Source organism: Massilia sp. DD77, assembly GCF_036961685.1.
GTDB lineage: Bacteria > Pseudomonadota > Gammaproteobacteria > Burkholderiales > Burkholderiaceae_D > Telluria.
On the sequence record NZ_JBAMDH010000017.1, the window covers coordinates 1 to 57671 of the forward strand.

A 57671-nucleotide genomic window follows, 5' to 3' on the forward strand; every position below is an offset into this window, starting at 1 on the left:
TGCTCCGGCAGAACGCCAGGCCGCGCCGGCCGACGGCGCCGCCGCGCCGTCGAGCTACCGCGTGCGCCCAGGCGACACCCTGGGCCGCATCGCGACCAAGCTGAAGCCGGCCGACATCTCGCTCGACATGATGCTGGTGGCGCTGTACCGCGCCAATCCGGACGCCTTCATCGGCAACAACATGAACCGCCTGAAGTCGGGCCAGATCCTGAGCGTGCCGGACAACCAGGCTATCCGCGGCACCGGCGAAGGCGAAGCGCGCGGCGTGGTCGTGGCCCATGCGGCCGACTTCAACGCCTACCGCAACAAGCTCGCCGGCCAGGTCGAGACCGCGGCTCCGAGCCGTGCACCGCAGGCCGGCCAGAGCGCCACCGGCAAGGTCACCGCCAAGGTCGAGGAACGCCCGACCGCCGCCAACGAATCGCAAGACCAGCTGCGCCTGTCGAAGGCCGTGCCGGGCGCCAAGGGCGGACCGCAGGGCGCGACCGCCAGCGTCGAAGACAGCATCGCCAAGCAGAAGGAACTGGACCAGGCCCAGGCCCGCGTCAAGGAGCTCGAGAAGAACGTCAACGAGCTCGAGGACCTGATGACCGTGAAGAGCCGCTCGGGCAGCGAAGCGCAAGGCGCCGCTGCCGGCGCTGCCGCCGGCGCCGCCGCGGGCAAGGTGGCGACCCAGGACGCCGAACCGGCCCCGGCCAGGAAACCGGCCGCCAAGCCCAAGGCCAAGAAGCCGGTGCAGGAAGAGCCGACCCTGGCCGACAAGCTGATGGACAACATCGCCTACATCGGCGCCGGCGCCGCCGTGCTGCTGCTGGCGGGCCTCGGCCTGTCGCAGCGCCGCAAGCGCAAACCGGCCCCGGACAAGGTGGCCATCACCGAGCCCTCGGTACTGGGCGTGCCGGCCCAGGCCGCGCACTCGCTGTTCGCCGAAACCGGCGGCCAGAGCGTGGACACCAACAACAGCGTCTTCAATTCCAGCTTCGCGCCTTCGGCCAGCCAGCTCGACACCAATGAGGTCGATCCGGTGGCGGAAGCCGACGTCTACATCGCCTATGGCCGCGACGCCCAGGCCGAGGAAATCCTGAAGGAAGCCCTGCGCGTGCATCCGGAGCGTCACGCGGTGCGCCTCAAGCTGCTCGAGATCTACGCCGCCCGCAAGGACCTGCGCGCCTTCGAGGGCCAGGCCACCGAACTGCAGGGTCTGACGCGCGGCCAGGGCGACGAGTGGGCGCAAGCCGCCGCGCTCGGTCTCTCGATCGACCCGCTGAACCCGCTGTATGCGGGCGCTTCGCCGGTGGCGCCGCCGTCGCCGCCGTCGCCGCAGGAACGCACCCAGCAAACCCTGCTGTCGCAGCAGCTCGAAGACGCCTTCCGCGGCGGCGCTCCGGCGGCCGCGGCGCTGGGCGCCGGCGCCGCTGCCGGCATGATGCTCGACAAGGACACGGACGCCGACCGTACCGCGGTGCCGGCGTCCGACGCCGACGCCACGGCGCGCACCGACGACGGCGCACTCGACTTCGACCTGGGCGGCCTGACCTTCGAGCCGGTGGGCGGCGGCGATGCGATCGCCATGCCGGGTCCGGATAGTAAGGCCGGGGCCGGCGCCGATGCGACCGCGGTGCCCGCGTTCGACTTCAGCCGCGACCCGGTCGAGCCGGTCACCGCGGCGCCAGCCCCGGCCGCCGAGACGACCGCGGCGGACGACGCGTTCGACCTGTCCTTCGACATGAACTTCGACCAGCAGGCCGCCGAGCAGCCCGCGCAAGCGCCGGCTGTCGAGGAAGACGACGACTTCACCCTCGACCTGAGCCCGCAGGCCGCCCGGCCGCTGCCGGTGGACCACACGGTCGACATGCAGGGCCTGGCCAAGGAATTCGACGGCCTGCCGTCGCTGCCGGCCCTGGCCCAGGAAGCGCCTGCCGCCAAGGCGGACGAGATGAACGATCCGCTGTTCGACCTGGACAGCATGGACTTCGGCGCGCCGGCCGCGGCCAGCGACGTGGGCAACGCAGCGGCCGCACCGGCCTTCGAGGAAGCGCCGGCGATCCGTCCGGCGGCTGACACGGCGTCGGCGTCGGCGTCGGAAGATCCGCTGTTCGATCTCGACACCATGGACTTCGGCCTGCCCGAGACCCCGGCCGCGCCGATCGCCGCGCAAGAACCGGCGCTTGAAGACGACCCGTTCGCGCTGCCGGACGTGCCGGCCGCCGCGCCCGCCCAGGCCGCGACCCCGTCGCCGGGCGTGCCGCTCGAGCCGAGCTTCGACCTGGCCGACTTCGACCTCGAACTGCCGGGCGCGGTGCCCGCGAACGCCTCCGCCGTGCAGCAGTTCGACGCCGCCGAGATCGCCGACGTGACCGAGGTGAACCAGGTCGCCGAGCTGTCGCCCGAGCACATGGAAATGGAAACCAAGCTGGACCTCGCCATCGCCTACCAGGAGATCGGCGACAAGGAGGGCGCACGCGAATTGCTGGATGAAGTCATCAAGGGTGGCAGCAGCGAACAGGTGAGCAAGGCCAGCGCGATGCGCGAGCTGCTTGCGTGAGGCGCATCGCACTCGGAGTCCAGTACGTCGGCACGGGCTGGAACGGCTACCAGAAGCAGCCCGCGCGCAACACGGTCCAGGACCAGCTCGAGATCGCCCTCGAGAAGTTCGCGACCGTCCCCCTGCACACCACCTGCGCCGGCCGCACCGACGCAGGCGTGCACGCGATCGAGCAGGTGGTCCATTTCGACACCGAGCTCGACCGTCCGTCCCAATCCTGGGTACGCGGCGTGAACGCCTTCCTGCCCGACACCATCGTGGTGCGCTGGGCCCACGAAGTGGCGCCGGACGCGGAAGGACAGGACTTCCACGCGCGCTTCTCGGCGCGCTCGCGCACCTACCACTACGTGCTCTACAACCATGCCAACCCGTCCGCGCTGCTGGCGGACCGGGCAGGGTGGGTGTTCCGCCCGCTGGACGTGGAGCGCATGCGCGAAGCCGGGCAGTACCTGATCGGCACCCATGATTTCTCGGCCTTCCGGGCATCCGGCTGCCAGGCGAACACGCCGGTGAAGGACATGCACGAGGTGAGCATCAAGCGCCACGGCGACATCATCGTGTTCACCGTGCGCGCCAGCGCCTTCCTGCACCACATGGTGCGCAACATCGTCGGTTCGCTCATCTACGTGGGCACGGGCCGCAACGCGCCGTCCTGGATGGCCGAGGTGCTGGCGAGCCGCTCGCGCGACGTCGCGGCCCCGACCTTCATGCCGGACGGCCTGTACTTCGCCAGGATCGAGTACGATCCCAAGTGGGGACTGCCGCAGGAAGACGCGCCGCCCCTGCCCTGGCTATGATTCGCCGGCACTAAGGACGAGCAAAAGGAAGCACATGCAGCGCACCCGCATCAAGATCTGCGGCATCACCCGCGAGCAGGACCTGCGCGCGGCGGTCGATGCCGGCGCCGACGCCCTCGGCTTCGTGTTCTATCCCAAGAGCCCGCGCTACGTCACGCCCGCGCGTGCGGCCGAGCTATGCGCGGGGCTGCCGCCTTTCGTCGGCGCGGTGGCGCTGTTCGTCAACCCGACCCTGGAAGAAGTGCGCGCGGTGGCCGAGGCGATGCCCCTGTCGCTGATCCAGTTCCACGGCGACGAAACGGACGAGCAGTGCGCGCACATCGCCGCGGCGCTGCGCCGGCCCTACGTGCGGGCCTTCCGCGTAAAACCGGACACGGCGCCCGCGGCTTTGCTAGAATGGGAAGCTGCAAACCGCGCTGCCAGTCCCTGGTTCTCGGGCGTCCTGCTCGACACCTACGTGGACGCCTACGGCGGCGCAGGAAAGGTCTTCGATTGGTCTCTTATTCCAAAAGAGCTCGCGCCTCGGGTCGTTTTGAGTGGTGGCTTGAGCGTACACAACGCGACTGACGCGGTGGTACGTGTTCGTCCCTTCGCCGTCGACGTCAGCAGTGGCGTCGAAGAGGGCAAGGGAATCAAGGACGCCCGCAAGATCGCCGGCTTTATCGCCGCGGTGCGGGCTGCCGATGCCACCCCCTCTAGTGAGTCCAGCCATGAAAGAAGTTCCTAGCCGCGGCGCCGCCGCACTGTTCAAGACCCCCGATTATCCGCTGCCCGACCAGGCCGGCCATTTCGGCCCCTATGGCGGCAGCTTCGTCGCCGAAACCCTGTCGCACGCGCTGGCCGAGCTGAACGAGGCCTATGCGCGCTATGCGGCCGATCCGATTTTCCTCGAGGAGTTCCGCTACGAGCTGGCCCACTTCGTCGGCCGCCCGTCGCCCGTGTACCACGCCCGCCGCTGGTCCGAGCTTGCCGGCGGCGCCCAGCTCTACTTCAAGCGCGAAGACCTGAACCATACCGGCGCGCACAAGATCAACAACGTGATCGGCCAGGCCCTGCTGGCGCGCCGCATGGGCAAGCAGCGCATCATCGCCGAAACCGGCGCCGGCCAGCACGGCGTCGCCACCGCCACCATCTGCGCCCGCTTCGGCCTGGAATGCGTGGTCTACATGGGCGCGGAAGACGTCAAGCGCCAGGCCCAGAATGTCTACCGCATGAAGCTCCTCGGCGCGACCGTGGTGCCGGTGGAATCGGGCTCCAAGACCCTGAAGGACGCGCTCAACGAAGCGATGCGCGACTGGGTCACCAATATCGAAAACACCTTCTACATCATCGGCACCGTGGCCGGCCCGCACCCGTATCCGATGATGGTGCGCGACTTCCAGTCCGTGATCGGCGAGGAATGCCGCGTGCAGATGCCCCAGATGACGGGGCGCCAGCCGGACTACGTGGTCGCCTGCATCGGCGGCGGCTCGAACGCCATGGGCATCTTCTATCCCTACATCGGCGAGCCGGGCGTGCAGCTGGTGGGCGTCGAAGCGGCGGGCGAGGGGCTGGACTCGGGCAAGCACGCGGCCTCGCTCACGGCCGGGATGCCGGGCGTCCTGCATGGCAACCGCACCTATTTGCTGCAGGACGAGAACGGCCAGATCATCGAGACCCATTCGGTGTCGGCGGGCCTGGATTATCCGGGCGTGGGGCCGGAACACGCGTGGCTGAAGGATTCGGCGCGCGCGCAGTACGTCTCGATCACGGACGAGGAAGCGCTGCAGGCTTTCCACGACTGCTGCCGCATCGAAGGCATCATTCCGGCGCTCGAGTCCTCGCACGCGATCGCCTACGGCGTCAAGCTGGCGGCGACCCTGCCGAAGGACAAGCTCATCCTGGTCAACCTGTCGGGCCGCGGCGACAAGGACATGCACACGGTGGCGGCGCGAATGGGGCTGGATTTCAGCTGAACGGCTGACTCTCTTTTTTCGCACACTTCACCGAACATAGAAAGAACAAGCATGTCCCGTATCGAACACACCTTCAACGCGCTGAAGGCGCAGCACAAGACCGGTCTCGTCACCTTCATCACTGCGGGCGACCCCGGGCCCGAACTCACCGTCCCGCTGATGCACGCCTTGGTGGAAGGCGGCGCGGACGTCCTGGAGCTGGGCGTCCCGTTTTCCGATCCGATGGCCGAGGGCCCGGTGATCCAGCGCGCCTGCGAGCGCGCGCTCAAGTTCAACATCGGCCTGAAGGACGTCTTCGGCTTCGTGCGCGAGTTCCGCAAGAACGACCAGACGACGCCGGTGGTCCTGATGGGCTACGCCAACCCGATCGAACGTATCGGCCCCGACAACTTCATCCGCTGCGCGAAGGAAGCCGGCGCCGACGGCGCCATCGTGGTGGACTACCCACCGGAAGAGTGCGCCGAATTCGCCGACGCCATGCGCGATAACGGCCTCGACCTGATCTTCCTGCTGGCGCCCACCTCGACGGTCGAGCGGGTCAAGCAGGTGGCCAGGTACGGCAGCGGCTTCAGCTACTACGTTTCCCTGAAAGGCGTGACCGGCGCCGGCAGCATCGACACCGCCGACGTGGCGCGCCGCGTGAGCGCGATCCGCGAGCACGTGAAACTGCCGATCGGCGTCGGCTTCGGCATCCGCGACGCCGCCACGGCGAAGGCGGTCGCCGAGGTGGCCGACGCGGTCGTGATCGGCAGCCGCATCATCCAGGAGCTGGAAAACACGCCGCAGGAAAACGCCGTCGAAGCCGTCCGCACGTTCACCGCCGGCATCCGCAGCGCCCTCGACGCCCGCTAATCGCCCCCGGGCAATAGCCCAACAATCGGGGTCAGAGTCGAATTGTTGGGAAATTCCCCAAAGTTGTTAAACAATTCGACTCTGACCCTCATTTATTGCTGAGGAAACAACTTTTCAGCAATTAGGGTCGGAGTCGAATTATTGGGAAATTGTCGGAAGTTGCCAAAGAATTCGACTCCGACCCCATTTGTTCTCTGGGCTTGGGCGGATTTGTTCTTGCGTGCCTGGCAGGCGCGCTGACCGCCTGGATCGATATCCCCGTTGCGGCCCGGGTCGGCGGCTTCGAATTCGCCACCGCCGAGGTATCGAGCTGACCAGAAAAATGGGGTCAGAGTCGAATTGCTGGGAAATTCCTCAAAGTTGTCGAACAATTCGACTCTGACCCTAATTTATTAACTTGGAAATAAGGTTTACGCAATGAGGGTCAGAGCCGAATTGTTGGGAAATTGTCAAAAGTTGGCAAAGAATTCGACTCCGACCCTCGTTTCCGGAGGGGGAGAAGGGAGGGTGGGGAGGCTTGTCGGAATGATCATTGTCGGCTTGCTATGATTCGACAAGCCGGGCCTGAGCGGCTACACTACCGCCACCTGAAAGATTTGCCGCAAAGGAGATAAGATGAGTTGGTTGGAAAAACTGCTGCCCCCTCGGATCCAGCGCTCCGATGCCGCCAAGAGCAAGACCATGCCCGAAGGGTTGTGGGTCAAGTGCCCGTCGTGCGAGTCGGTCCTCTACCGCGCGGACCTCGAGTCCAACCTCCACGTCTGCCCCAAGTGCGATCACCACATGCGCATCCGCGCCCGCGAGCGACTCGATGGACTGCTCGACGAAGGCGGCCGCTATGAGATCGGCCAGGAAGCCCTGCCGGTCGATACCCTGAAGTTCAAGGATTCCAAGAAGTACCCGGACCGCCTCAAGCAGGCCATGGACGCCACCGGCGAGACCGACGCCCTCATCGTGCAGGGCGGCTCGATCATGAGCCTGCCGGTCGTGGTGGCCTGCTTCGAGTTCGAATTCATGGGCGGTTCCATGGGCTCGGTCGTCGGCGAACGCTTCGCCCGCGGCGCGCAAGTGGCCCTGGAGCAGAAGGTTCCCTTCATCTGCATCACCGCCACCGGCGGCGCGCGCATGCAGGAAGGCCTGCTGTCGCTGATGCAGATGGCCAAGACCACCGCCATGCTGACCAAGCTGTCGGAAAAGAAGCTGCCTTTCATTAGCGTGCTGACCGACCCGACCATGGGCGGCGTCTCGGCGTCCTTCGCCTTCATGGGCGACGTCGTGATCGCCGAGCCGAAAGCCCTGATCGGCTTCGCCGGCCCGCGCGTGATCGAGAACACCGTGCGCGAAAAGCTGCCGGAAGGCTTCCAGCGCGCCGAGTTCCTGGTCCAGAAGGGCGCCGTCGACATGATCGTCGACCGCCGCAAGATGCGCGAAGAAATCGCGCGCCTGCTGGCCCTGCTGCAGAACCAGGCTGCCGAAGTTCTGGCCTGATCCATCCCTGGTGCGGCGCGCCTGAAACGTGCCGCACCGTGCGCTCCCGCGCACGCCTTCCCAGACGTACACATGCCCACTCTCCCGACCACCTTGCCCGACTGGCTGGCCCTGCTCGAGTCGCGCCATGCCGAAACCCATATCGACATGGGCCTCGACCGTGTCCGCGCCGTCAAGGAGCGCATGCAGCTGGCCTTCTCCTGTCCCGTGATCATGGTGGCGGGCACCAACGGCAAAGGCTCGACCTGCGCCATGCTCGAAGCCATGCTGCTGCAGTCGGGCTACCGCGTCGGCCTCTACATCAAGCCGCACTTCCTCGACTTCAACGAGCGCGCCCGCATCAACGGCGAGATGGCCTCGGATGAAGCCCTGGTCGAGGCCTTCCATGCCGTCGAAGCCGCGCGCGGCGAGGTGTCGCTGACCTATTTTGAATTCACCACCCTGGCCATCATGCACTTGCTCTCAACAAGCGGCGTGGACGTGGCCATCCTGGAAGTCGGATTGGGCGGCCGCCTGGACGCCGTCAACGTGGTCGACGCCGACGTGTCCATCGTGACCAGCATCGACATCGACCATACCGCCTACCTGGGCGACACCCGCGAGAAAATCGGCTTCGAGAAAGCCGGCATCTTCCGCCCGGGCAAGGTGGCGATCTGCAGCGACCCGGTGCCGCCGAGCACCCTGATCCAGCATGCCGCCGACATCGGGGCCGACCTCTGGCTGCTGGGCCGCGACTTCAACTACCAGGGCGACCAGCAGCAGTGGAGCTACGGCGGCCGCAGCCAGCGCCGCAATTCGCTGGCCTATCCGGCCCTGCGCGGCGCCAACCAGCTGCTGAATGCCTCGGCCGCGCTGGCCGCGCTCGAAGCCCTGCGCATGGAGTTGCCCTGCGGCGCCCAGGAAGTGCGCGCCGGCCTGGCGATGGTCGAGCTGCCGGGACGCTTCCAGGTGCTGCCGGGCCGCCCGACCCAGGTGCTGGACGTCGCCCACAATCCGCATGCGGCGGCGACCCTGGCCCAGAACCTGGGCAACATGGGCTTCCACCGCTTCACCTATGCCGTGTTCGGCATCATGGAAGACAAGGACATCGACGCCGTGATCGCGCCGATGGCCGGCATCATCGATCACTGGTGCGTGGCCGACCTCGATTCGCCGCGCTCGGCGAAGTCCGCGCAGCTGGCGGAAAAGCTGGCCGCCTTGAAGCCGGCCGGCGCGAAAGAGGACGATTTTTCGGTGTCCGCCTTCGCCAATCCGGGCGAGGCCTATGCGAATGCCCTCAGCCGCGCAGGGGAGAATGATAGAATTGTGGTCTTTGGCTCGTTCTACACCGTTGCAGGCGTGATGGCGGCCCGCAAATCCTCTCTTCACTGATCGACTGAAAACGCATGGGCTTGTTCTCGTTCGGCAATAAAAACAAGCAAGAAACTGTCCGGGACAGCGGCCATTTCGTCAAGGATGACGATGCCGCGATTGGCGAGCGCGCCCGCTCCAAGCGCGCCTCGCATGCAGGCGAGGGCGCGCGGCGCGGCCGCGGTCCCGATCCGGTGCTGCCCGAAAAAAAACGCGCGCGCCGCCGCCTGGTGGGCGCCATCGCCCTGGCCCTGGCGGCCGCGGTCGGCCTGCCGATGCTGCTCGATTCCGAGCCCAAGCCGCTGGCCGGCGACATCGCCATCCACATCCCGTCCAAGGAAAAGGCCGCGCCGCTGCCGGTACCGGCCGAGCCCGTCCCTGCGGCAGAGAGCGTGGACAGCGGCGAGGAAATCGTCGATGTCCCGCCCGATGCCCCGCCGCCGAAGGCCGCTCCCGCCGCCGCCGAGCCGCCGCCGGTGCGCACCGTCGAGACAGTCAAACCGGATCCCGTCAAACCCGAGCCTTCGAAGGTCGAGCCCAAGCAGGAGGCCGCGAAACCCGAACCGGCGCGCAAGCCCGAGCCGGAAAAACGCGAACTCGACAAGAAACCCGCCAAGCCCGCCGAGCCCAAGGTGGCCGAGAAGCCGCGCGCCGACGACAGCGCCCGTGCGATGGCCATCCTGGAAGACAAGCCGGCGGTCAAGGCCGAAGGCCCGGCCCCGCGCTACGTGGTGCAGGCCGCCGCGCTGGGGAGCCAGGAAAAGGCCGCGGAACTGCAAAGCCGCCTGCGCGCCGCCGGGGTGTCGTCCTTCACCCAGAAGTCCGGCGACCTGGTCCGTGTGCGCGTGGGTCCGTTCAGCAAGGAAGAGGCGGAAAAAATACGCGCCAAGCTGAGCGGCATGGGCTTGTCCCCCACGATGCTGCCTTTGTAAGATGGGTTGAGCAGGCGTGACGATTTTCGATTATCTTGTCCTGTTCGTACTGGTTTCGTCCGTTGTCATCAGCACCCTGCGCGGGCTGGTCAAGGAAATCCTGTCGCTGCTGGGCTGGATCGTCGCCTTCGTGGTGGCGAACGCCTACGGGGCCAAGCTGGCGCCCATGCTGCCGGAACTGATTCCGGGCGAGACGGCGCGCCTGATCCTGGCCTTCATCGTCTTGTTCCTGGGCGTGCGCATCTTGATGGGCCTGTTGTCCCTGGCGATCGGCGCCCTGGTGGAAGCCACCGGCCTGAGCCTCGCCGACCGTGGCCTGGGAGGATTATTCGGCTTGGCGCGCGGCATTGTAATCGTGCTCGCCGCCGTCATATTGTGTGGGATGACAGCCATCCCGCAACAGCCTTTCTGGAGAGACGCGCTGCTGTCGCCCATGGCCGAAACCGGCGCGCGCACCGTCAGGCCCTTCCTGCCCGCTGCGCTGGCGCAGCACGTCAGATACTGAACCGAATTTTGAAGTTTTTCGCAATCAAGCAGTCCAGTTTTTAGGAGCGCACCATGTGTGGCATCGTCGGCGTCGTCTCGCACTCTCCCGTCAACCAGCTTCTGTATGACGCATTGCTGCTGCTGCAGCACCGCGGCCAGGATGCGGCGGGGATCGCGACCAATCACAGCAGCATGTTTTCCATGTTCAAGGCCAACGGCCTGGTACGCGACGTGTTCCGTACCCGGAACATGCGTTCGCTGCAAGGTAACACCGGTATCGGCCACTGCCGTTATCCGACCGCGGGCTCGTCGAGCGAGGAAGAGGCGCAGCCGTTCTACGTGAACGCGCCCTTCGGCATCACCCTCGCGCACAACGGCAACCTCACCAACCAGGCCCAGCTCAAGGACGAGCTGTTCCGGATCGACCGCCGCCACATCAATACCGATTCCGATTCGGAGGTGCTGCTCAACGTGCTGGCCCACGAAGTCCAGGAAGCGGCCGACGGCTTCACCCTGAACCCGGACGCCGTGTTCACGGCGGTCGCCGCCGTGCACCGCCGCGTCAGGGGCGCCTACGCCGTGGTGGCGCAGATCGCCGGCCACGGCATGCTGGCCTTCCGCGACCCCTTCGGCATCCGCCCGCTGTGCATCGGCGTGAACGAGACCGAGCAGGGCAAGGAATACCTGGTGGCCAGCGAATCCGTGGCCCTGGAAGGCCTGGGCTTCCGCTTCGTGCGCGACATCGCGCCGGGCGAAGCGGTCTTCATCTCGAATGACGGCGCCCTGCACGAGCGCCAGTGCGCAGAGAACCCGTCGCTGAACCCGTGCGCCTTCGAATTCGTCTACCTGGCGCGTCCCGATTCGGTCATCGACGGCGCCTCGGTCTACGCCACCCGCCTGCGCATGGGCGAATACCTGGCCGACAAGATCCGCAAGGAGATTCCGGTCGACGAGATCGACGTCGTGATGCCGATTCCGGATTCCTCGCGTCCGGCCGCGATCCAGCTGGCCCTCAAGCTCGGCGTGGAATACCGCGAAGGCTTCATCAAGAACCGCTACATCGGCCGCACCTTCATCATGCCGGGCCAGGGCATGCGCCGCAAATCCGTGCGCCAGAAGCTCAACGCGATCAGCTCCGAATTCAAGGACAAGAACGTGCTGCTGGTCGACGATTCGATCGTGCGCGGCACCACCAGCCGCGAGATCGTGCAGATGGCGCGCGAAGCGGGCGCCCGCAAGGTGTTCTTCGCCTCGGCCGCGCCGCCGGTGCTGTACCCGAACGTGTACGGCATCGACATGCCGACCCGCGACGAGCTGATCGCCCACGGCCGCACGGTCGAGGAAGTCTGCACCGAGATCACCGCCGACCGTGTGGTCTACCAGGACGTCGACGCGCTGAAGCGCGCGATCTCGGACGTCAACCCGGCGCTGAAGAACTTCGAGGCCTCGTGCTTCGACGGCGTGTACGTGACCGGCGACGTGACCCCGGAATACCTCGACAAGCTGGAATCGGCGCGCCACAACCCGAGCAAGGCCACGGTCGAGGATCCGGTGCGCACTCAGCTCAACCTGAATCCGCCGGTCGCCGCCGAGTAGGTTCGCCATGACCGAGTCCAACAAGTACGGCTTCACCACCACGATCCTGCACAATGATCGCCGCAAGGCGATCGAGCAGGGCTCGCTGCACAAGCCGGTGCACACCTCGGTGGCCTTCGGCTACGGCGATGCGCGCCAGCTGGCCTCGGTCTTCCAGGGCAAGGAACCGGGCTTCCGCTACGGCCGCCAGGGCAACCCGACCGTCGGCGCGCTCGAGGACAAGATCACGAAGATGGAAGACGGTGTCGCCTCGCTGTGCTTCGCCACCGGCATGGGCGCCATCGGCGCGCTGTTCCAGGCGCTGCTCAAGGCGGGCGACCACATCGTCTCCTCGTCCTTCCTGTTCGGGAACACCAACAGCCTGTGGCAGACGGTCGCGGGGCAGGGCGTCGATGTCAGCTTTGTCGACGCCACCGACGCCGGCCAGGTCGAGGCGGCGCTCACGCCGAACACTCGCCTGGTGTTCGTCGAGACCATCGCCAATCCGCGCACCCAGGTGGCGGACCTGGCCCGCATCGGCAAGCTGTGCCGCGAGCGCGGCATCCTTTACGTGGTCGACAACACCATGACCACGCCTTGGCTGTTCCGCCCCAAGGCGGTCGGCGCCGGCCTGGTGGTCAATTCGCTGACCAAGTCGATCGGCGGCCACGGCATCGCGCTGGGCGGCGCCCTGACCGACACCGGCCTGTTCGATTGGAGCGCCTATCCGAACATCGCCCAGAATTTCCGCAAGCAGCCGCCGCAGGCCCAGGGCATGGCCCAGCTGCGCGCGAAGGCCTTGCGCGACTTCGGCGCGGCGCTCGGTCCGGAAGCGGCCCACCACATCGCGGTGGGCGCCGAGACCCTGGCGCTGCGCATGGAACGCACCAGCGCGAACGCCCTGGCGCTGGCCCGGATGCTGGAGGCCGATGAGCGGGTCTCCGCGGTCCACTATCCGGGCCTGGCTTCGCATCCGCAGAACGGCATCGTCAAGGAGCTGTTCCGTTCGGGCGGTTCGCTGCTGTCCTTCGAGCTGAAGGAAGGCATCGACTGCTTCGACTACCTGAACCGCCTCAAGCTCGGCATCCCGGCCAGCAACCTGGGTGACACCCGCACCCTGGTGATCCCGGTGGCGCATACCATCTTCTTCGAGATGGGCGCGGAGCGCCGCGCCAGCATGGGCATCGCGGAGTCCCTGATCCGCGTCTCGGTGGGCATCGAGGACACCGACGACCTGCTGGCGGACTTCCGCCAGGCGCTCGGCGCGTAAATACCGGGCCGACTGCATGCCGGCCCCGTTCCACGCCGTTTTTGTTTCAGCGGTTGAGCAGGGTGGGGGAATGCCGCTATCATGGGCCTTCGATTTGCTACCTTCATCGCTGCCCATGAAACGCTCCCTGTCCGTTCTCGCCTTCTCCCTCCTGCTGTCCACCACCGCCCTTGCAGGTCCGCTCGAAGACGCCCATGCCGCCTTCGCCAAGAAGGACTACCCGGCCGCGCTCAAGCTGTACACTAAACTGTCCGACGCCGGCAATCCGGAAGCGCAGCAGCACCTGGCGCAGATGTACTGGTATGGCGAAGCGGGGCAGGTGGACGAGGCCAAGGCCGAGGCCCTGTTCCGCAAGGCGGCCGCCAAGGGCAACAAGGTGGCGGCGGCCTCGCTCGAGGTGATGAAGCAGCGCGTGGAGCGCCGCGCGGACATCGACTACTGGGTCAAGGGCTACGACGGTTCGGAACTGAGGTCCGGCGAGTTCGCCTGCAAGGCGCCGCGTATTCCCAGCATGTCCAAGATCAACGAGGAGATCGACCGCGTCAGCGGCGCGGTCACCACCTGGCAGAACTGCTACAACAAGTTCGTGACGAACCTGAACGCATCCTCACCGCTGACCAAGAAGATCCCGGCGGATATCGCCAAGCTGATGAGCAAACAGGAGACCGAGGCGGCCCAGGCTCACCTGGAGCGGGTGCGCGAGAACCTGGCGGAAGAGGCGAAGGTGAGTTCCAAGCTGATCCTGGCGGATTTCGCGGCCTGGCGCGCGGCGACCGAGGCGTATGTGGCGGAGCACAATGCGATGATCAAGAATAGTGCGGGGGATGGGTCGATCAAGTCGAAGGTGAAGTGAGCGTGCCTGGCTGATCCAGCAAACCTGGGTCCCCGCCTGCGCGGGGATGACGTTAATTTAAGGTGATGAGTATCCCGAGCCTACGACTTTGGCCGCGCTATCAAATCCGTCGTCCCCGCGAAGGCGGGGATCCAAGTTCGTAGCGCAGAGTTACCGCAACAGGCACTTAGTGCCAGCTACGCATCAACCCCACCGCCAGCCCCTCGAGCGCGAACTCGTCGCCCGGTTCCACCCGGATCACCTTGAAGTCCGGATTCTCCGGCAGCAGCTCGACGGTATTGCCCGTCTTGCGGTAGCGCTTGACGGTGACTTCCTCGCCGATGCGGGCGACGATGATCTGCCCGTTCTTGGCGCTGTCGATCTTCTTCACCGCCAGGAAGTCGCCGTCGCAGATGCCCGCGTCGCGCATCGACCAGCCCTTGACCTTCAGCAGAAAGTCCGGCCGCGCCGAGAACATGGCGGCGTCGACGCTATAGGTGGCTTCCACGTGTTCCTGGGCCAGGATGGGCGAGCCGGCGGCCACGCGGCCGACCAGGGGCAGGGACATCATCAGGGCCGGCGGCGGCATCGGGATCTGCTCGACGCTGGCGCCGACCAGGCGGATACCGCGCGAGGTGCCCGGCGAAATCTCGATCGCGCCCTTGCGCGCCAGGGCCTGCAGGTGCTCCTCGGCCGCATTGGCCGACCGGAAGCCTAGTTCAGCCGCGATTTCGGCGCGTGTCGGCGGGAAGCCGGTGTTTTCGATCGCTTCCTTGATCAGGTTGAGGATCTGTTCTTGCCTTGCAGTGAGCTTGATCATGGATGTGGTACGGCAATGGTTATAGGAGCAGACTGTATTTTTGTACAGTATTCTGGTATGCGCAAGGGGAAACGCGCGAAAAGTGTAAAAAAATTGTGCAGCGCGGGGTGGGGAGGGCGGATTTCCGTGGTTCGCACGCAAACTTGGATCCCCGCCTGCGCGGGGATGACGTTGATCGGCGAAATCGGAAGATCACTCTCCGGGGCTTCGGCTCGCGCCCTTCGCACGTCATCCCCGCGAAGGCGGGGACCCAAGTCCGTAGCAAACCGCCAACATTATTCGAGCGCAGCGAGCCCCCTCGACCCAACATACCATTTCCCATCCCCGTACTTTTCAGGCTATAATCGAAGGCTTTCCCTTCCCACACTCGTCTTGACGCCGAGGTGGGCATTTGTTTAAACGTCCTCAAGGAGTGTTGCATGCGTCATTATGAAATCGTTTTTATCGTCCACCCGGACCAGAGCGAGCAAGTCCCGGCGATGATCGAGCGTTACAAGACCACGGTGACCAGCCGCGGCGGTAACATCCATCGCGTGGAAGACTGGGGCCGTCGCCAGATGGCTTACCAGATCCAGAAGCTGCCGAAGGCACACTACATCTGCATGAACATCGAGTGCGACAACGAGACCCTGGTCGAGCTGGAAACCGCATTCAAATTCAATGATGCCGTCCTGCGTCATCTGACCGTTAAGATGAAGAAGGCCGAAACCGCACCGTCGCCGATGATGAAGTCGGTCCAGCGCGAAGACGCAGCCAAGAGCCACCGCGCAGAAGCAGCAGCCGCTGCCCCGGCCGCAGCTGCTTAAGTTTTTCTCCAGGAATCCATAGTATTCGGTAGTAGTGAACCAGCTCGAGCTCGAAGCGACCATCGCCGAGCGTGATGTCCTGCGCTACACCCCGGCCGGCGTACCCATCGTGTCCGCCATCCTGATGCATAGTAGCCAACAGGAAGAAGCCGGAGTCGCCAGGCTCGTCGAGTTTGAAATCCCCGCCTTTGCGGCGGGTGAGATTTCAGGCAGGTTCGGCAGCGCGGAACTCGGCGCCAGCTACCGCTTCACCGGATTCCTTGCAAAGAAAAACCGCAACAGCAAAGCCCTGGTGTTTCACATCATTGATTTTCAAGCCGCTTAAGCGGCATTAGATAGATACAGGAGCCTCAAAATGGCATTCGGTAAAAAGTTCGACAAAAACAAAGCTAAAGAAAAACTCAAGCGCAAGCAGCAGAACCCGCTGTTCAAGCGCAAGAAGTTCTGCCGCTTCACCGCCGCCGGCGTGGAACAGGTGGACTACAAGGACGTCGACACCCTGAAGGACTTCGTCCAGGAAAACGGCAAGATCATGCCGGCACGCCTGACCGGCACCAAGGCGCACTACCAGCGCCAGGTTGACACCGCCATCAAGCGCGCCCGCTACCTCGCGCTGCTGCCGTACACCGACCTGCACAACGCCTAATCGTCGGCCACGACAGTCAAAAGATCCTGGAGAAAAATATGCAAGTCATTCTGTTGGAAAAAGTTGTTAACGTCGGCAACCTGGGCGACGTGGTGAAAGTCAAGGACGGTTACGCACGTAACTTCCTGATCCCGCAAAAAATGGCGCGCCGCGCTACCCAGTCGGCTGTGGCCGAGTTCGAAGCCAAGCGCGCCGAACTGGAAAAGGCTGCCGCTGAAAAGCTGGCCGCTGCCCAGGCGCAAGGCGACAAGCTGAGCGGCATGACCGTCACCATCGCCCAGAAAGCCGGCGTGGACGGCCGTCTGTTCGGTTCGGTCACCAACTTCGACATCGCCGAAGCCCTGAGCAAGCAAGGCTTCCCGGTCGAGAAGTCGCAGGTTCGCCTGCCGACCGGCCCGCTGAAGACCACTGGCGAGTTCCCGATTGCCGTCGCGCTGCACACCGACGTCGTCTCGGAAATCACCATCGCCGTCGTCGGCGAAGCTGCTTAATTAGCCGTTTCGACACAGCTAAGCTGTTGTTGTATAAAAGAAAAAAGCCGGGTTCGCCCGGCTTTTTTTATTGGCAACTTTCACCAATTATTTCAGCCGTGTGACCGGAGCAGGTATAATGCCCGCCATGAACGCCGCCCCCGCCGATCCGCAAATCGAATCCCTGCGCATCCCGCCGCACTCCATCGAAGCAGAACAGTCCGTCATCGGCGGCTTGCTGCGCGATAACGCGGCCTGGGACCGGATCGCCGATTTCATGCACGCGGACGACTTCTACCGCTACGACCACCGGATCATCTTCGAACAGATGGTCCGCCTGATCAATTCGGGCAAGCCGGCGGACGTCATTACCGTCTACGAGGCCTGCAACCAGCTCGGCAAGGCCGAGGAGGTGGGCGGCCTGCAATACCTGAACGCGATGGCGCAGAACACGCCGTCCGCGGCCAACATCCGCCGCTATGCCGAGATCGTGCGCGACCGCGGCATCCTGCGCAAACTGATCACCGTCGCCGACGAGATTTCCGGGAATGCCTTCAATCCGCAGGGCAAGGAAGTCAAGCAGATGCTCGACGAAGCCGAGTCCAAGATCTTCGCCATTGCCGAATCCGGAGCGCGCGGCGCCCAGGGCTGGAATCCGATCCAGCCCCTGCTGACCCAGGTGGTCGAGCGCATCGACGAGCTGTACTCGCGCGAGAACCAGGGCGAGATCACCGGCGTGCCGACCGGCTTCATCGACCTCGACCGCATGACTTCGGGCCTGCAGCCGGGCGACCTGGTCATCGTCGCCGGCCGTCCCTCGATGGGCAAGACCGCGTTCTCGGTCAACATCGGCGAGAACGTCGCGATCGAAGCCGGCCTGCCGGTGGCCGTGTTCTCGATGGAGATGGGCGGCGCCCAGCTGGCCATGCGTATGCTCGGCTCGGTCGGCCAGCTCGACCAGCACCGCCTGCGTACCGGCCGCCTGAACGACGAGGACTGGCCGCGTCTGACGCACGCCATCCAGAAGATGAACGACGCCCAGCTCTACATCGACGAGACGCCGGCGCTGAACCCGATCGAGATGCGCGCCCGCGCGCGCCGCCTGGCCCGCCAATGTGGCAAGCTGGGCCTGATCATCGTCGACTACCTGCAGCTGATGCAGGGCAGCCAGCCGGGCGACAACCGTGCGTCCGAGATCTCCGAGATCTCGCGTTCGCTCAAGGGCCTGGCCAAGGAACTGCAATGCCCGGTCATCGCCCTGTCCCAGCTGAACCGCTCGCTGGAACAGCGCCCGAACAAGCGTCCCGTCATGTCCGATCTGCGCGAATCCGGCGCTATCGAACAGGATGCGGACGTGATCATCTTCCTGTATCGCGACGAGGTCTACAACCCGGACTCGCCCGACAAGGGAACCGCCGAGATCATCATCGGCAAGCAGCGTAACGGTCCTATCGGCGCGGTGCGCCTGACCTGGATCGGCCAGTACACCAAGTTTGGTAATTACAGCGGTAACCTCGCCGTCTACCAGGGCGACTAGGTTTCAGCTGGGTTTCAAAACATCGCACATTTAGTCATTACCTTCAGGCCGCCGCCGATCCGGTGCGGCGGTTTCGAAGTCCCAAGAGATTCACAACGGAGAACAATATGTTTGGACGCCTGATGCCCCAGGAGGGCAAGTTTTTTGACCTGTTCAACCAGCACGCAGCCCTCTGCGTGAAGGGTGCGCAAGAGATGGTTGGCCTGATGACCAACTTCGACGACCTCGAAACCCGCACCCACGCTGTGGAGAGCATCGAAAAACAGGCTGACAAAATCACCTACGCGACCGTCGACCTGCTGCACAAGACCTTCATCACCCCGCTCGACCGCGACGACATCCACAAGCTGATCACCCGCATGGACGACATCCTCGACATGATGGAAGACGCGGCCCAGACCATCTCGCTGTACGACCTGCACGCGGTGACCCCGGAAGCGGCGCGCCTGGCCGAACTGTGCCTGTCGGGCTGCCTGAAGGTCCAGGAAGCGGTCGGCCTGCTGCACGACATGGGCAACGCCCAGAAGATCGTCGCCATCTGCGAAGAGATCGACCGCTTCGAGTCGGACGCCGACCACGTGATGCGCGCCGCCATGTCCAAGCTGTTCCGCGACGAACCGGACGTGCGCAACCTGATCAAGATGAAAGCCATCTACGAAATCCTCGAGACCGTCACCGACCGCTGCGAGGACGTGGCCAACATCATCGAAGGCATCATCGTCGAGAACGCATAACGCGGCCAGAGAACAAGAATAATTATGGAATCTCTACATATCAGCATTTACGTGCTGGGCATGCTGGTGCTGCTGGCGCTGGTGTTCGACTTCATGAACGGTTTCCACGATTCGGCGAACTCGATCGCCACCGTGGTGTCGACCGGCGTCCTGAAGCCCCAGACCGCGGTCGCCATGGCAGCCTTCTTCAACTTCATCGCGATCTTCGTGGTCAGCATGAAGGTGGCGCAAACGATCGGCAAGGGCACCATCGACCCGCACGTGGTCGACCACTACGTCATCTTCGGGGCGCTGGTGGGGGCGATCACCTGGAACATCATTACCTGGTACTACGGCATCCCGTCCTCGTCCTCGCACGCGCTGATCGGCGGCCTGGTCGGCGCCGCGGTGGCCAAGTCCGGCACCGGCGCGCTGATCGCCGGCGGCCTGATCAAGACCGTGGTGTTCATCGTGGTGGCGCCGATGCTGGGCTTCATCCTGGGCTCGACCATCATGCTGCTGGTCTCGTGGATCTTCGTGAAGTCGACGCCGCGCAAGGTGGACGTCTGGTTCCGCCGCCTGCAGCTGGCGTCGGCGGCCGGCTACTCGCTCGGGCACGGCGGCAATGACGCGCAAAAAACCATGGGCATCATCTGGATGCTGCTGATCGCCGCCGGCGTCACCAGCCCGGACGACGCCCTGCCGCCGATGTGGGTCATCATCTCGTGCTATGCGGCGATCGCCTTCGGCACGCTGTTCGGCGGCTGGCGCATCGTCAAGACCATGGGCCAGAAGATCACCAAGCTCAAGCCTGTCGGCGGCTTCTGCGCGGAGACCGGCGGCGCCATGACCCTCTTGATGGCCAGCTTCTTCGGTATCCCGGTCTCGACCACCCACACCATCACCGGCGCGATCGTCGGCGTGGGCGCTTCGCAGAAGATGTCGGCAGTGCGCTGGGGCGTGGCCGGCAACATCGTCTGGGCCTGGGTCTTCACGATCCCGGCATCGGCCTTCATGGCGGCGGTGGCCTGGTGGATCGGCACCCACATCATGTAATGCCTGCCTGGTTGGCGCAAAAGCGGAGCCGAGGCTCCGCTTTTTTTTTGCCCGTAGGCTTGGCGGCTTCACCGCCGAGGCGTTCGGCCGCCACTCGAACGACCAAACGGCTTGGACCCTGCCGACCCTGCGATCATGTTGTCGTTCGCATACACACTCCTTTACATTTTTGCTAACGCTAGTAGTAATATTACACAGTAGCCGCTGGCCATCGCTGCCGCCGGTACCGAAGCCTCTCAATGAAGGCAGCGTAAACAAAAACAAACAGGAGACACAATGTCAAACGGACGTAGTTTCACTTCACGCCTGCGCGTACTCGCGGCCGTGCTTGCCGCAGGGGGGCTGCTGGCCGCCTGTGGCGGCGGCGCCGAGCCCGGCGCGGCCGGCATGTCGGCCACCCGCAGCCTGAGCGCCGCCACGGCCCTGGCCGCCGAGGCCGTGGCGCCCGGCAGCATCCGCATCCACTTCCGCCGCATCCAGGGCGACAGCGCCCAGTGGGGCGTGTATTCCTGGGACGGCCCGCAGAACCCGAGTTCGGCCTGGATCACCGACCGCTTCATGTTCACCAGGAGCGACGGCTTCGGCGGCTACGTCGACATCCCGCTGGCCGCGAACAAGACCGCGCTCTGGTTCCTGGTCACGGACGGCAACGGCACCAAGAACTGCGGCGCCGACCAGCGCGCCGGCCTGCATGCCGACGTCTACGAGAAAGGCCAGGAGATCTGGCTGCTGGAAGGCGACTGCACCGTCTACACCGCGGCGCCCGCGATCAGCCTGGGCAACCTGGCGAGCGCCAGTGCCCATTGGCTGTCGGCGCGCCACCTGGCCTGGCCGGGCGTGCCCGCCGCCGGCAGCTACCGCCTGTACTACGCAAGGGAAGGGGGGCTGGGTTCGAGCACCGAGGGCGTGACCGGCGCCGAGGGCAGTTTCGCGCTCCAGCCATCGAGCCTGCCGCACCTGCTGCGCCAGAAATTCCCGCACCTGGCCGGCGCGACCGGCCTTGAGCTGTCGACCTCCGACGCCACCCAGGCCGCCGCCTTGGCCAGCGCCCAGTTCGCGATCGCGCAGTTCGGCGCGGACGGCCGCCTGGTCCAGGTGACCTCGCTGCAGAACGCCGGCATGCTGGACGAGGTCTTCGCGGCCAAGGCCATCAACGCCCAGCTGGGCGTTTCCTTCGACCGCGCCGGCGTGCCGACCTTCCGCGTATGGGCCCCGACCGCGCGCTCGGTGGCGCTCGACATCTATCCGGACGCCAGCTCGCCTGCGGCCACCCAGGTGCCGATGACCCGCGACGCCGCTAGCGGCCTGTGGACCTATACCGCCCCGAACGCGGCCTGGACCAACCGCGCCTGGTACACCTACACCGTCAAGGTGCTGTCGCGCTGGGCGAACAACGCGGTGGTCACGAATACGGTGACCGATCCGTATTCCGTCAGCCTGAACGCCAACGGGCGCCGCAGCTTCGTCGCCAACCTCGACAGCGCCGCGCTCAAGCCGGCCGGCTGGGACGACCAGCGCAGCCCCAGGCTCGAGCACCCGGCCGACATCTCGCTGTACGAGCTGCACGTACGCGACTTCAGCGCCAGCGACGAAACCGTGCCGAGCGCCCACCGCGGCAAGTACCTCGCCTTCGCCGACCGCGATTCGAACGGCATGCGCCACCTGAAGTCGCTGCAGAAAGCGGGCCTGAGCCACGTGCACCTGTTGCCGGTGTTCGACATCGCCAGCGTCGACGAGACCGGCTGCGTCACACCCGTCATCCCCAACGCGGCGCCGGACTCGGAGAGCCAGCAGGCGGCGGTGGACGCGGTGCGCGACAGCGACTGCTTCAACTGGGGCTATGACCCGGTCCACTACAACGCGCCGGACGGCAGCTACGCGACCAACGCCAACGACGGCGCGACCCGCGTGCGCGAGTTCCGTTCGATGGTGCAGGCCCTGCACGAAACCGGCCTGCGCGTGACCATGGACGTGGTGTTCAACCACACCAGCGGCTCGCAGCAGGGGCCGACGTCGGTGCTGGACAAGATCGTCCCGGCCTATTACTACCGCCTGAACAACAACGGCGCCATCCTGAACGACAGCTGCTGCGCCGACACCGCGGCCGAGAACGCGATGATGGGCAAGCTGATGATCGACTCGGTGGCGCTGTGGGCGAAGCACTATCAGGTCGACAGCTTCCGCTTCGACATCATGGGCTTCGCACCGCTGGACCTGATGAAGCGCCTGCAGGTGGAAGTGAACCGCGCCGCCGGCCGCGAGATCTACCTCTACGGCGAAGCCTGGAACTTCGGCACGGTGGGCAACGACGCGCGCTTCGTGCAGGCGCGCCAGGCCAACATGTTCGGCAGCGGCATCGGCTCCTTCAACGACCGCCTGCGCGACACGGTGCGCGGCGGCGGCTGCTGCGACGGCGGCGCCAACCTGGTAAGCCAGCAGGGCTTCATCAACGGCGTGTGGTACGACCCGAACGGCCAGGCCAGCCAGTCGAAGGACGATGCGCTGCGCCTGGCCGACCTGGTGCGCGTGGGCCTGTCCGGCACCTTGCGCGACTACCGCTTCATCGACCGTTTCGGTGCGCTGCGCAGCAATGCCCAGATCGACTACTTCGGCCAGCAGGCCGGCTTCGCGGCGGCGCCGAGCGAGACCATCAACTACATCGAGGCGCACGACAACCAGACGCTGTTCGACATCAACGCCTTGCGCCTGCCGCAGCAGACCAGCGTGGCGGACCGGGTGCGGGTGCAGAACCTGGGTGCGGCCATCGTGCTGCTGTCGCAGGGCGTGCCCTTCATCCATGCGGGCCAGGAGATCCTGCGTTCGAAGTCGCTCGACCGCGACAGCTACAACGCCGGCGACTGGTTCAACCGCCTCGACTACAGCTACGGGTCGAACAACTTCGGCGTCGGCCTGCCGATGGCCGGGGTCAACCGCGACAACTGGTGGGTGATGCAGCCGGTGCTGGCCAATCCCCTGATCAAGCCGGACAGCCGCGCGATTCAGGCGGCCAGGGCGGCGTTCGAGGAATTCCTGGCGATCCGCAAGGACAGCAGCCTGTTCCGTATGCGCAGCGCCCAGGACGTGAGCGAGCGCCTGCGCTTCTTCAACACCGGCCCGGACCAGCAGCCCGGCCTGGTGGTGATGCGCATCGACGGCGAGCAGCCCTACCGCTACCGCGACGCCCAGTACCGCAGCGTGGTGGTGCTGTTCAACGTCGACAAGGTGGCCAAGACCATTGCGATTCCCGAGCTGAAGGGACGCAGGCTGTCGCTGCACAAGCTGCAACGCAAGTCGGATGACGCGGTAGTCCGGGCTTCGTCCTACGAGCCCGCCAATGGCAGCTTCACGGTTCCGGCGCGCACCGCGGCGGTGTTCGTGGAGTAAAAGCGGTTGAACAAGAAGGGGTAAGGAAAAAGGGCCGTGGACGCCTTGCGTCCACGGCCCTTCAAGCATGCGGATGCGGATTACATCCGCGCGTTCGGATCGAGCACGGATCCGCTCTGGCGCACCATGTTCTCCAGGTCTTCGCCGCTGGTGACCTTGGTGCGGTCGGTGCGCTTCGGATCCTTTTTCGAGAACAGGGTGCCGGTCGGGACGTAGCGGTCGTCGTAGGCGACTTTCTCGCCGGGCTTGGATTCGGTGGGGGTGGCGGCGCAGCCGGCGAGCAGCGCGCCTGCGCAGACGACCATCAAAGCGATCTTCATGGTGGTGAACTCCGGTTAAATGTATGTATGTTGCGCGCATCATCGTCGATTGATGCGGGCAATGCATGCCATTCTAATATGGAGCCAAGGCCTTCGATGTCACCAATTGTCGTCATGTGGACGGGCGTCCGGCAGGGCCGCGCCCCGGCGGCTACATCTTGCCGCCGGCGCTGTCGCCGCTCTGGCGCAGCAGGTTTTCCAGGTCTTCGCCGCTGGTCACCTTGGTGCGGTCGCTGCGCTTCGGGTCCTTCTTGGTGAACAGGGTGCCGGTCGGGACGTAGCGCTCTTCCTGCGCCACATTCTTCTGTCCGGGCTGGGATGGGGTGGCGGCGCAGCCGGCCAGCATCGCGCTCGCGCAAACGAGCAGCATGGTGATTTTCATCGAATAGGGTCTCCGCTTATGTGTCGGTATGCTGCGCGCATCGTCCGCTATCGGATGCACACGGCGCGTACCATTTTAATATCGGTCAAACCGGAAAGTACCTTCTCGATGCCATCCATTTTCAAGGTCAACATGCCGTCTTCGAGCGCCGCCGACAGCAGGGCTGCCACGCGCGCGTGTTCGACGATCAGGCGCTTGAGGGCGTCGGTGCCCAGCATCAGCTCGTGCAGGCCCACGCGGCCCCGGTAGCCCTTGGTGCAGGCATCGCAGCCGGCCGCGCGGTAGAGGGTGAAGCGGCCGTCGGCGTCGGCATGGCGGGCGCGCCAGCCGGCCAGCACGCCGGCGCGCGCGCCTTCCGGGTCCTTGAGGAAACCTGTCGTATTTGACAGGTCCTCGCAGTACTCGGAGAGCAAATCGCCGATCTCGTCCTCTCCCGGATGGTAGGGCTGGCGGCAGGCCGTGCACAGTCGCCGCGCCAGGCGCTGGGCCAGCACGCCGAGCAGGGCGTCGGCGAAGTTGAAGGGGTCCATGCCCATGTCCATCAGGCGCACGATCGATTCCGGCGCGCTGTTGGTATGCAGGGTGGCCAGCACCAGGTGGCCGGTGAGCGAGGCCTCGATCGCGGTGCCGACCGTCTCGCGGTCGCGCATCTCGCCGACCATGATCACGTCCGGGTCGGCGCGCAGGAAGGCGCGCATCACGGTGGCGAAGTCCAGGCCCGCCTTGCGGTTCACCTGCACCTGGCGCAGGCCCTTCTGGGTGATCTCGACCGGGTCTTCGGCGGTCCAGATCTTGGTCTCGGGCGTGTTCAGGTGGGCCAGGATCGAGTGCAGGGTGGTGGTCTTGCCCGAACCCGTCGGGCCGCACACGAAGAACAGGCCGTAGGGCTTCTCGATCGCCGGGCGCAGGCGCGCCAGGTTGGCGGGCAGGACGCCCAGCTGCTCGAGCGGGATCGGTTCGCCCGCCTGCAGGATGCGCATCACCACGTCCTCGACCCCGCCGCTGGACGGGATGGTGGCCACGCGCAGCTCGATGTCGAGCGGGCCGTACTTGCGGAACTTGATCTTGCCGTCCTGCGGCTTGCGGCGCTCGGAGATATCGAGGTCGCACATGATCTTCACGCGCGCCACCAGGGCGTTGCGGTAGCTCGACGGGATCTCGATGTAGGGCACCAGCACGCCGTCCTTGCGGAAGCGGATGCCGGTCTTGCCCTTGCCGGGCTGGGGTTCGATATGGATGTCCGACACACCCTGGCGGTAGGCGTCCACGATCACCTTGTTGAGCAGCTTGACCAGCTCGTTCTCGACCGCTTCCGACACTTCCGCAGGGCCTTCGCCGTCCGCGTCTTCCTCCAGGCCCGAGAGCAGCTCGCCCACCGATTCGCCGCTGCTCGGGCCGGCGCCGAAGAACTGGTCGGCGGTCTGGCGGAATTCAGCCCGGGTGGTGACCCGCCAGCTGATTTTGGCCTTGGGGAAGAGCTGCGACACGATGCGCGAGGCGCCGGTGCGCTCGGGGTCGAGCGCCAGCACGACCAGGCCGTCGGGGCCGTCTTCCAGCGGCAGCCAGCCGTTCTGCTCGACATACTGGGGCTTGATGTTGCGCAGCAGCTCGACCGGCTTGATCCGGTCGGCGCGGAAGGGCTCGTAGGGCACGCCATAAAAGCCCGCCAGCGCCGCGCCCATGGCGGGGCGGCGCACGCGCAGCTGTTCGGTCAGCACATCCTCGATGTCGAGGTCGCGGTCGCGCGCGTTGCGGCTGGCCTGCTCCAGTTCGGCGGCGGACAGGACCGCTTCCTGCACCAGGATGTCGTACTTGCCGCGGAGTAGCTGCGGCTTGATGCGCTTGTCGAGCGCCACCGCCAGGGTTTCGCACAGGCGGCGCACGCCGTCCAGGTAGAGCGCGGGGAAGGGCCCGCCGCCGCGGTGGTTGATGAACTGGATCACGCCCAGCAGCTCGCCGCCGCTCGTCACCAGGGGCGCGGCCAGCATCTCGCGCGTGCGGTAGCCGGTGCGCTGGTCGACCCCGCGCTGGAAGTGCAGCTCGGGCGACAGGCGGCGCAGCTCCTCCTCGTCGTAGACGTCGGCGATCGCCACCGTCTGGCGCGACAGCGCGGCGAAGCCGGCCACCGAGCTGGCGCCGATCGGCAGGCGCAGGTCGCGGAAGGACGTCAGGCCGGTCTTGACCTTGGAGACGATGGTCTCCTTGTCGGGCGCCACCGCGTACAGGGTGAAGCGGTCGCAGTGGAACAGGTCGCAGAAGTCCATGCCCAGGTCGAGCATGATCTCGTCCAGGTTGGCGGTGGCGTGGATCTTGGTGGTGATGCTCTGCAGTTTGGCCAGGAAGGCGAGGCGCTGTTCGGCCTCGCCAGCGCCGGCGCGGCGCTCGATTGCGGGATAAGTGCCGGGAGTGCCGCCGTCTTGGTTCATCTCAGCTCGACTTCGAGTCCTTCGTAGGCCAGGTAAATCCGCAGCTCGCCCAGGCGGCCGTCGCGGGCACCGTGACGGGCCAGCACGTCGGCGAACGCGGCTTCCAGCTCGTCGTCGCTGCGGGTGGGTTCGTGATGGGTGCAGTATAGCGCGCGTGCGCCGACCCGCAGCGCCATCTCGAACGCGGCGTCGAAGGTGCCGTGGCCCCAGCCCAGCTTGGACGGGTATTCCTCGCGCGTGTAGGAGCAGTCGACGATCAGGGCGTCGACGCCGCGCATGGCGGCGTCGATCTGGCGCTGGCGCTCGGCCAGGTGCTCCTCGTAGCCCGCATGCTCGGCGCTGCCCGGGGCATGCGGGTTGTGCCAGGGTTCGTGGTCGCCCGTGAAGAACACCGATTTGCCGGAGCACTCGATGCGGTAGCCGAGGTTGGTGATCGGGTGGTTCATCAGGACGTTCGACACGCGCGCGTCGCCCACCTCGATGGCCTGGCCGATCTCGAGGGTGCGGTATTCGATGGTGGCGTCCATCTGGGTTTCGCTCACCGGGAAGTAGCTGTTCTGCAGCTGCACGCCCATCACGTGCTCGATGCCCTTGCCGGTGACCGGGTCGTAGGCGCCGTGCAGGCGCACCCGGCTGCCCTTGATGAACAGGGGCGTGAAGAAGGGCAGGCCGTGGATGTGGTCCCAGTGGCTGTGCGTGATGAAGATGTTGGCCTGGATGCCGCCGGCCTGCGGCAATTGGGTGAGCAGGTGCTGGGCCAGCGGGAACAGGCCTGTGCCGCCATCCAGGACGATCAGGGTCCCGTCATCGGTGCGCACCTCGATGCAGGTGGTGTTGCCGCCATAGCGCGCGGTGCGCGGACCCGGAGACGGGATCGACCCCCGCACTCCCCAGAAGCGGAATTTCATCAGGACTCCCCAGCCGAAAACGAGTAATTATTGTTGTAGAAACAGGCTCGATGATAGCGGGTTTGTGTTCCCATGGCTCCAAAAATTGCAGATTCTCACCGGAAACTGTGGTCAGCCAGCCGTAACAAAGCTACACTCACACCGAATTACCTCTTTGCAATTCAAATTGCCTGCTTGACCATGGAAGAGCTGAACCCGTCCCAGATCGCGCAACGCCTGCACCAGCTGACCGAGCTCAGCGTCGCGCTGGGCGACAACCGCGACACCGCCGCGCTGCTCGACCGCATCGTGCGCGTGGCCAAGCAGATGACCGACGCCGACGGCGGCACCCTGTACCGTCCGAGCGAGGACGGCGCACACCTGTGCTTCCATATCTCGATCAACGACACCCTCGGCATCTACCAGGGCGGCGTCAGCGGCAGGGCGATCGACATCCAGCCGGTGCCGCTCTATGACAACTACGGCAACAAGAACCTGGCCTCGGTCGCGGCCTATGCGGCCAACTTCAACCAGTCGGTCAACATCGAGGACGTGTACAAGGCGGACGTCTTCAACTTTTCCGGCATGCGCGCCTTCGACGCCGCCTTCGGCTACCACTCGCGCTCCTTCCTGACGGTGCCGATGACCGACCACGAGGGCGACCTGGTGGGCGTGCTCCAGCTGATTAACGCCAAGGACCCTGAAACCGGCGCCATCCGCGCCTTTACCCAGACCGACCAGCGCTTCATCGAGGCCCTGGCGGCCCAGGCGGCGGTGGCGCTGACCAACCAGCAGCTGGTCAAGCAGCTGGAAGGCCTGCTCGAAGCCCTGGTCAACCTGATCAACATCGGCATCGACGAAAAATCGCCCTATACCGGCCGCCACTGCCAGTTCGTGCCCGAGCTGACCATGATGCTGGCCGACGCCGCGCACGCCTCCAGCGAGGGCCCGCTGGCGAGCTTCAGCATGGACGAAGGCGACCGTCGCGAACTGTGGCTGGCCGGGCTGCTGCACGACTGCGGCAAGATCACGACCCCGGTGCACGTGGTGGACAAGGCGACCAAGCTGCAGACCATCTTCGACCGCATCCACATGATCGACACGCGCTTCGAGGTGCTGCTGCGCGACAGCGAGATCCGCGCCCTGCGCGCCCAGCTCGCGCCGGGCGCCGACCGCGCCGCCATCGAGGACCGCCTGCAGTCGGAGCAGGCGCGCATCAAGGCCGACCGCGAGTTCCTGCGCCGCGCCAACATCGGCGGCGAGGGCATGTCGCCGGAAGACCAGGAACGCGTGCGCCTGATCGCGCGTACCCGCTGGACCGGCCCAAGCGGCCAGGAAGAGGATTTCCTCAGCGCCGAAGAAGTGCTGAACCTGACCGTGCGCTTCGGCACCCTGACCGAGGAAGAGCGCAAGATCATCAACAACCACATCGTGGTGACGATCCGCATGCTGGAATCGCTGCCCTGGCCGAAGCACCTCAAGAACGTGCCGGAATACGCGGGCGGCCACCACGAGCGCATGGACGGCAAGGGTTATCCGCGCGGTCTCACGCGCGAGCAGATGTCGGTCCAGGCGCGCATCATGGCCATCGCCGACATCTTCGAGGCCCTCACCGCGCGCGACCGCCCCTACAAGAAGGGCAAGACCCTGTCGGAGTCGCTGCACATCCTGGGCAAGTTCGCGCTCAACGGCCACATCGACCCGGACCTGTTCGACGTCTTCGTGCGCCAGAAGGTCTACATGGCATTCGCGCGCAAGAACCTGGACCCGTCCCAAATCGACGAGGTCGACGAGGCGGCGATTCCCGGCTACCGGCCGTAATCGCGGGAGCCTGGCATGGGACGCATCCGGCAGGCCCTGGCACGGGTCACCGCGCGCTACGGAGCGCGCTGGGCGCTCGGTTTGCTGCTCACCGTGCTGGCGCTGCTCTACCCGCTGGACTTCTGGACCAGCCACACGATCGTGCGCCAGGACACGATCATCGCCGACTTGCGCATGCGCCTCGAGCCCTTCGAGCTCGACCCCTCCATCGTCATCGTCGACATCGACAGCAGGAGCCTGGCCGAGGTCGGGCGCTTCCCCTGGCCGCGCGACGTGCTGGCCAGGCTGACGCGCCAGCTGACCGTCCACTACGAGGCGGGCGCGGTCGGTTTCGACGTCTCGTTCCCGGAACCGGACCTGAGTTCCGGCTATGCGGTGCTGGAGCGCCTGGCCCAGCGCGAACTGAAGGACGTACCCGGCCTGAAGCGCGAACTCGGGCAGCTCAAGGACCAGCTCGACTACGACGGCCAGTTCGCCCAGGCGCTGCAGGGCCAGCCCGTGGTGCTCGGCTTTAACCTGGCGCCGGACCAGAAGAAGGGTGTGTTGCCCGAACCCGCCTTCAGCACCGACTACCTGAACGGACGCACGGTGCTGGCCTATGCCGCCGACGGCTACGAGGCGAATATCGCACGCCTGCAGGAGGCGGCGGCAGGCGCGGGTGTCTTCACGACCGAGCCCGGCCCGGACGGCCTGGTGCGCAGCTCGCCGCTGATGTTTCGCATCGGCGACGGCTTCTATCCGGCCCTGTCGGTCGCCACGGCCGCCGCCTTTGTCGACGCCACGGCCGTCAAGCCGCGCTTCGTGGAGACGGTCGATACGCTGTCCGCGCTGGACCGCGAGGGCGATACCGTCGAATTCATCGACATGTATTTCGACAAGCGGGCCACCGGGTTTCCGGTCGGCCAGGGGATGACGGTGACCGTGCAATACCGGGGCAGCGGCGGCCCGGAGGGCGGCGCCTTCCGCTACGTCTCGGCCGCCGACGTCCTGGCCGGCACCGTGCCGAAGCAGGTGCTGGAAGGCGCGATCGTCCTGGTCGGCACCACCGCGCCGGGCCTGCAGGACTTGCGCGCCACGCCCGTGAATCCGGTCTTCCCCGGTGTCGAGGTGCACGCCAACCTGATCAAGTCGATGCTGGACGGACGCTTCAAGACCCGGCCCTGGTGGGCGCAAGCCGTGGAAGCGGTCCAGATCGGGATCGTGGGGGTGGTTCTGACCGTGGTGCTGGCGCTGCTGTCGCCGGCCTGGTCGGTGCTGGCGGCCGGCGCCGTGTTCGCCGCCTGCGCCTGGTTCAACTACTACGCCTATGCCGAGCACGACGTGGCGCTCAACGTCTTCGTCTGCCTGCTGCTGGTCGGCGCGCTGTTCGTGCTGAACCTGGCCTGGGGCTACTTCTTCGAGTTCCGCAAGGGCAGGGCGCTGGTCTCGCGCTTCGGCGAATACGTGGCGCCCGAGCTGGTGGCGAAAATGGCCGAGGACCCGGCCGCCTACAACATGGACGGCGAAAGCCGCGAGCTCACCGTGATGTTCGTCGACGTGCGCGGCTTCACCACGATCTCGGAAGGCCTGAGCCCGAAGGAGCTGCGCGAGTACATCAACCTGTATCTCACCGCGATGTCCGAGGACATCCGCTCGGCCCACCAGGGCACGCTCGACAAATACATCGGCGACGCCGTGATGGCCTTCTGGGGCGCGCCGGTGCATTTCCCCGACCATGCCAGTCGCGCGGTGGCGACCGCGCTCCTGATGCAGGCCAGCGCCGAGCGCCTGAACCGCGATTTCCTGCAGCGCGGCTGGCCGGAACTCCGGATCGGCATCGGCCTGAACACGGGCCTGATGCACGTCGGCGACATGGGTTCGGCGATCCGCCGCGCCTACACGGTGATGGGCGACGCGGTGAACCTGGGCTCGCGTCTGGAAGGCATCACCAAGGTCTATGGCGTCGGTATCGCCGTGGGCGAGGCGACCCGCCTGGCGGCGCCCGAATTCGCCTGGCGCGAACTGGACCTGGTGCGGGTCAAGGGCAAGAACGAACCCGTCGCCATCTTCGAGCCGCTGGGCAAGGCCAGCGACGTCGCGCCTGCGGCGCTGGAAGAGCTGGCCGCCTGGGAAGCCGCGCTGGAACTGGTGCGCAACCAGCAGTGGGATGCGGCGCAGTCGGCGCTCGAGGTGCTGCGGGCGGCCCATCCGGACCGCACCCTGTACGCGCTCTACCTCGACCGCATCGCCCACTACCGCCGCTATCCGCCCGGAGCGGACTGGGATGGCGTTACCACCTTCGACACAAAATAACGCAGGTCCCGCGCGAAGTTGCATCAAACCAACAATTTAGGGGGCAACAGCCCCCCTCCTGGTGGGGGAAGTTTCTTTTCCTACCCTATTTTTTCTCTGCTGCAAGTTAAAGCTGGTTACACTCATACCGCATGCACGCGCCCGGCGCACCCTCGGCGTGCGCTCCAGCAGAACAGCACCCGATAAGAACGACAATTCATAGAGTCAAACATGAAACAACGCTTTGCACGCCTGCTCGCAGGCTCCGTGCTTGCCGTCGCCGTCAGCGCCGCGTGGGCGCAGGAAGCCGCAGCCCCCGCAGCCCCCGCAGCCCCCTCGGCCGCCGATGAGGTCGTCCGCTTCGAGATCAGCCGCTTCGACGTGGCCGGCAACAGCCTGCTGGACCCGAAGGAGGTCGAGCGCACCGTGGCGCCCTACGCGGGCGCGAACCGCGACTTCGGCGACGTGCAGCGCGCCCTGGAAGCGCTCGAGGCGCTGTACCACGCGCGCGGCTACAACGTGGTGACCGTGCAGTTGCCGGAACAGGAACTGAACGGCGGCGTGGTGCGCCTGAACGTGGTGCAGACCCGGATCGGCAGCGTCAAGGTCGCCGGCAACCGCTACCACAGCGAGGAAAACATCCGCCGCAGCTTGCCGGCCCTGGTGGCGGGCCAGACCCCGAACCTGAAGCAGGTGTCGGCCAACCTCAAGCTGGCCAACGAGAACCCGTCCAAGAAGATCAAGCTGAGCCTGGGCAGCGGCGCGGTCGACGACAGCGTCGACGCCAGCATCGAGGTGCAGGACGAACAGCCCTGGAGCGTGATGCTCAACCTCGACAACACCGGCAGCGAGGAAACCGGCAAGACCCACGCCGGCGTGGTGCTCCAGCATGCGAACCTGGGGGGCCGCGACCATGTCGGCAGCCTGCAGTACACCACCACGGTGGAGAAGCCCGACCAGGTCGCCGTCTGGGGCCTGGGCTACCACATCCCCCTGTATGCACAGGGCGCGGCGCTGGACTTCTACGCCAGCTACTCCGACGTCGATTCCGGCATCGTCAGCGCCGGCCTGTTCGACCTGGCCGTGAGCGGCCGCGGCGCCGTCTACGGCGCGCGCTATACCCGGATCCTGCCCAAGCGCCTGCTCGCCGGACGCGACTTCGAAGCGCGCCTGCTGCTGGGCGCGGACCTCAAGGCCTACAAGAACAGCGTGCTGTTCGCGCAGGAGAACTTCGGCAACGACGTCACCGTGCGTCCCCTGAGCATCGGCTACACCGGCCGGGTGGCGCTCGATGGCGGCGAGGCGAACTTCGCACTGACCTTGCTGCGCAACCTGCCGGGCGGCTCGCGCGGCGGCAAGGACGACTTCCAGCGCGCCCGCATCAAGGCCAAGGCGGGCTACACGGCGCTGCGCGTCTCGGGCGCCTGGAGCCGGGCCCTGGGCGAAAGCGACTGGCAGGCGCGCCTGCTCGCCAATGGCCAGGTGAGCGGCGACGCCCTGGTGCCGGGCGAGCAGTTCGGCGCCGGCGGCGCGACTTCGGTGCGCGGCTTCGAGGAGCGCGCACTGTCGGCGGATTCGGGCCTGGGCGCCAACCTGGAGCTGTACACGCCGAACTGGTGCGGCCGCGCCGGCTGGCAATGCCGCGCGCTCGCCTTCTATGACACCGCCTACGGCAAGCGCAAGCATGCGCTGCCGGGCGAACTGGCCAGCACCACCATCGCCGGCGCCGGCCTGGGCCTGCGCTTCGCGGCGGGCAGCGCGGCTTCGCTGCAGGTCGACTACGGACATGTCGTGAAAGAGGGCGCCTTGATGCGCGCGGGCGGCGGCAAGCTGCACGTGCGCATCGGCCTGGCCTACTAAAGGAACACCAGATGAACAATCCACTCTTCAAGGTCCGCGCTCCGGCGCTCCGCCAGGCGGCCGCATTCTTGTCCGCCTTCCTGGCCGTGGGGGCTTGCCTGAACGCGGCCCAGGCCGCGCCGGCGCTGCCGCAGGTCGTCGCCGGCCAGGCCAGCTTTGCGCAGCAGGGCAACGTGTTCTCGATCACGAACACGCCGGGCGCGATCATCAACTGGCGGAGTTTCTCGGTCAATCCGGGCGAGATCACGCGCTTTGTCCAGCAAAGCAGCGACAGCGCTGTGCTCAACCGCATCGTGGGCCAGGACCCTTCGCGTATCCTGGGCGCGCTGCAATCGAACGGCAAGGTCTTCCTGATCAACCCGAACGGCATCCTGTTCGGCCGCGACGCGCGCGTCGACGTCAACGGCCTGGTGGCGTCGACCCTGAACCTGAGCGACGCCGATTTCCTGGCCGGCAAGCGCCGTTTCACGGCGGGGGCCAAGGCAGGCGCGGTGCGCAACGAGGGCGCCGTCACGACCCCCAGCGGCGGCCAGGTGTTCCTGGTCGCGCCGCAGGTCGAGAACAGCGGCGTGATCAGCGCACCCAACGGCGACGTGGTGCTGGCCGCAGGCCGCAGCGTGGAGCTGGTCGATTCCAGCAATCCGGACTTGCATGTGGTGGTGTCGGCGCCCGCGGACCAGGCCATCAACCTTGGCCAGGTGGTGTCGGACAGCGGCCGCATCGGCATCTACGGCGCCCTGGTCAACCAGCGCGGTACCGTCAATGCCGACAGCGCCGTGGTCGGCGCCGGCGGCAAGATCGTTCTCAAAGCGAGCCGCGACACGGTGCTCGAAAGCGGCAGCGTCACCAGCGCCAAAGGCGAGGGCAAGGGCGGCGAGATCCACCTGCTGGGCGATCGCGTCGGCCTGGCCGGCAATGCGGCGGTCGACGCCAGCGGCCGCCTCGGCGGCGGCACGGTGCTGGCCGGTGGCGACTACCAGGGCAAGAACGCCCTGGTGGCCAACGCGCGCCAGACCTGGTTCGGCAAGGACGCCAGCATCCGTGCCGACGCCACCCGGCAGGGCGACGGCGGCAAGGTCGTGTTGTGGGCCGACGGCGCCACCGCGGCCTATGGCAGCATCTCGGCGCGCGGCGCCGGTACTGGGGCCCAGGCGGGCAAGGGCGGCCTGGTGGAAACCTCGGGCCACGACCTGGACGTGACGGGCATCCGCGTCGATGCCGGCGCCAGCCATGGCCGCAAGGGCACCTGGCTGCTCGACCCCTACGATATCGTGGTCGCGGCCGACGGCAACGCCAGCGCGGCCGACGTCGCGCTGTTCGGCATGGGTTCGAGCAGCGGCGAGACCCGGGTCTCGGCCACGACCCTGCTGGCGACGAATGCCGACATCGTGCTCCAGGCCCAGCACGACCTGACCTTCGCGCAGAGCCTGAACACACCCTACAGCCTGCGCGCGGAGGCGGGCAACAGCATCTTCGTCAACGCGCCGCTGCAGGCCGGCGGCGATCTCGACTTCCGCGCGGCCAACAGCTTCACCTTGGGCGCCGGCGCCACGCTCGCCAGCGCCAACAACATCGATTTCAAGGCCGAGCGCATGACTTTCGACGGCGGTGTCGGCGGTGTGGGCAACGGGCTGCCGGTCATCAGCTTCAGCACCTACAACGACACTACCCCGATCAACGTGCGCGGCACGGCGGCCGGCAGCGTCCTGACCCTCGACCCGGCCAAGCTGAACGCGATGGGCGCCTACTCGATCAACATCGGCAACAGCGCCCACACGGGCACCGTCAACATCGACAATGCACTGAGCGTGCATGGCCACCTGGCGATCGATACCCAGGGCGTCATCAACATCAACGCCCCGGTCACGCTGAGCGGGAGCGGCAAGCAGTTCGTCGCCAACCTGCATCCGAAGCTGGGCGGCGGCGCCGTCATGGTGCACAGCGGCGCGACGATCGACGCCGCCGGCGGCATCCAGCTGAGCGGAAATTCCGTGACCGTGGACGGTATCCTCCTGTCGGGCGCGGTCAAGCTCGCGGCCGGACAGAGCCTGGTCGTGAACGGCACCCTGGACGTGGGCGGCATGGCCGAGTTGAGCGCGCAGGGAACCATCAACGGGCCAGGCGCGATCAAGGCGCAAAGCCTGAAGATCGAGGCCGAATCGGTCTACCTGTCCGGCGCCAACGAGGTCGGCACCCTGGCCGGCTACGCCGCCGGCACCCTGTTCCACTTCAACTGGATCGACAGCCTGCGCGTCGGCGCCGTCGGCGGCCTGACCGGCCTGAATGCCGGCGTCGAACTCAACCTGAGCGGTGGCGCGCTGGCTGTCGACAGCTTGGCATCGGGCACCGCGGTGGTGATCGACGCCGACTCCATCGGCGGCGCGGGGGGCATCAAGGGGAACTTCGTGTCGCTGACCTCGCGCGGCGGCATCGGCGCCGACAACCTCCCTCTGCGGACCAGCACCGGCATCCTGTCGGCCATCAACACGGCGGCCGGCAGTGCGCCGATCAAGATCGTCAACGACCGCGCACTGATCCTGAAGGACGTAGTGCAGGCCGGCAGCGGCAACGACGGCGCGATCTCGATCGAGAGCACCGGCGGCCTGACCGTGGCGCGCACCGAGTCCTTCGGCCAGGGTGTGAAGACCGGCAGCGGCAACATCAGCCTGGTCACCCACAGCCCGCTGACCATCGAAGGCAGCGTGACTTCGACGAGCGGCAACATCCGCCTGTTCGCCGACAACGGCGGCGCGGTCACGATCCGCAACACGGCCAGCGTCAACACCAGCGGCAACCTGAGCCTCGAAGGCGGCAGCGCCTCGATCGCGCCCGGCAGTGTCCTGGTGCCGGCGGAGCGCCTGCAGGTGACCACCACCGCGGCCGAGCCGGAGCCGGAGCCGGAGCCGGAGCCGCAACCCGATCCGGATCCCGTGCCCGATCCCGATCCCATCCCCGATCCGGAGCCCGAGCCGCTCCCGCCGCCCCCGTTGTCCGCCTGCCTGGCCAATCCGGCGCTGGCCGGCTGCGGCCCGGTGCTCGAAGCCGCGCTGCAGTCCTGCGTCGCCGACCCGCTCGGTGCGAACTGCTCGGCCATCCTGCCGTCGCTGGCGCAGTGCCGCGCCAATCCCAAGCTGCCGGGTTGCGAGCCGGTGATCGCGCGCGCCACCTTCGAGGCCTGCCTGGTCAATCCGACCGGTCCGAACTGCGCGATCGTGCTGCCCTCGCTCGAGGTCTGCAGGCTGACGCCGGGACGCGAGGGCTGCGCCCAGACCTTGCAGGTGACCTTCAATTCCTGCCTGATCGATCCGAGCGACACCGACTGCGTGGGCATCTTGCCCGGTCTGTCGGAATGCGTGGCCAAGCCGGGCGCTCCGGGCTGCGAGGTGGTCCTGCCGACCCTGGCGCAATGCATCGGCAGCCCGTCGCTGCAAGGCTGCGAAGTGCGCCTGCCGGGTGTGGCGCAGTGTCTGGCCTCGCCGTCCACGGCGGGTTGCGAAGCGGTGCTGCCGGTGGCCGCGCTGTGCACGCGCGACCCGTCCCATCCGTCCTGCTTCGTCCCGGTCAACGGCGGGACAGGCGGGTCGCCGACGGCGCCGGTCGTCAACGCCCAGCGCGTGGTGCTCGACCTGATCGACCGCCAGGCCCGCACCGAGCCGGGCAAGGCGGCGCCAGGGGCGACGGGCGGCACGGCCCAGCCGGAACAGACTGACAAGGGCGACAAGCCGGCCGGACCTGCGTCCGCGGAGAACACTGGAGTGAAGAATGAAAAACCTGCGACAAAAATGTATTGCAACTAAGTGTATTGCAACCAAGGCCGTCCTGTTCGCCGTGCTGCTCGGCGTCGGCGGCGCGGCCTGGGCGGCGCAGGTGGCCGGCATGATCACGCGCCTGAGCGGCCCGCTGCTGGCCAAGAAGGCGGATGGCAGCGTCAAGGTGCTGGCCCTGCGTTCGGAGATCGAGAGCGGCGACACCCTGGTGTCCGAGAAGAACACCTATGCCCAGATCAAGTTCGTCGACAACAGCGAGATCACGCTGCGTCCCGGCACCACCTTCAAGGTGGAGGATTTTTCCTTCGACCAGAACAAGCCGGAAGACGACAAGGCCAGCTACAGCCTGGTGAAGGGCGGCCTGCGTTCGATCACGGGCCTGATGGGCAAGCGGAACAAGGAAAAGTTCTCCCTCAAGACCCCGGCGGCGACCATCGGCATCCGCGGCACCACCTTCGTGGCGCAGTACGTGCCGCCGCCACCGGCGAACGGCATGCGGGTGGTCGACGGCATCGGGTCGCTCGAGGCGCAGGAGTCCGGGAAACTGCCGTCCAGCCAGGGAAAGCTCGTTCGCGGCCCCGACGGCCCGGCGAGTCCGGCGTCGCAGCTGAAGGCGCCGGCCGGCGCGCCGGCGCCCGCCGCGCTGCCCCCCGGCCTGCACCTGCAGGTGACCGACGGCGCCATCATCGTCACCAACAATGGCGGCGCGCTGGGCTTCCAGGCCGGCCAGTTCGGCTATGTGCCCAACGTGAGCCAGCCGCCGGTGATCGTGCCCTCGAATCCGGGTATCCAGTTCGTGCCGCCGCCGTCCTTCGACGCCGGCAGCGGCGGCCCCACGGCCGGCAACGGACCGGGGCAGGACCAGGCGCCCGACTGCATCGTGCGCTGAGCCCCGCCCGCCGTGTTCACAGCCCCGCGCGCCATCCGGCCTGCGGGGCTGTTTCATTCAGGGATGCATGGCCGCGGCGCGGGCCAGCAGCAGCTCGCGCTCGCGCGCATTGGCGGTGAGGGCGGCGGCGCGCTCGAATTCGCGCCTGGCCTCGGCCTCGCGTCCGAGCCTGGCCAGCAGGTCGGCGCGTACGCTCGGCAGCCAGTGGTAGCCATCCAGCTTGCCTCCGGCCGCCAGCGCATCGGCCAGGGCCAGGCCGGCGGCCGGGCCCTCGGCCATGCCGACCGCCACCGCGCGGTTGAGCTCGACCACGGGGGAGGGCTGGCGCGCCGCCAGTTCCGCGTACAGGGCCGCGATGCGGCGCCAGTCGGTCTGTTCCGGCCGGTGGGCGCGCGCATGGCAGGCGGCCAGTTCGGCCTGCAGCACGTAGGGCCCGCGCGGCAGGCCCAGTTGCGCGGCGCGCTCCAGCGCGGCCAGGCCGCGCCGGATCAGGACCCCGTCCCAGCGCGCGCGGTCCTGGTCGAGCAGCAGCACCGGCCGCCCGGCGGCGTCCAGGCGGGCGTGCATGCGCGAAGCCTGCAGCTCCATCAGGGCCACCAGCCCGTGCACCTCGGGTTCGCCGGGCGCCAGCTCGGCCAGGATGCGGCCCAGGCGCAGGGCTTCCTCGATCAGCTGCGGGCGCATCCAGTCCTCGCCGGCAGTGGCCGCGTAGCCTTCGTTGAAGACCAGGTAGACCGCTTCCAGCACCGTGCCGAGGCGCTCGTCGAGCTGCTCCGGCGGCGGCAGCTCGAACGCCACCCGCGCCTCGCCGAGAGTGCGCTTGGCGCGCACGATGCGCTGGGCCATGGTGGCCTCGGGCACCAGGAAGGCGCGCGCGATCTCCTGGGTCGACAGGCCGCCCAGCAGCTTGAGGGTGAGGGCCACCCGCGCATCGGGCGGCAGCACGGGGTGGCAGGCAGTGAACATCAGGCGCAGCATGTCGTCCTGGAACACGTCGCGCCGCTTGTCGTCCAGGCTGTCGGAGAAGTCGGGCTCCACGAGCGCCTCCCGGGCCTCGAGGTCGAGGCCGATCTGTTCGAGTTTCTGCTGGAGCGAGCGGTCGCGCCGCAGGCGATCGAGGGCGTTGTTGCGCGCCGCGGTCAGCAGCCAGGCGCCGGGGCGCTCGGGAATGCCGTCGCGCGGCCAGTGCTCGAGCGCCGCGACCAGGGCGTCCTGGGCCAGTTCCTCGGCCAGCCCGACGTCGCGCACGACGCGCGCCACCCCGGCCACGATGCGGGCCGACTCGATGCGCCAGACCGCCGCGATGGCCTGCTCGACCGCTTCCATCAGGCCTGCGCCGGCGGCGTCGATGCCACCGCAGGGGGCATCGACTCCATGAACGCGAGCTCCCAGATATGGCCGTCCGGGTCCTCGAAGCCGTGCTGGTACATGAAGCCGTGGTCGCGGGCTTCAAGCGGGACGCTGCCCCCGGCTGCGCGCGCCTTGGCCACCATCTCGTCGACCGCGGCGCGGCTGTCGCGCGACAGGCAGACCAGCACTTCGGTACTGTCCCTGGCGCTGGAGATCGGCTTGCGGGTGAAGCCCTGGAAGAAGGGTTCGGCCAGCAGCATGATGTAGGCATCCGGATTGACGATCATGCAGGCCGCGTTCTGGTCGCTGAACTGCGGGTTGAATGCGAAGCCGAGGGCGCCGAAGAAGGCCTTGCTGCGTTCGAGGTCCTTGACCGGGAGGTTCACGTAGATCTGGGTGTTCATCACTGCTCCTTGTGCATGTCGGTGTGGAAGGGAAGGTCGTCCATCTCGTACAGCGGGCGTACCTCGATCTCGGCGCTGGCGCCTTCGCCCTGCGGGTTGGGGAAGCGGCGCGCCCATTCGAGCGCTTCTTCGCGCGAACGGACCTGGATCAGGGTGTAGCCGGCGATCAGCTCCTTGGTCTCGGCGAAGGGGCCGTCGATCACGCTGCGGCGTCCCGCCCCGTAGCGGATGCGCCAGCCCTGGCTGCTCGGCTTGAGGCCGTTCGCGTCGAGCAGGACGCCGGCGCGGGCCAGCTCCTGGTGGTACTCGCCCATCGCGGCGAACAGCGCCGCCTCGGGCATGACGCCCGCCTCGGTCGCGCTTGTCGCCTTGACGATGATCATGAAACGCATGTCGTTCTCCTTGGTTGGAAAGCGGCGCATGCCGGCTTTCAATCCCTACGACGAACGGCGGCGCGGCGTTTCGACATCGCCTCGATAATTTTTTTCAGGGTGCGAAGCAGGGCGCCAGGGCGCGCACCTCGACCGTGGCCCATTCGGCGGCCGGGCAGCGCTCGGCCAGGGCCACCGCTTCCTCGCGCGTGTCCACGTCCAGCAGGTAGAACCCGCCCACCATTTCCTTGGCTTCGGCGAAGGGACCGTCGACGATGCGCGCGCGGCCGCCGGCGGTGCTGACGCGCACCGCGTGATCGAGCGAGGAGAGCGACTCTGCGCCCAGCAGCAGGCCGCGCTCCTTCAGCTCGTCGCCCCAGCGCAGCATGCGCTCGTAGACGGCGCGTCCCTCGGCGTCGCTGCGCGTGGCGCGCTGGCCGACGGGTTCATGGATCAGCAGCATGTGGGGCATCCCGGTCTCCTCGTGGTGTTGTGAATCCGGCTATTTTAAGCCGGCTTGGCGGAGCGGGCTACGGCGGCGCGCAAGCCCAGCTGGACCGCCAGCGCACAGGCGGTCGCCGCGATGAAACTGGACGCCAGCGGCTGGGCGCGCAGCAGCAGGGCCAGCACCAGGCAGAACACGGCGAAGGCGTAGTAGCCGCGCACCATGCCGCGCAGCAGGTCGACCGCGAAGCCGGCGCCCGAACTGCGGTGCGAGAAGCCGACCAGCACGGTGCTCATGACGGGGAACATGGCGAACATGCCGCTCAGGCGCGGGCCCATCTGGGCGGCGGCGGCCGTCACGGCCAGGGTCAGGACGGCGCCGGCGGCCATGCGCCATGGCAGGTCGCGCGCCGGGATGCCCTGGCTGTCCTTGCGCTGCGTGATATGCCCGATCAGGCGCGGGGCGGCCAGCAGTGCGGCCAGCACCGCCGCGAAACCGGCCCACAGCGGCAGCTCCAGGCTGCGCAGCAGGGCGACCGTTGCCGCCCAGGCGAGCAGGGCGGCGGTCATTGCCGCGAGTACGCCCTTGTGTCGCGCCACGCGGGCGTAGGCGATGCTGAAGACCAGGATGGCGAGCACGGCGAGCAGGGTGTTGGCGGCGGCGGTGGCGGCGAAGTCGCTGCCCTGTTCGAGGGCGATGGCCAGCAGGATGGGACCGGAGACGATGGGGAAGGCGGAGAGCCAGCCGGCGACGGCGGGGCCCCAGCGGCGGCCGGCCAGGGTGACGGCGGCGATGAGGGAGGGGACGAGCAGGAGCTTGAGTATGAAGGGCATGCGCTGTTACTACGGTAAGGAGAAGTGAAAGGTGTTCGAAGAAACTTGGGTCCCCGCCTGCGCGGGGATGACGGTCTTGGGGTAAGTGGCAAGCCCATGCCCGTCGTTCCGGCGAAGGCCGGAACCCAAGTTCGTAAGCGGACCATGGGCGCATCCTGTACCCACGGAGAATAAGAATAAAAAAAGCCCGCCAACCGGCGGGCTCTTCACACAGCGATCGATCAAAGCACGTCGCTCGCGTGGTCGGCGAGGCGCGAGCGTTCGCCGCGCGCCAGGGTCACGTGGCCGCCGTGGCCCCAGCCCTTGAAGCGGTCGACCACGTAGGTCAGGCCGCTCGAACCTTCGGTGAGGTAAGGCGTGTCGATCTGGGCGATGTTACCCAGGCACAGGATCTTGGTGCCCGGACCGGCGCGCGTGACCAGGGTCTTCATCTGCTTCGGCGTCAGGTTCTGCGCCTCGTCGATGATCAGGAACTTGTTGACGAAGGTGCGGCCGCGCATGAAGTTGAGCGACTTGATCTTGATGCGCGAGCGGATCAGGTCCTGGGTCGCGGCGCGGCCCCAGTCGCCGGCGTCGCCGTCGGACTTCATCAGCACCTCGAGGTTGTCGTCGAAGGCGCCCATCCAGGGCGACATCTTCTCTTCCTCGGTGCCCGGCAGGAAGCCGATGTCCTCGCCCACCGGCACCGTCACGCGGGTGACGATGATCTCGTTGTACAGCTTGGTCTCCAGCACCTGGGCCAGGCCGGCGGCCAGGGCCAGCAGGGTCTTGCCGGTACCGGCCTGGCCGAGCAGGGTGACGAAGTCGCACTCCGGGTTCATCAGGAGGTTGAGCGCGAAGTTCTGCTCGCGGTTGCGCGCGGTGATGCCCCACACGTTGTTCTTGTTGTGGCTGTAGTCGCGCAGGGTTTCCAGCACCGCGGTCTTGCCGTTGATCTGCTTGACCTGGGCGTAGAAAGGCGAGTCGCCATCCTTGGGTTCCAGGTAGACGAACTGGTTCACCAGCAGGCCGGGGACCACCGGGCCGGTGATGCGGTAGAAGGTCGAGGAATAGCCGTTGCGGTTTTCCTGCCAGGACTCGATGTCCTTGCCATGCGAATCCCAGAAGTCGTCCGGCAGCTGGACGATGCCCGAGTACAGCAGGTCGGTGTCTTCCAGCACGTGGTCGTTGAAGTAATCCTCGGCCGGCAGGCCCAGGGCGCGCGCCTTGATGCGCATGTTGATGTCCTTCGACACCAGCACGATCGCGCGGCCGTCCATCTGCTGCTCGAGCGCGCGCACGACGCCCAGGATCTGGTTGTCGGCCTTGCCCGAGGGCAGGCCGTCGGGCAGGGGGGCCGCATCCAGCTTGGTCTGGAAGAACAGGCGGCCCTTGGCGTCCTTGTTGCCCAGCTTGGCCAGCGGGATGCCGGCCTCGATCGCGTCGTCGTCGACGTTGGCGATCAGGGCGTCCAGGGTGCGCGAGACCTGGCGCGCGTTGCGCGCGACCTCCGACATGCCCTTCTTGTGGTTGTCGAGTTCCTCGAGGGTCATCATCGGCAGGTAGACGTCGTGCTCCTCGAAGCGGAACAGCGAGGTCGGATCGTGCATCAGCACATTGGTGTCGAGCACGAAGACCTTGGTGATGCCGGACTTGTCGGCCCTGCGGCTGGTGGAGGACTTGACGTTGACCTCGACCGGCTTGTGCTTGGCCGGATGCGGCTGCTCGGCATCGGTCTCGCGCAGCTTGGCCACGGTGGCCGGCGCGCTGCGCTGGGTTTCGCCGCGCGCCGGCGCGGGGACGGCCGCCAGGACGGGCGCGGCTTGGGCGGCCTTCTTGCGGGCGCGGCCCTTGGGCGCAGGCACGGCCTGGCCGCTGATCAGCTCTTCGAGTTCGGTATCGGTCTGGGTGGACGCGGGACGGACCGGCGACTTGCCGGGTTCCGCCTTCGGGTAATCCTTGGCCAGCAGCATGGTGGCTGGCTTGGTCGGCATTTTGGGTAGTGGCATCAGGTTCTCAATCTCAAAAAAGACGGGAAGGCCGAACGTGCGCGGGCCACAGGGCCGCGCCGTCGTTCGGAATCGGTACTCGGGAAGGGGCTGCCATGCGCGTTGGACCCGGGAAGAGCCTGGTCCGGCAGGCAGCCAGATTGGAATGATGCGGATGTGTTACGGGTTGACTCAAAATAGGCGATGGCTATCCAGGTACGTTAAGAAACTGGAGCCATCCATCAGAACCTGGATAACCTGCTGCTCGCGACGGTTTTTCAAGGCTCTTCTTAAGGCTGGCTCTTCAAAAATTCCAGCACTTCGGCGACGTGATCATTGACTTTCACGCCACGCCATTCTTTCACCAATCGGCCTTGAGCGTCAATGACAAACGTACTGCGCTCGACCCCCCGGACCTGCTTGCCATACATATTCTTCATCTTCATGACATTGAACTGCGTGCAGACCGTCTCTTCGGGGTCGGAAATCAGCTCGAACGGCAGGCCCAGCTTGCCCTTGAAGTTTTCGTGCGAACGCAGCGAATCGCGGCTCAGGCCGTAGATCTCGGCGCCCAGCGCCTGGAACGCGGGATAGGCTTCGCGGAAGTTGATGCTCTCCGTCGTGCAGCCCGGCGTGTTGTCCTTGGGATAGAAGTACAGCACGGTGTACTTGGCGGGACGGCCGGCCAGCTCGAAGGTCAGGCCGCTCGTCATCGGGGCGGAAAATGGGGCGACCGGCGTTGGGGCGATCGGTGCGGCGGTTGGGCTCTCGGCCACGGGGGTCTCCTGGCAGTGGCAGCGCGGCGCGCTGCGTTCAATCTCCCTGGCGCACAGGGAGCGGCAGTGCGCATGATAATCCCGCACCGCCTCCAGAAGCTAGTGCTGCCAGGCTGATAATTCCGCCAGTTGGGGCGTAGTGTCTTTATTTCAAGAGGCCGTGTCGATAATCAGGGCCAGCGTAACCTTGCGCCCTTCGCCCATCAGGATATTGTAGGTGCGGCAGGCGGCCTGGCTGTCCATGCATTCGACGCCGATGCGCAAAGCCGAGAGGCTGGCGACCAGTTTCGGATGGACGAAGCGCTGGCGCTCGCCGGTGCCCAGGACGACCACGTCGGGCGCATCCTTGGCGATTTCCTCGAAGTGGGCGGCGTTCAGGTCTTCGAAGCGGGCGACGTCCCACGGACGCGGAGGGACTTCGGGCATGACGGTGAGGCTGAACTCGAAGCGCTGGGCATTGATTTCGACGCCCTTGGCGTCGTAGCCGGTCACGGTCTGATATTGTTGAGTGTTGTCGGAATGGAGCTTCATGGTCTTGCGTTTTCAGAGGCCAAAGTGATCGCCCATTGTAACCGGATCGGCAAGGTTGCCTGATTCCGCCGCCTAAGGCAGAATGGTATTTTTCGCACTGCAACATACGGAAGGCTCGGAAAACCCGCTGCGCGTTGCACTGTCGTCCTGCGATGCTCGCTGTACCCATGTACAGCGAGCAGGCTCCCCTTGGGGGCTCGGACAACATTGCTGCCGCTCGCGACGGTTTTCCGATGCTTCCTTAGCGCTTTCTTCCAGGGGATATCTTGCGACCGATTTTCAAATCGAACAAACTCGACGACGTTTGCTACGAAATCCGCGGCCCGGCCTTGGAAAAGGCCCGCCAGATGGAAGACGACGGCCAGAAGATCATCAAGCTCAACATCGGCAACCTGGCCGTGTTCGGCTTCGATCCGCCGGACGAGATCGTGCACGACATGATCCGCAACATGCAGGGCGCGGCCGGCTATACCGATTCCAAGGGCATGTTCGCGCCGCGCAAGGCGGTCATGCACTACACCCAGGAAAAGAACATCCAGGGCGTCGGCATCGACGACATCTACCTGGGCAATGGCGCCTCCGAGCTGATCGTGATGGCGATGCAGGGCCTGCTGAACAACGGCGACGAAGTGCTGGTGCCGGCGCCCGACTATCCGCTCTGGACCGCGGCCGTGAGCCTGGCCGGCGGCAATCCGGTGCACTATGTGTGCGACGAGCAGTCCGGCTGGTTCCCCGACATCGAGGACATGCGCAAGAAGATCACGCCGAACACCCGCGCGATCGTCGTCATCAATCCGAACAACCCGACCGGCGCCCTGTATCCGCGCGAAGTGCTGCTCGAGATCGTCGAGCTGGCGCGCCAGCACCAGCTGATCATCTACGCCGACGAAATCTACGACAAGACCCTGTACGACGGCGAACAGCACGTGTCGATCGCCTCGCTCGCCGACGACGTGCTGTGCCTGACCCTGAACGGCCTGTCGAAGAACTACCGCTCCTGCGGCTACCGCGCCGGCTGGATGACGGTGTCGGGCGAGAAGCGCCATGCCAAGGGCTATATCGACGGCCTGAACATGCTGGCCTCGATGCGCCTGTGCGCCAATGCGCCGGGCCAGTACGCGATCCAGACCGCCCTGGGCGGCTACCAGAGCATCGCCGACCTGGTGGGCCCGGGCGGGCGCCTGCTCAAACAGCGCGACCTCGCGCACAAACTGCTGACCGATATTCCGGGCGTGTCCTGCGTGAAGCCAAAAGCCGCGCTGTACATGTTCCCGCGCCTCGACCCGAAGATGTACCCGATCACGGACGACCAGCAGTTCATCTGCGAACTGCTGTCCGAGGAAAAAGTGCTGCTGGTGCAAGGCACCGGCTTCAACTGGATCGCCCCGGACCACTTCCGGCTGGTGTTCCTGCCCAATTCCGACGACCTGACCGACGCCTGCGGACGCATCGCGCGCTTCCTCGACGGCTACCGACGGCGCCATGGACGCGCCTAGACTTCAACGAGAAACCACACCATGAAACCCATCAAAGTTGGCCTACTGGGGCTCGGCACCGTCGGTGCCGGCACCTTTAACGTTCTTCAGCGCAACCAGGAAGAGATCCGCCGCCGTGCCGGCCGCGGCATCGAAATTACCATGGTGGCGGCGCGTAACATTGAACGGGCACGCCAGCTGACAGGGAACAGCACGGCCGGCGCTTCGGTCGAGGTGGTCTCGGACGCCTTCGCCGTGGTCAACCATCCCGACATCGACATCGTGGTGGAACTGATCGGCGGCTACGAGCTGCCGCGCGAGCTGGTGTTGCAGGCCATCGCCAACGGCAAGCACGTGGTCACCGCCAACAAGGCCTTGCTGGCCCTGCACGGCAACGAGATCTTCGCCGCCGCCCAGGACAAGGGCGTCACGGTGGCCTTCGAAGCGGCCGTGGCCGGCGGCGTGCCGATCATCAAGGCGCTGCGCGAAGGCCTGACCGCCAACCGTATCGAATCGGTCGCCGGCATCATCAACGGCACCACCAACTTCATCCTCTCCGAAATGCGCGAGAAGGGCCTCGACTTCGCGACCGTGCTCAAGCAAGCGCAGGAACTGGGCTATGCCGAAGCCGACCCGACCTTCGACATCGAAGGCGTGGACGCGGCGCACAAGCTGACCATCATGTCGGCGATCGCCTTCGGCATCCCGGTGCAGTTCGACAAGGCGTATATCGAAGGCATCAGCAAGCTGGAAGCGGCCGATATCCGCTACGCCGAGCAGCTGGGCTACCGCATCAAGCTGCTGGGCATCACCCGCCGCACCCGCACCGAATCGGGCGAGGGCATCGAGCTGCGCGTGCACCCGACCCTGATCCCGGCCGCGCGCCTGATCGCCAACGTCGAAGGCGCGATGAACGCGGTGCTGGTGCAGGCCGACGCCGTCGGCGCCTCGCTCTACTACGGCAAGGGCGCGGGCTCCGAGCCGACCGCCTCGGCCGTGATCGCCGACCTGGTCGACGTCACCCGCCTGGCGACCGTGGACCCGTACTGCCGCGTGCCGCACCTGGCCTTCCAGCCGGGCGAAATGACCGACGTCGCCATCGTGCCGATGGCCGAGATCACCACCAGCTACTACCTGCGCGTGCACGTGAAGGACCAGCTCGGCGTGATGGCCGACTTGACCCGCATCCTGGCCGACGCCGGCATCTCGATCGACGCCGTGCTGCAGAAGGAGCCGGGCGACCAGACCGACCTCGACATCATCATGCTGACGCACCAGACGCGCGAGAAGAACATCGACGCCGCGATCGCCAAGATCGAGGCGCTGCCGGCGGTGATCAGCAAGGTGATCCGGATTCGCCTGGAAGCGCTGAGCTGATCGGGTCTTTGCGGTCTCGCATATCGTAGGGTTGGCGGCTCTGCCGCCGACCCGGCGATGGTTTGCAACAAGATCATCCGGCGCGGCTCCAAAGCCGAATCAACGCGTCGGCGGCGTAGCCGGCCGCGCGCCCCGCCGACCCTACGGTTTCACCTCACATCGGCGGCATATCCCACTGCACCGGCATGCTGCCGCGTACCCGCTCGGGCAAGCAACGCAAAGGCTGCGCCTCGTCGTCGTCGAGAAGGGCGGTGGTGAGGAGGAGCAGGTCCTGCTCGATGTGCTCGAACAGCGCAATGGCCACGCTGGCGTAGCAGACCTGGAAGTTGGCTGAAGTCATCCGCGGATTCTACCTGCGCTGCACTGCAGCATGTCCTCCGAAACGGAGCCGCTTGACCCATTTCAATCAGGATTCGTCCGGATCATACAGTTTGATTTCGCACGGCCGTCCAGTGCCACGTTTCGTGTTGAATAGCAGGTCGCGGACCTTGCCGGCGCAGCATCCGGCGCGGCGCGTATCGAAATACGCCACCGCGGGTATTCCCTCCAACGACCAGATCATGAATCCGAGAAACAGCGTTTGTGAGCCGGGGGCGGCCGTTGTACATTACGCACTCCCGTTCAGCGAACATTTCCAGCAAACTCTAGCGCATGAGCCATTCGAACCAGTTTTCCCTCCTGACGCAGCGCCGCTTCGGCCCCTTCTTCTGGACCCAGTTCCTGGGCGCCTTCAACGACAACCTGTTCAAGACCGCGCTGCTGGTCGTGCTGACCTATGACGCGCTGTCCTGGACCACGCTCGATCCGGCCCTGCTGAACAACCTGATCCCGGGCCTGTTCATCCTGCCCTTCGTGCTGTTTTCGGCTACCGCCGGCCAGATCGCGGACAAGTTCGACAAAGGACAGCTGGCACGCTTCGTCAAGCTGCTCGAGATCGGTATCATGGGCGTGGCCTGCATCGGCTGGATGACGCATACGCTGTGGTTGCTGGTCGCGGCCGTGGCCGGCATGGGCCTGCACTCGACCCTGTTCGGCCCGGTCAAGTACGCCTACCTGCCGCAACAGCTGAAACCCGAAGAACTCGTCGGCGGCAACGGCGTCATCGAGATGGGCACCTTCGTCGGCATCCTGCTGGGCGAAGTGGCCGGCGCGGTGCTGGTGGCAACCAAGCCTTTCGGCATCGAGCTGGTGGCGGCCGGCACCCTGGGCTGCGCCCTGCTGGGACTGGCCGCCAGCTGGCGGATCCCGCCCTCGCCGGCCCCGGCGCCCGAGCTGAGGATCAGCCGCAACCCCTTCGCCGAATCGCTGCGCAACCTGAATTTCTCGCGCCAGAACCGCACGGTGTTCCTGTCGATGCTGGGCAATTCCTGGTTCTGGTTCTATGGTGCCCTGGTGCTGGCGCAATTCCCGCTGTTCGCCAAGGACTACCTGCACGGCGACCACAGCGTCTTCGTGCTGTTGCTGACCGTGTTCTCGCTCGGCATCGGCGCCGGTTCGCTGCTGTGCGAGCGTCTGTCGGGCCGCAAGGTCGAGATCGGCCTGGTGCCTTTCGGTTCCATCGGCCTGTCGGTGTTCGGCATCGACCTGTATTTCGCCAGCAGCGCCTATGCCGGCGCGGGGACGGCCACGCTCGACGCCTTCGCGCTGCTGGTCCAGCCGGGCGTGCCGCGCATCCTGGCCGACATCGTCCTGATCGGCGTCTTCGGCGGTTTCTTCATCGTGCCGCTGTTCGCCCTGATCCAGACCCGCTGCGACCAGAAGCACGTCTCGCGCACCATCGCCGGCATGAACATCCTGAACGCGCTGTTCATGGTGGCCTCGGCCGGCGTGGCGATCCTGCTGCTGGGGCAGGGCTTCACGATTCCCGAACTGTTCCTGGTCACGGCCCTGCTGAACGCCGTGGTGGCGGTGTACATCTTCTCGCTGGTGCCGGAATTCCTGATGCGCTTCCTGGCCTGGCTCCTGATCCACACCGTGTACCGCGTGCGCACGGTGGACGTGGCGCGCATTCCGGAAGAGGGCCCGGCCGTGCTGGTGTGTAACCACGTGAGCTACGTGGATGCGCTGGTGATCGGCGCCGCCAGCCCGCGCCCGATCCGCTTCGTGATGGACCACCGCATCTTCAAGACGCCTTTCCTGAGCTGGCTGTTCCGCGCGGCCAAGACCATCCCGATCGCGCCGGCCAAGGAAGACCCCTGGGTGATGGAAAAGGCGTTCGTCGACATCGCCCATGCCTTGCACAACGGAGAACTGGTCTGCATTTTCCCGGAAGGGAAGCTGACCTCGACCGGCGAGATCAGCGAATTCCGCGCCGGCATCGCCAAGATCGTCGCCCGCAGCCAGGTGCCGGTGATCCCGATGGCCCTGCGCGGCCTGTGGGGCAGCATGTTCACGCGCGACAAGACCAACATCTTCGAGCGCCGCATCGAACGCGGCGTGCGTTCGAAGCTGGCGCTGGCCGTCGGCTTGCCGGTGACGCCGGACAAGGCCACCCCGGAATACCTGCAGGAACAGGTGCTGGCCTTGCGCGGCGAGTGGAAATGAACAGGGCGCTCAGCCCGGCTGGCGCAGGGGCGCCACGGCCGGGCGCCCGATCCAGGTGGCGCGGTGCCACAGGGCTTCCAGCGGGCCCTGCGGGTGACGGCGCAGCCACCAGTTGCTGAACCAGATCTGCAGCACGGCCAGCGCGATCCCGATCAGGAGGCTGAGGCTGGCGCCGGTGAGGGCGTACAGGCCCAGTCCGAATCCATAGTAGAGGACGGTCCCGGCCAGGGACTGCATCATGTAGCTGGTCAGGCTCATGCGTCCCAGCGGCGCAAGGCGCGCCAGCATCCTGCTCCCGGCCGCGCCGCGGTGGAGCAGGGCGAAGCCGGCGACCAGCAAGGCTGCGAAGGCCAGGTGGGCCCAGGAGCTGAGCATCAACACGAGGGGCCGCTTCAGGCCTTCGGCGCCGTTCCAGCCGTTCAGGGTGCGGTGTGCGAAGAACAGCGGAACGAACAGCAGCAGGGCGGCGAAGGCGATCCTGCGCCAGCGCGCGGCAGCCGCCGCATCGTCCGCGAAGAAGCGGGCCCGGCAGGCCAGCATGCCCAGCATGAACAGGGCCGGAATCTGGAACAGGCGGCCGTTTTCCCAGCTCCACAGGATCGCGGCCGGTCTGCCATTGAAGAGATTGCCGCTCCACACTTCCCACAGCGAACCGTGCATCAGGTAGGCGTTGCCGCGGCCAAAGTAGGCCCAGGAAGCCGGATCCGGCAGCGTGAGCGCGGGCGCGGGCAGGGCGCGCAGCAGTTCGACCAGGGCATAGGGCTGGAGCAGCAGCAGGCAGGCGAACCCGAGCACCAGGCGCTGCGGCAGGCGGGCCACCAGCAGCAGGCTGAGGCCGAGCACGGCGTACATCGCGAGGATATCGCCCTGGTAGAACATCGAATTGACCAGCCCGAAACCAAGCAGGAGCAGCAGGCGCCAGGCGAAACGGGCGCGGAAGTCTTCGCCGGCGGCTGCGCGGCGGCCGTCCTGGAGGGCGAAGGTGAAGCCGAACAGGAAAGCGAAGATGGCATAGGCCTTGCCGTGGAAGAGGAAGAACAGCATCTCCCAGACGGCCTTGTCGAGAATGATCATCCAGGCCGGCAAGTGGCTGGGGAAATGGTAGAGATCGAAGTGTTCGAGGTTATGCAGCAGCATGATCGCCAGGATCACGAAGCCGCGCAGGGCGTCGACCACGGCAAGACGTTCGGACGAAGGGGGCATCGCAAGCTCCAGCGAAGAATGGATGGTCCATTGTAGATGGTAGCGTTACCATCGCGACGATGCCGGGCTCTGCAATTGGTGAGAGGCGGGCGGCGCCGTTCGAGCCTCGGCGTCGCGCCGCCGCCCCGATAGAAGGTACGGCTTACTCCAGCGCACCCATTTTCTTGAAAACGTATAACAAAATCTCAAGAAATTTTTTCTCTCTGATATAATTGCTGGCTAGTCGGGGCGTAGCGCAGCCTGGTAGCGTACCTGCATGGGGTGCAGGGGGTCGGAGGTTCGAATCCTCTCGCCCCGACCATTAGAATCAAAGTGTTACAGTGCCAGCTGTACACATCCACAGCACTGGATATTAGACACTGTCTAATATCGGTGCTGTTTTTTTATGCCTGTTCGAACCGCACCGACCACTCCTGAATGTAGGCCGGGCCGGTGTCGCCCTGCGGCCGCTCCTCGCCTTTCAACAGCATGCCGCCGTCGGTCATCGTAGTGAGCTTCGCGTCGTAGAGCATCGGGATGAGCGGATCGCCGACTTGGGAGGCCGGGTCCGTGACGGTAGCTACGGTGCCGGTCCCCAGACCGTAGACGCGCACGGCACCCTCAACGAATGGCGACTGGCCGATCTCTCGGTCCGATAGGCGCTGGCCTCGCTTGCGCAGCTGTTTCACTTTTCCGTACATGCGTCCAGTATAGCTCGGCGGCTGTTTATCGTATATACAAAAAACACTTGCACTGATGGTTTAACGTATATACAATAATTACATGGACATCGCATTCGACACCACTAAAAACCAGACCAACATCGAGAAGCACGGTGTCGAGCTGGCAGCCGCAGCGCAGTTCGAATGGGATGATGCCCTGGCCTGGGCGGACGAGCGCAAGAGCTACGGCGAAGAGCGCATGTGCGCCATCGGCTACATTGGCATGCGTCTCTTCTACGTCGTGTACGTAGACCGCGCCGAAGTCCGAAGAATCATCAGCCTGCGCAAGGCGAACACGAGGGAGGTAAAACGATATGCCGAAGCTTAAACCGGGGACGGTGGTCCCCACCCCTGAAGAGGACGCCGCGATCACGAAGGCGGCGATGCAGGACCCGGACGCGGTCCCGTACACCGATGAGGAATGGGCGGCTGTGAAGCCGAAGCGCGCGCGTGGGCGGCCGAGGGAAGAGGTGCGCAAGGAGCCGATCAGCATTCGACTCGACTCCCGCGTGCTGAGCGCCTTCAAGGCGACTGGGGATGGGTGGCAAACCAGGATGAATGACGCGCTGATCGAATGGGCCGGCCAGCACGGCATGCTCGCCGACGAGCCAAGCTGACGAGATTGAGCGAGATCAACGCCCCGGTCGCCGGGCCTGCAATGATCTCGGAATGAAACCTCGCACCGACCGCCGGACGGCGACCCACATCGACTTGGCCGTGAACATCGCCGCATCGCATGGTGTCGCCGCCGGCGCCCGTGCGCTACATGAGCGCGGTGTCGCGCTCGAGCTCGCCCGCCGGGTGCTGCTCCGGCCCGGGCTGCGGCGCGGCCGCGTCCCCGGTATAGCGGGAACCACCGAACAAGCGCACGCCCAGCCACATCGGGCCCCGGCGCCAGGCTGACACCCCGCACGCCTTCGACGCCTCCGCAAACACCTCGTCCGCCAGCTTCCGCGAAACCTCGCCGGTAGAGTAGAGGTGATCGTGCACGACGGCCGCCTCCTGGGCCACGTCGCCGAATAGCCAGAAGGCGAGCGGCAGCCGCGGTACGCTGGCGAAGTCGGTAGTGGTGCCGGCCGGGACAACCACCAGGCGCCCGAGCACCGCCGATTCGAACACCAGCGTGGACGTGAGCACCCAGTCGTCGCTGTCCGGGTCGACCCGTTGAACCGACAGCTTCGTGTGGAAGCGCGGGATCATTTCGCCGCCGCGTCGCGCAGGTCCTGCGCCAGGTTGTCGGTCTTGTAGCTGGCCTTCCATTCGAACTTGAGGTTCGCGCAGCCGGCGAGGGTGGCCAGCACGGCCAAGATCAAGATCTTCTTCATCAAAATTCTCCTTTGCGCATGAGGGCGGCCAGGCGGACGGCACGGTCGCCGACCTGCTTAGCCCATTTGGAATCGAGCATTTCGCGCGCCGCCGCGTCGTACCGGCGGGAGCGCATGTGGGCCAGGGCCTGGGTGAAGCCCAGCAGGCGGGTAATCCCGAGGTTGAAGCACATGTTCGCCAGCACGTTCTGGCGCGCCGCGCTCATGTCGCGCCACCACGGCAGGCGGCGGTCGAGTTCCTTCTCGACCAGGTCGATGTCGTTCTTCAGCATCAGGTCGATCTCGTCGTCGGAGAACGGGCGGTCGACCAAGTTGCGGCCGACGCCGCCGGTCCACTTCCCGACGGAATCGAGGTAGATCAGCGCGCGCCGGCCTTCGTCGATGGTCAGCTGGGCGGCAAGCTTGTCGCGGTCCATGGTCAGGCCTTCCAGTGCGAGACAAGCCAGCTGAGGAAACCGCCGATCGAGCCGGCGGCGCCGCCCACCACCATCAGCGTGCGCCAGCCGCCCTGGGCCTCGTGCATGGTGCGCAGCACTTCGTCGAGCTTGTCGTTGAGCTGGGCGTTGGTCGTGCGCAGGTCGGCCACGGCCGCTTTCAGGTGCGCGACTTCCACCTGGATTGTCGCGACGGCGATGGCGTTCTGTTGTTCGGTGGTGGGGTCCACAGGGATCCTTTCAGGAAAAAGAAAAGCCACCTCGCGGGTGGCCTATAATTGGTAAAAACTACACAGGTGACGCATGCACTACGATCCGATCCAGCTGGGCGCGATGCTCGCGTTTATCATCAACGCCTGGTTAGCGTCCCGGCGCAAGTAAGCGGCGCTGCCGCTCCTCTTCTCCTTCCAGGTCCATGAACGCCGCCGGCGACAGCATCAGCCCGCGCGGCAGCGGCTGCTGCACCCGCGGCGCGCCGACCAGTGAGCGCGGTACGTCCAGCGCGCGGCCGGACTGCACGCCAACCTGGAAGTTCTGCAGAGGCTCTCCAATGGCGGCCTGGCCGAATGGAATCTTCGATAGCACCGACTGATTGAACACTCGCTCGAGAAGGCCGCCGATTGCGCCAGCGGTGTTCGAATTGTTCACCGCGCTGCCAGTGGGTTGGAACTGCTCGTATCGCGACACGCGCGCCAGGGCCTTCATCTGGTCGACTTCTGCAGGTTGGAAGAACAGCCGCAGCTTCCGGTCGCCAATAGCGTCGAGCGCCTTGGTGTAGGCGGCGCCGCTGAAGTTGCCGACTTCGTCTGCCTGGCCGTTCATGGCCTTGCCCTTGAGGTGCCCGAGGATCTGCTCGCGGACCGCGCCCATTGCGTCCGAGCTGGCCTTGATGGAATTTTTCAGCTGGGCCACGCTCATCACGCTCGCGCCCTTGCCGGAGCCCACAATGAACTGCTGGACGAATTTGTCAGGTTCGATGCCGTCGCGGACGGCCTGCAGCGCAGGCGTGCGCTCGACGATCTGCATCCACGCGCGGTTCATGCTGCGGGCCTTGCCGAACGCGTCGATCGCTTCTTGCCCCAGGTTCTGCGGGCCGCCCAGCGCTGGTAAGCCTGTCTCGCTCGGCGCCGCCTGAAGCAGCGGAGTCTCGTCCAGCGCCTGACGAACGGCCCCAAGGGCGTAGCGGACATTGCCGTCGGCACTGCTGCGCTGCAGGCGGCCGATACCGGTCTTCAGCTGCTCGGCGATCTCGACCGTCAGCGGAATTTCCCCGGTGGCGAAGCCGTTGAGCTTGTTCCGGATGTCTGGCGTCAGAAAGCTTTCGACGTTCCCCTCGTGGAGCAGGTCAGCCGCACGGTTGGTGAACGATACGTGGTCCAGCGTTGCGCTACGCCCGGCAGAATCGCGCGCTTTGTCGTACAGGCCGCCGATGATCTGCTGGGCCCGGGCGTCGCGGCCGGCGAGGGCGCCGATGATGCGCTCGCCGCCGGCGTAGGCATCGTCCGCCGCATCCGCCCCCAGGTTGTTGAGCCCGGCCTTCAGCAGCTGGTTGTTGCGGTTCTCGGTCTGGCCGAGGAACTGCGCAGTGCTGTCCTTGCTGTTCACGCCCAGCTTCGCCAGATTCTTCTGCTGGGTCACGATAGCCGGGTCCAGCGTCAGGCCAGCGGCCGTCGGCGTCAGGCCGGTGAGCCGGTAGTCGGCCAGGCGCCGGATCGCGTCCGGGGAGACCTGGTCGCTGGTGCGGAAGGCCGCGGCGACATCGTTTCGGATGCTCTGCGCCACCTGGGCGGGCAGCTGGTCCAGCGTGATGCCCGACTGCTGCAAGGCGTTGTTGATGGTGATGTTGATCTGTTGGGCCTGCTGAGGCGTTGGCGTGGCTGGCTGCATGCGGCGCGCAGCGGTGCTGGCCGCGCGCTGCGCACGCCCCAGGGCCACAGGCGCACCGACGCCAGCAACGACGGACGCCAGTAGCTGGGCGCCATCATTTCCGCCAGTCTCCCGCGTGTAGCCGCCGGCAGCGCCCGCTGCGCCGGCCGAGGCAAGCTGCTGCCCAGGGTTCGACGCGAGCATGCGCCCAACACCCCGCGCAACGCCGGTACCGCGGCTGGCCAGCACAGCGCCGGCGCCGATGGGCAACACGCCCCCGGCAACCATGCGCGCCGCGTCGCCGATCACTCGCTCGCTGCCGGTGCGGGGCTTGGGCAGGCCGACCAGATCGGCGGCCGCCTGGCCGACGCCCGGCTTGATGTCCACGCCCGGCAGCAGGTTCAGCGCGCCACGGATGGGCGAGGTGGCCATGTCGGCCAGGCTGCCCACGCCTTCCAGCGCGTATCGGGCGGTCAGGCCTGCCTGGCGAGGTGCATCGGCGATCGCGTCGTTCAGCTGCTCACCGAACGGCTTCGCGCGGGCGGCCGGCGCCGGGCTGGTTGCCGCCTGCTGGCCCAGGTGCGCGGCGATAGCCTGCTGTGCCTGCTCGGGCGTGGTGCCTTCCGGCACCTCGAAGCGGCCGATCCGGCCGTCCGGCATTTGGAAACGTGCGATAGGCATTATTCAAATCCCAAGAAAGTAACTCCGCCACCCGAGGGTGGGGTAGCACCAAGTACGCCGGCGGCCTTTCGTGCACCAGGGCCCGCGCGAGCCTTCAGCGACTCGATGTAAAGCGGAATCGCGTTCAGCTTCTGCTGTGAGACCGATTCGTCCTCTCCCCACACTGGGGTGATTTCCGCGATCTTCTGCCGTGCCTCAGACTCGGTCACGCCAGCACCAGTCGCCGCGCGCAGGAACGCCTCGCTGAGCGCGGATGACGCCTGGTTGAACTTTTGTCGATCAGCGCTCCGTAGGCTGTTGCCGATCGGGCCGCCGATCAGCGGCACGCCTGCAATGGCATCCGCAAAGCCCGGCGTCGCGGCACTGGTCAGGTTCCCCTGCTTGTCGAAAGCCACGCTGCGGAGGTTCCTGTAGGCGTTTTCGGCCTGCACGAGCCAACCCATAGACTTCGCTTGATCCTCGGTCATCTTCCCGCCTGCAGATCCGGCCAACGGAATCAGTTTTCCGCCTGGGTTAGCGGAGGACGGCGGCAGGATAAAGCCGCCGGCATCCGCACTGAACACCGGCTTGCCGACCTGGGATTTGTCGAAGTTGAAGCGATCGCGCGCCAGGCTGTGGTTGGCCGCTCCTTCCGGTGTCATCGTGCGCTGGAAGGTTTGGCCTTCCTTGAGCGCGTACGGGTTGTACGCTACATCCCTACCACCCAGGCTTGCTAGCTTCATCTCGTCCCGCGGTAGAACGCCGTCCAGGCGCTGAACCTTGCCGCCTTTAGAAATGATGTATTGGAAGGCATTGCCGGCCGCATCGGTGCCGGTGCGGGGAGTGGTGTCGAACTCCGGGGCCGATTTCTGGAACTGCTGCGCGAACTTGAGCGCCTGAAGCGGATCGAGCGGCAGTGCCTTGCTGAGGAAGTCGTCCGCGTCGAAACCGTCCTGCATCTCTGGGATGCGAGCCAAATTTGCCACGGTCGGTCCGCCCGGCAGGCTGGCCGCCCGTTGGCCGGCCGTTTTCTTGGAATCCTTTGCCAGGGTACCGAACTGTCGCATGAGGTCGCGCTGGCGTTGCTCTTCCAGGAGCTTCGTTTCCATGTCGCGAATCTGCAGGCCGCGCAGCTGGCCCATCTGCTCGGCCTGCTCTTCGGCCAGCTCGCGCCCGCGCTGGTGTTCCATCGAGCCCTGGAAGGCCTCGATGCCGGTGCCCATGGCCTGGCCTATTGTGAACGGGCGGCGCGACGGACCCGACTGCTGAAGG

At 66.2% G+C, this 57671-nt stretch carries 53 protein-coding genes and 1 tRNA gene (1 of these 54 running past the window's edge); 31 read left to right on the forward strand and 23 right to left on the reverse strand.

What is annotated here, in order from left to right:
• The 5 genes from V7778_RS11690 to trpA all read left to right on the forward strand — a co-directional run.
• On the forward strand, positions 1–2545 hold a 2545-nt coding region (locus V7778_RS11690), incomplete at its 5' end, for a FimV/HubP family polar landmark protein (RefSeq protein ID WP_335555360.1).
• On the forward strand, positions 2542–3342 hold the full coding sequence (truA, locus tag V7778_RS11695) for a tRNA pseudouridine(38-40) synthase TruA (RefSeq protein ID WP_335555361.1): 801 nt from the start codon (positions 2542–2544) through the stop codon (positions 3340–3342). The genes V7778_RS11690 and truA, both read left to right, overlap by 4 nt.
• Complete coding sequence (locus V7778_RS11700; RefSeq protein ID WP_335555609.1) at positions 3290–4069, forward strand: phosphoribosylanthranilate isomerase; 780 nt, start codon at positions 3290–3292, stop codon at positions 4067–4069. Before truA ends, V7778_RS11700 begins: the two co-directional genes overlap by 53 nt.
• Complete coding sequence (gene trpB, locus V7778_RS11705) at positions 4053–5297, forward strand: tryptophan synthase subunit beta (RefSeq protein ID WP_335555363.1); 1245 nt, start codon at positions 4053–4055, stop codon at positions 5295–5297. The genes V7778_RS11700 and trpB overlap by 17 nt, the downstream gene beginning before the upstream one ends.
• Positions 5298–5348: 51 nt before the next feature.
• Positions 5349–6149 (forward strand): tryptophan synthase subunit alpha, encoded by an 801-nt coding sequence (gene trpA / locus V7778_RS11710; RefSeq protein WP_335555364.1) that lies wholly within the window; start codon positions 5349–5351, stop codon positions 6147–6149.
• Between the two features lie 92 nt (positions 6150–6241).
• Here trpA and V7778_RS11715 read toward each other — a convergent pair whose 3' ends face one another.
• Positions 6242–6520, reverse strand: coding sequence for a hypothetical protein (locus V7778_RS11715; protein WP_335555365.1), 279 nt, complete (start codon positions 6518–6520; stop codon positions 6242–6244).
• Between the two features lie 244 nt (positions 6521–6764).
• On the opposite strand from V7778_RS11715, the gene accD reads away from it, so the two are divergent.
• The 7 genes from accD to V7778_RS11750 all read left to right on the forward strand — a co-directional run bounded on the left by accD (position 6765) and on the right by V7778_RS11750 (position 14103).
• Entirely contained in the window at positions 6765–7637 is an 873-nt protein-coding gene (gene accD / locus V7778_RS11720) for an acetyl-CoA carboxylase, carboxyltransferase subunit beta (protein WP_211519112.1), read from the forward strand.
• A gap of 72 nt (positions 7638–7709) precedes the next feature.
• The gene (folC, locus tag V7778_RS11725) at positions 7710–9008 is read left to right on the forward strand and encodes a bifunctional tetrahydrofolate synthase/dihydrofolate synthase (protein WP_335555367.1); all 1299 of its coding nucleotides are present in this window, start codon (positions 7710–7712) and stop codon (positions 9006–9008) included.
• Positions 9009–9022: 14 nt separating this feature from the next.
• A complete protein-coding gene (locus V7778_RS11730; protein ID WP_335555369.1) occupies positions 9023–9919 on the forward strand; it encodes an SPOR domain-containing protein in 897 nt (298 codons plus the stop codon).
• Between the two features lie 16 nt (positions 9920–9935).
• Positions 9936–10424, forward strand: a complete 489-nt coding sequence (locus V7778_RS11735) for a CvpA family protein (protein ID WP_211519115.1) — start codon at positions 9936–9938, stop codon at positions 10422–10424.
• Positions 10425–10477: 53 nt separating this feature from the next.
• Positions 10478–12001, forward strand: coding sequence for an amidophosphoribosyltransferase (purF, locus tag V7778_RS11740; RefSeq protein ID WP_335555371.1), 1524 nt, complete (start codon positions 10478–10480; stop codon positions 11999–12001).
• A gap of 7 nt (positions 12002–12008) precedes the next feature.
• A complete protein-coding gene (locus tag V7778_RS11745) occupies positions 12009–13250 on the forward strand; it encodes a cystathionine gamma-synthase family protein (RefSeq protein WP_335555373.1) in 1242 nt (413 codons plus the stop codon).
• 115 nt (positions 13251–13365) lie between these two features.
• Positions 13366–14103, forward strand: a complete 738-nt coding sequence (locus V7778_RS11750) for a tetratricopeptide repeat protein (RefSeq protein WP_335555375.1) — start codon at positions 13366–13368, stop codon at positions 14101–14103.
• Between the two features lie 166 nt (positions 14104–14269).
• Here V7778_RS11750 and lexA read toward each other — a convergent pair whose 3' ends face one another.
• Entirely contained in the window at positions 14270–14902 is a 633-nt protein-coding gene (gene lexA, locus V7778_RS11755; RefSeq protein WP_335555377.1) for a transcriptional repressor LexA, read from the reverse strand.
• Positions 14903–15321: 419 nt separating this feature from the next.
• On the opposite strand from lexA, the gene rpsF reads away from it, so the two are divergent.
• The 8 genes from rpsF (at position 15322) to pulA (ending at position 23514) form a co-directional block, all read left to right on the forward strand.
• Positions 15322–15708, forward strand: coding sequence for a 30S ribosomal protein S6 (gene rpsF, locus V7778_RS11760; RefSeq protein ID WP_020656856.1), 387 nt, complete (start codon positions 15322–15324; stop codon positions 15706–15708).
• Between the two features lie 34 nt (positions 15709–15742).
• Positions 15743–16033: a primosomal replication protein N gene (gene priB / locus V7778_RS11765; protein WP_335555384.1), complete on the forward strand. Its 291-nt coding sequence runs from the start codon at positions 15743–15745 to the stop codon at positions 16031–16033.
• Between the two features lie 30 nt (positions 16034–16063).
• Entirely contained in the window at positions 16064–16354 is a 291-nt protein-coding gene (rpsR, locus tag V7778_RS11770) for a 30S ribosomal protein S18 (protein ID WP_036249492.1), read from the forward strand.
• Between the two features lie 38 nt (positions 16355–16392).
• Positions 16393–16845, forward strand: coding sequence for a 50S ribosomal protein L9 (gene rplI, locus V7778_RS11775; protein ID WP_211519121.1), 453 nt, complete (start codon positions 16393–16395; stop codon positions 16843–16845).
• Positions 16846–16963: 118 nt separating this feature from the next.
• Positions 16964–18361, forward strand: coding sequence for a replicative DNA helicase (locus V7778_RS11780; RefSeq protein ID WP_442920719.1), 1398 nt, complete (start codon positions 16964–16966; stop codon positions 18359–18361).
• A 107-nt stretch (positions 18362–18468) separates the two neighbouring features.
• Positions 18469–19095 (forward strand): DUF47 domain-containing protein, encoded by a 627-nt coding sequence (locus V7778_RS11785; protein WP_335555396.1) that lies wholly within the window; start codon positions 18469–18471, stop codon positions 19093–19095.
• 24 nt (positions 19096–19119) lie between these two features.
• Positions 19120–20130: an inorganic phosphate transporter gene (locus V7778_RS11790; RefSeq protein ID WP_335555397.1), complete on the forward strand. Its 1011-nt coding sequence runs from the start codon at positions 19120–19122 to the stop codon at positions 20128–20130.
• A 276-nt stretch (positions 20131–20406) separates the two neighbouring features.
• A complete protein-coding gene (pulA, locus tag V7778_RS11795; protein ID WP_335555399.1) occupies positions 20407–23514 on the forward strand; it encodes a pullulanase-type alpha-1,6-glucosidase in 3108 nt (1035 codons plus the stop codon).
• 80 nt (positions 23515–23594) lie between these two features.
• On the opposite strand, the gene V7778_RS11800 is transcribed toward pulA, so the two are convergent.
• From V7778_RS11800 to V7778_RS11815, 4 genes are all read right to left on the reverse strand, one after another.
• The gene (locus tag V7778_RS11800; protein WP_335555400.1) at positions 23595–23834 is read right to left on the reverse strand and encodes a hypothetical protein; all 240 of its coding nucleotides are present in this window, start codon (positions 23832–23834) and stop codon (positions 23595–23597) included.
• Between the two features lie 151 nt (positions 23835–23985).
• Positions 23986–24216, reverse strand: coding sequence for a hypothetical protein (locus tag V7778_RS11805; protein ID WP_335555402.1), 231 nt, complete (start codon positions 24214–24216; stop codon positions 23986–23988).
• A gap of 47 nt (positions 24217–24263) precedes the next feature.
• On the reverse strand, positions 24264–26642 hold the full coding sequence (locus V7778_RS11810) for a GspE/PulE family protein (RefSeq protein ID WP_335555403.1): 2379 nt from the start codon (positions 26640–26642) through the stop codon (positions 24264–24266).
• Complete coding sequence (locus tag V7778_RS11815) at positions 26639–27550, reverse strand: MBL fold metallo-hydrolase (RefSeq protein WP_335555405.1); 912 nt, start codon at positions 27548–27550, stop codon at positions 26639–26641. The genes V7778_RS11810 and V7778_RS11815 overlap by 4 nt, the downstream gene beginning before the upstream one ends.
• Positions 27551–27730: 180 nt before the next feature.
• Here V7778_RS11815 and V7778_RS11820 point away from each other — a divergent pair, with 180 nt between their 5' ends.
• The 5 genes from V7778_RS11820 (at position 27731) to V7778_RS11840 (ending at position 38137) form a co-directional block, all read left to right on the forward strand.
• A complete protein-coding gene (locus V7778_RS11820) occupies positions 27731–29350 on the forward strand; it encodes a GAF and HD-GYP domain-containing protein (RefSeq protein WP_335555407.1) in 1620 nt (539 codons plus the stop codon).
• 15 nt (positions 29351–29365) lie between these two features.
• Entirely contained in the window at positions 29366–31642 is a 2277-nt protein-coding gene (locus V7778_RS11825) for a CHASE2 domain-containing protein (protein ID WP_335555408.1), read from the forward strand.
• A 210-nt stretch (positions 31643–31852) separates the two neighbouring features.
• Positions 31853–33481, forward strand: coding sequence for a ShlB/FhaC/HecB family hemolysin secretion/activation protein (locus tag V7778_RS11830; protein ID WP_335555410.1), 1629 nt, complete (start codon positions 31853–31855; stop codon positions 33479–33481).
• Positions 33482–33492: 11 nt separating this feature from the next.
• Positions 33493–37278: a two-partner secretion domain-containing protein gene (locus V7778_RS11835; protein ID WP_335555412.1), complete on the forward strand. Its 3786-nt coding sequence runs from the start codon at positions 33493–33495 to the stop codon at positions 37276–37278.
• Positions 37244–38137 carry a FecR family protein gene (locus V7778_RS11840; RefSeq protein WP_335555413.1) on the forward strand — a complete coding sequence of 298 codons (894 nt, stop codon included), beginning with the start codon at positions 37244–37246 and terminating at the stop codon, positions 38135–38137. The genes V7778_RS11835 and V7778_RS11840 overlap by 35 nt, the downstream gene beginning before the upstream one ends.
• A 57-nt stretch (positions 38138–38194) precedes the next feature.
• Here V7778_RS11840 and V7778_RS11845 read toward each other — a convergent pair whose 3' ends face one another.
• The 8 genes from V7778_RS11845 to V7778_RS11880 form a co-directional block, all read right to left on the reverse strand.
• On the reverse strand, positions 38195–39463 hold the full coding sequence (locus V7778_RS11845; protein WP_335555415.1) for an RNA polymerase sigma factor: 1269 nt from the start codon (positions 39461–39463) through the stop codon (positions 38195–38197).
• The gene (locus tag V7778_RS11850; RefSeq protein ID WP_335555417.1) at positions 39463–39891 is read right to left on the reverse strand and encodes a VOC family protein; all 429 of its coding nucleotides are present in this window, start codon (positions 39889–39891) and stop codon (positions 39463–39465) included. Before V7778_RS11850 ends, V7778_RS11845 begins: the two co-directional genes overlap by 1 nt.
• On the reverse strand, positions 39891–40283 hold the full coding sequence (locus V7778_RS11855; protein ID WP_335555419.1) for a YciI family protein: 393 nt from the start codon (positions 40281–40283) through the stop codon (positions 39891–39893). Before V7778_RS11855 ends, V7778_RS11850 begins: the two co-directional genes overlap by 1 nt.
• A 94-nt stretch (positions 40284–40377) precedes the next feature.
• Positions 40378–40734 carry a YciI family protein gene (locus V7778_RS11860; RefSeq protein WP_335555421.1) on the reverse strand — a complete coding sequence of 119 codons (357 nt, stop codon included), beginning with the start codon at positions 40732–40734 and terminating at the stop codon, positions 40378–40380.
• A gap of 35 nt (positions 40735–40769) precedes the next feature.
• Positions 40770–41540, reverse strand: coding sequence for a hypothetical protein (locus tag V7778_RS11865; RefSeq protein WP_335555423.1), 771 nt, complete (start codon positions 41538–41540; stop codon positions 40770–40772).
• A gap of 221 nt (positions 41541–41761) precedes the next feature.
• Positions 41762–43528 carry a PhoH family protein gene (locus V7778_RS11870; protein WP_335555425.1) on the reverse strand — a complete coding sequence of 589 codons (1767 nt, stop codon included), beginning with the start codon at positions 43526–43528 and terminating at the stop codon, positions 41762–41764.
• 269 nt (positions 43529–43797) lie between these two features.
• Entirely contained in the window at positions 43798–44283 is a 486-nt protein-coding gene (locus V7778_RS11875; RefSeq protein WP_335555426.1) for a peroxiredoxin, read from the reverse strand.
• A 150-nt stretch (positions 44284–44433) separates the two neighbouring features.
• Positions 44434–44814 (reverse strand): Mth938-like domain-containing protein, encoded by a 381-nt coding sequence (locus V7778_RS11880; RefSeq protein WP_335555428.1) that lies wholly within the window; start codon positions 44812–44814, stop codon positions 44434–44436.
• A 266-nt stretch (positions 44815–45080) separates the two neighbouring features.
• Here V7778_RS11880 and V7778_RS11885 point away from each other — a divergent pair, with 266 nt between their 5' ends.
• Positions 45081–46310 (forward strand): pyridoxal phosphate-dependent aminotransferase, encoded by a 1230-nt coding sequence (locus tag V7778_RS11885; RefSeq protein ID WP_211519143.1) that lies wholly within the window; start codon positions 45081–45083, stop codon positions 46308–46310.
• Between the two features lie 21 nt (positions 46311–46331).
• Positions 46332–47666, forward strand: a complete 1335-nt coding sequence (locus V7778_RS11890) for a homoserine dehydrogenase (protein WP_335555431.1) — start codon at positions 46332–46334, stop codon at positions 47664–47666.
• A 154-nt stretch (positions 47667–47820) separates the two neighbouring features.
• Here the strand turns inward: V7778_RS11890 and V7778_RS11895 are convergent, their stop codons facing one another.
• A complete protein-coding gene (locus V7778_RS11895) occupies positions 47821–48006 on the reverse strand; it encodes a hypothetical protein (RefSeq protein ID WP_335555432.1) in 186 nt (61 codons plus the stop codon).
• 311 nt (positions 48007–48317) lie between these two features.
• On the opposite strand from V7778_RS11895, the gene V7778_RS11900 reads away from it, so the two are divergent.
• Positions 48318–50210, forward strand: a complete 1893-nt coding sequence (locus V7778_RS11900; RefSeq protein ID WP_335555434.1) for an MFS transporter — start codon at positions 48318–48320, stop codon at positions 50208–50210.
• 9 nt (positions 50211–50219) lie between these two features.
• Here the strand turns inward: V7778_RS11900 and V7778_RS11905 are convergent, their stop codons facing one another.
• Positions 50220–51413, reverse strand: coding sequence for a DUF418 domain-containing protein (locus V7778_RS11905; protein ID WP_335555436.1), 1194 nt, complete (start codon positions 51411–51413; stop codon positions 50220–50222).
• A gap of 224 nt (positions 51414–51637) precedes the next feature.
• Between V7778_RS11905 and V7778_RS11910 the strand changes: the two genes are divergently transcribed.
• Positions 51638–51714: transfer RNA gene (locus V7778_RS11910), tRNA-Pro, on the forward strand.
• A gap of 82 nt (positions 51715–51796) precedes the next feature.
• On the opposite strand, the gene V7778_RS11915 is transcribed toward V7778_RS11910, so the two are convergent.
• Positions 51797–52081 (reverse strand): hypothetical protein, encoded by a 285-nt coding sequence (locus V7778_RS11915; protein WP_335555438.1) that lies wholly within the window; start codon positions 52079–52081, stop codon positions 51797–51799.
• Between the two features lie 94 nt (positions 52082–52175).
• Here V7778_RS11915 and V7778_RS11920 point away from each other — a divergent pair, with 94 nt between their 5' ends.
• Positions 52176–52442 (forward strand): BrnT family toxin, encoded by a 267-nt coding sequence (locus V7778_RS11920; RefSeq protein ID WP_335555440.1) that lies wholly within the window; start codon positions 52176–52178, stop codon positions 52440–52442.
• A complete protein-coding gene (locus V7778_RS11925) occupies positions 52429–52731 on the forward strand; it encodes a BrnA antitoxin family protein (RefSeq protein WP_335555441.1) in 303 nt (100 codons plus the stop codon). Before V7778_RS11920 ends, V7778_RS11925 begins: the two co-directional genes overlap by 14 nt.
• 145 nt (positions 52732–52876) lie before the next feature.
• On the opposite strand, the gene V7778_RS11930 is transcribed toward V7778_RS11925, so the two are convergent.
• The 6 genes from V7778_RS11930 to V7778_RS11955 all read right to left on the reverse strand — a co-directional run.
• The gene (locus V7778_RS11930) at positions 52877–53314 is read right to left on the reverse strand and encodes a DUF1353 domain-containing protein (RefSeq protein WP_335555442.1); all 438 of its coding nucleotides are present in this window, start codon (positions 53312–53314) and stop codon (positions 52877–52879) included.
• Positions 53311–53439, reverse strand: a complete 129-nt coding sequence (locus V7778_RS11935) for a hypothetical protein (RefSeq protein WP_335555444.1) — start codon at positions 53437–53439, stop codon at positions 53311–53313. The genes V7778_RS11930 and V7778_RS11935 overlap by 4 nt, the downstream gene beginning before the upstream one ends.
• Positions 53439–53855: a glycoside hydrolase family protein gene (locus V7778_RS11940; protein WP_335555445.1), complete on the reverse strand. Its 417-nt coding sequence runs from the start codon at positions 53853–53855 to the stop codon at positions 53439–53441. The genes V7778_RS11935 and V7778_RS11940 overlap by 1 nt, the downstream gene beginning before the upstream one ends.
• A gap of 2 nt (positions 53856–53857) precedes the next feature.
• Entirely contained in the window at positions 53858–54103 is a 246-nt protein-coding gene (locus V7778_RS11945) for a hypothetical protein (RefSeq protein ID WP_335555447.1), read from the reverse strand.
• Between the two features lie 130 nt (positions 54104–54233).
• A complete protein-coding gene (locus V7778_RS11950) occupies positions 54234–56420 on the reverse strand; it encodes a hypothetical protein (RefSeq protein WP_335555448.1) in 2187 nt (728 codons plus the stop codon).
• On the reverse strand, positions 56420–57671 hold the 3' portion of the coding sequence (locus tag V7778_RS11955) for a hypothetical protein (protein WP_335555450.1). Its footprint extends 77 nt past the window's final position; only the last 1252 of its 1329 coding nucleotides appear in the window; the start codon falls outside the window, past its right edge; the stop codon is at positions 56420–56422. The genes V7778_RS11950 and V7778_RS11955 overlap by 1 nt, the downstream gene beginning before the upstream one ends.

Coding starts and splice junctions, on each gene's coding strand:
- V7778_RS11880 (WP_335555428.1), bottom strand. CDS start 44,814: ATGAAGCTCCATTCCGACAACACTCAACAATATCAGACCGTGACCGGC.
- V7778_RS11830 (WP_335555410.1), top strand. CDS start 31,853: ATGAAACAACGCTTTGCACGCCTGCTCGCAGGCTCCGTGCTTGCCGTC.
- V7778_RS11890 (WP_335555431.1), top strand. CDS start 46,332: ATGAAACCCATCAAAGTTGGCCTACTGGGGCTCGGCACCGTCGGTGCC.
- V7778_RS11785 (WP_335555396.1), top strand. CDS start 18,469: ATGTTTGGACGCCTGATGCCCCAGGAGGGCAAGTTTTTTGACCTGTTC.
- V7778_RS11825 (WP_335555408.1), top strand. CDS start 29,366: ATGGGACGCATCCGGCAGGCCCTGGCACGGGTCACCGCGCGCTACGGA.
- rpsR (WP_036249492.1), top strand. CDS start 16,064: ATGGCATTCGGTAAAAAGTTCGACAAAAACAAAGCTAAAGAAAAACTC.
- V7778_RS11905 (WP_335555436.1), bottom strand. CDS start 51,413: ATGCCCCCTTCGTCCGAACGTCTTGCCGTGGTCGACGCCCTGCGCGGC.
- V7778_RS11730 (WP_335555369.1), top strand. CDS start 9,023: ATGGGCTTGTTCTCGTTCGGCAATAAAAACAAGCAAGAAACTGTCCGG.
- V7778_RS11815 (WP_335555405.1), bottom strand. CDS start 27,550: ATGAAATTCCGCTTCTGGGGAGTGCGGGGGTCGATCCCGTCTCCGGGT.
- V7778_RS11865 (WP_335555423.1), bottom strand. CDS start 41,540: ATGCCCTTCATACTCAAGCTCCTGCTCGTCCCCTCCCTCATCGCCGCC.
- V7778_RS11930 (WP_335555442.1), bottom strand. CDS start 53,314: ATGATCCCGCGCTTCCACACGAAGCTGTCGGTTCAACGGGTCGACCCG.
- V7778_RS11845 (WP_335555415.1), bottom strand. CDS start 39,463: ATGGAAGCGGTCGAGCAGGCCATCGCGGCGGTCTGGCGCATCGAGTCG.
- V7778_RS11840 (WP_335555413.1), top strand. CDS start 37,244: ATGAAAAACCTGCGACAAAAATGTATTGCAACTAAGTGTATTGCAACC.
- V7778_RS11920 (WP_335555440.1), top strand. CDS start 52,176: ATGGACATCGCATTCGACACCACTAAAAACCAGACCAACATCGAGAAG.
- trpB (WP_335555363.1), top strand. CDS start 4,053: ATGAAAGAAGTTCCTAGCCGCGGCGCCGCCGCACTGTTCAAGACCCCC.
- V7778_RS11745 (WP_335555373.1), top strand. CDS start 12,009: ATGACCGAGTCCAACAAGTACGGCTTCACCACCACGATCCTGCACAAT.
- V7778_RS11900 (WP_335555434.1), top strand. CDS start 48,318: ATGAGCCATTCGAACCAGTTTTCCCTCCTGACGCAGCGCCGCTTCGGC.
- V7778_RS11935 (WP_335555444.1), bottom strand. CDS start 53,439: ATGAAGAAGATCTTGATCTTGGCCGTGCTGGCCACCCTCGCCGGCTGC.
- V7778_RS11940 (WP_335555445.1), bottom strand. CDS start 53,855: ATGGACCGCGACAAGCTTGCCGCCCAGCTGACCATCGACGAAGGCCGG.
- purF (WP_335555371.1), top strand. CDS start 10,478: ATGTGTGGCATCGTCGGCGTCGTCTCGCACTCTCCCGTCAACCAGCTT.
- pulA (WP_335555399.1), top strand. CDS start 20,407: ATGTCAAACGGACGTAGTTTCACTTCACGCCTGCGCGTACTCGCGGCC.
- trpA (WP_335555364.1), top strand. CDS start 5,349: ATGTCCCGTATCGAACACACCTTCAACGCGCTGAAGGCGCAGCACAAG.
- V7778_RS11870 (WP_335555425.1), bottom strand. CDS start 43,528: ATGCCACTACCCAAAATGCCGACCAAGCCAGCCACCATGCTGCTGGCC.
- V7778_RS11850 (WP_335555417.1), bottom strand. CDS start 39,891: ATGAACACCCAGATCTACGTGAACCTCCCGGTCAAGGACCTCGAACGC.
- rplI (WP_211519121.1), top strand. CDS start 16,393: ATGCAAGTCATTCTGTTGGAAAAAGTTGTTAACGTCGGCAACCTGGGC.
- V7778_RS11925 (WP_335555441.1), top strand. CDS start 52,429: ATGCCGAAGCTTAAACCGGGGACGGTGGTCCCCACCCCTGAAGAGGAC.
- V7778_RS11950 (WP_335555448.1), bottom strand. CDS start 56,420: ATGCCTATCGCACGTTTCCAAATGCCGGACGGCCGGATCGGCCGCTTC.
- V7778_RS11895 (WP_335555432.1), bottom strand. CDS start 48,006: ATGACTTCAGCCAACTTCCAGGTCTGCTACGCCAGCGTGGCCATTGCG.
- rpsF (WP_020656856.1), top strand. CDS start 15,322: ATGCGTCATTATGAAATCGTTTTTATCGTCCACCCGGACCAGAGCGAG.
- V7778_RS11810 (WP_335555403.1), bottom strand. CDS start 26,642: ATGAACCAAGACGGCGGCACTCCCGGCACTTATCCCGCAATCGAGCGC.
- V7778_RS11800 (WP_335555400.1), bottom strand. CDS start 23,834: ATGAAGATCGCTTTGATGGTCGTCTGCGCAGGCGCGCTGCTCGCCGGC.
- V7778_RS11860 (WP_335555421.1), bottom strand. CDS start 40,734: ATGCCCCACATGCTGCTGATCCATGAACCCGTCGGCCAGCGCGCCACG.
- V7778_RS11805 (WP_335555402.1), bottom strand. CDS start 24,216: ATGAAAATCACCATGCTGCTCGTTTGCGCGAGCGCGATGCTGGCCGGC.
- V7778_RS11835 (WP_335555412.1), top strand. CDS start 33,493: ATGAACAATCCACTCTTCAAGGTCCGCGCTCCGGCGCTCCGCCAGGCG.
- V7778_RS11820 (WP_335555407.1), top strand. CDS start 27,731: ATGGAAGAGCTGAACCCGTCCCAGATCGCGCAACGCCTGCACCAGCTG.
- accD (WP_211519112.1), top strand. CDS start 6,765: ATGAGTTGGTTGGAAAAACTGCTGCCCCCTCGGATCCAGCGCTCCGAT.
- V7778_RS11855 (WP_335555419.1), bottom strand. CDS start 40,283: ATGCGTTTCATGATCATCGTCAAGGCGACAAGCGCGACCGAGGCGGGC.
- folC (WP_335555367.1), top strand. CDS start 7,710: ATGCCCACTCTCCCGACCACCTTGCCCGACTGGCTGGCCCTGCTCGAG.
- lexA (WP_335555377.1), bottom strand. CDS start 14,902: ATGATCAAGCTCACTGCAAGGCAAGAACAGATCCTCAACCTGATCAAG.
- V7778_RS11750 (WP_335555375.1), top strand. CDS start 13,366: ATGAAACGCTCCCTGTCCGTTCTCGCCTTCTCCCTCCTGCTGTCCACC.
- V7778_RS11790 (WP_335555397.1), top strand. CDS start 19,120: ATGGAATCTCTACATATCAGCATTTACGTGCTGGGCATGCTGGTGCTG.
- V7778_RS11780 (WP_442920719.1), top strand. CDS start 16,964: ATGCCCGCCATGAACGCCGCCCCCGCCGATCCGCAAATCGAATCCCTG.